Here is a 57,671-nt window from a genome sequence, read left to right as displayed (position 1 = left end):
CGATGGCGCGGTGCATGACATCCGTGCTGGCGACGTAGTGCGAGCCGGGGAAGACCGACACGGCGTCGAGCTTGCGCACGATGTCGCCGGTGAGCGGGTGCAGGCTGTAGAGCGCCTCGATCTCGTCGCCGAACATTTCGATCCGGATCGCCAGTTCCTCGTACATCGGGATGATCTCGATCGTGTCCCCGCGCACCCGGAAGTGGCCGCGGGAGAAGTCGACGTCGTTGCGCTGGTACTGCATCGCCACGAACTTGCGGATCAGCCAGTCCCGCTCGACCCGCTGCCCGACCTGCAGCGCGACCATCGCCTGGAGGTAGCCCTCGGGCGTGCCCAGGCCGTAGATGCAGGACACGGTGGACACGACGATGACGTCCCGCCGGCTGAGCAGCGCGTTCGTCGTCGAGTGGCGCAGCCGTTCCACCTCGGCGTTGATCGACGAGTCCTTCTCAATGAAGGTGTCGGTCTGCGGGACGTAGGCCTCCGGCTGGTAGTAGTCGTAATAGGAGACGAAGTATTCGACCGCGTTGTTGGGCATGAGCGCGCGGAACTCGTTGACCAGCTGGGCGGCGAGGGTCTTGTTGTGGGCGAGCACGAGCGTCGGACGCTGCACCTGCTCGATCAGCCAGGCGGTCGTGGCCGACTTGCCGGTGCCGGTCGCGCCGAGCAGGACGACATCCGTTTCGCCCGCGTTGATGCGGCCGGCCAGCTCGGCAATGGCGGTCGGCTGGTCGCCACTCGGCGTGTACTCGCTGACCACCTCGAAGGGATGCACCGAGCGCGTGGGTTCCATACCCCCAGTCTAGGGAACGCCCCTGACAGTTACCGATCGAGCGCGGCGCGCACGCGCTCGTAGAGCGCGTCGACCTGCTGCAGCGTGTGCGCCAGGGTGCCGTCCGTGTCGATGACGACGTTTGCGACGGCAAGGCGGTCGGCGTCGCTGGCCTGGGAGCCGATCCGGCGGGCGGCATCCGTTTCGTCCATGCCGCGCAGGTCGACCATCCGGCGCGTCCGGGTCTCATCGTCGGCGTGCGCGACGACGATGAGGTCGAAGGGATGGTCGACGGCGGCCTCGACGAGCAGGGGCACGTCGTAGACGACGACGGCGTCCGGGTCGGCCTGCTCGGCGTCTCGGATCAGCTCGTTCGCCAGCGCACGGACGGCGGGGTGCACGATGGCATTGAGCTGGGCGAGGGAGGCCGGGTCGCAGAAGACCCGGCTGCCCAGGGCTGCTCGGTTGAGGCTGCCGTCGGCGTTCAGCACCTCGTCGCCGAAGGTCGCCCGGATCCGGGCGAGGGCGTCCGTGCCGGGCTCGACAACGACCCGGGCCAGGTGGTCGGCGTCGATGTGCACCGCTCCGTGCTGCACCAGGCGCCTGGCCACGGTGCTTTTACCGGATGCGATCCCGCCGGTCAACCCAATCACGTACACGCCTGCCATGCTATCCGCCCCTCCTCGCCGAACTGTGAGTTTGGCACCTTCCCGGGGCACCGGAAGGTGCCAAACTCACAGTTCGGCGGAGGGGGTGGCGGGGAGGGTGGGCGAAAAGACGAAGCAGGCCGCACCCCGAGGGGTGCGGCCTGCTTTCTGTGCGGCCCGGCTACTTGTTGCTGGAGAGCTTTTCGCGAAGTGCTGCGAGTGCCTCGTCGTCCGCGAGGGTGCCGGCGCCGGCAGCCTCGGTGGAGAAGGAGGAGCCTGCGGCGGGCGCGACATCGCCGACGGCGATGATCTCGTCGTTCGCGGATGCAACCTGCTTCTTGTGGGCTTCCCAGCGAGCCTGGGCCGCAGCGTAGTCCTGCTCCCACTTCTCGCGCTGGGTTTCGAAGCCCTCGCGCCACTCGTTGGTCTCCGGGTCGAAGCCCTCGGGGTACTTGTAGTTGCCCTTGTCGTCGTACTCGGTGAGCATGCCGTACAGCGCCGGGTCGAACTCGGTGCCTTCGGGGTCGACGTTCTCGTTGGCCTGCTTGAGGCTCAGCGAGATGCGGCGACGCTCGAGGTCGATGTCGATGACCTTGACGAAGACCTCGTCGCCGACGGAGACAACCTGCTCGGCCAGCTCGACGTGCTTGCCGGAGAGCTCGGAGATGTGAACCAGGCCCTCGATGCCCTCGGCAACGCGAACGAACGCGCCGAACGGAACGAGCTTGGTGACCTTACCCGGTGCAACCTGGCCGATGGCGTGGGTGCGGGCGAAGACCTGCCACGGGTCTTCCTGCGTGGCCTTGAGCGACAGGGACACGCGTTCGCGCTCCAGGTCGACCTCGAGGATCTCGACGGTGACTTCCTGGCCAACCTCGACGACCTCGCTGGCGTGCTCGATGTGCTTCCAGCTGAGCTCGGAAACGTGAACCAGGCCATCGACCCCGCCCAGGTCGACGAACGCACCGAAGTTGACGATCGAGGAGACGACGCCCTTGCGGACCTGTCCCTTCTGGAGGTTGTTGAGGAACGTGGTGCGGCTCTCCGACTGAGTCTGCTCGAGCAGGGCACGACGCGACAGCACAACGTTGTTGCGGTTCTTGTCGAGCTCGAGGATCTTCGCTTCGATCTCCTGGCCCAGGTACGGGGTCAGGTCGCGAACGCGACGCAGCTCGATGAGCGAGGCCGGCAGGAAGCCGCGGAGGCCGATGTCGACGATGAGGCCACCCTTGACGACCTCGATGACCGAACCGGTGACGACGCCGTCCGACTCCTTGATCTTTTCCACATCGCCCCACGCACGCTCGTACTGTGCGCGCTTCTTGGACAGGATGAGGCGGCCTTCTTTGTCTTCTTTCTGAAGGACAAGTGCCTCGACCAGGTCGCCGACCTTGACAACCTCGGAGGGGTCAACGTCGTGCTTGATGGAAAGTTCGCGGGAGGGAATGACACCCTCGGTCTTGTAGCCCACGTCGAGGAGAACCTCGTCGCGGTCGATCTTCACTACGGTTCCTTCGATGAGGTCGCCGTCGTTGAAGAATTTCAGAGTCTTTTCGACCGCGGCAAGGAAGTCTTCAGCAGATCCGATGTCGTTGATGGCGACCTGCTTGGGTGCCCGTTCGGTCGTTGCGATTGTCATGTAGTAGTTGCTCCAGGATGGACATAATTAGGCCACGCGCAGAAAGAGTGATCTTTTTTTGCTCCGCGCATGGCAACGGATAGGACGTCACAAACGTGACGTTCAAGCTTAGCTGTTTGCGGAGGCGTGCGGCAACCTCGCGGATGAGCGCTACTTCAGCAGCGCGGACCGGAGAGTGTCGAGGCCGACGCCGCCGAGGTCGAGGGCCTTGCGGTGGAATTCCTTGATCGAGAAGGCGTCGCCCTCGCGTTCCTTGTACGTGTCCCGCAGCTGCTCCCAGATGCGCTGCCCCACCTTGTAGGACGGGGCCTGCCCGGGCCAGCCGAGGTAGCGGTTCACCTCGAACTTGACGAAGCCCTCGTTCATGTTGACGTTCTTGCCCATGAAGTCGAGGGCGTAGTCGGCGTTCCAGGTGCCGGACCCGTCGGGCAGCGGCTTTCCGAGGTGCACGCCGATGTCGAGGACCACGCGGGCGGCGCGCATCCGCTGCCCGTCGAGCATGCCGAGCCGGTCGGCGGGGTCGTCGAGGTAGCCCAGCTGCTCCATCAGGCGTTCCGCGTAGAGCGCCCAGCCCTCGGCGTGTCCCGAGGTGCCGGCGAGCTGGCGGCGCCAGGTGTTGAGTTTCGCGCGGTTGTAGACGGCCTGGCCGATCTGCAGGTGGTGCCCAGGGACGCCCTCGTGGTAGACCGTGGTGAGTTCGCGCCAGGTGTCGAACTCGGTGACGCCGGCCGGAACGGACCACCACATCCGGCCGGGGCGGGAGAAGTCGTCCGTGGGGCCGGTGTAGTAGATGCCGCCCTCCTGGGTGGGGGCGATCATGCACTCGAGTTTCTTGATCTCGTCGGGGATGTCGAACTGGGTCTCCGAGAGCTCGGCGACGGCGCGGTCGCTGGTCTCCTGCATCCACTTCTGCAGGGCGTCGGTGCCGTGCAGTTTGCGGCTGGGGTCGGTGTCGAGGAACGCGATGGCCTCGAGCACGCTGGCGCCGGGCTTGATCTGGTCGGCGATGCTTTCCTGTTCGGCGACCATCCGGGCGAGTTCCTCCCGGCCCCACTCGTAGGTTTCGTCGAGGTCGATTTTCGCGCCGAGGAACCGGCGCGAGGCCAGGGCGTAGAGTTCGCGGCCGATCGCATCCTTCTCGGTGGCGGCGGGCTGGAGCTCGTCGGCGAGGAAGGCGGCCAGCTTGCCGTACGCGGCTGCGGAGCTCTGGGCGGCTGTGCCCAGGTCCCTGGCCAGGCTGGCGGGCAGGCTGCCCTCGGCGAGCGTGGCGTCCGAGGTGAAGTGCGTGAAGAAGCCGTCGTTGGCCGCGTGGCGCTTGGCCTGCAGGAACACCTCCTGCACCTGGCGGCGGGCCGGCGTGATCCCGCGCTCGATGCCGAGGCGGAGCGTCTCGATGTAGCCGTCGATCGCGGCCGGCAGGCTGCCGAGGCGCGAGGAGATGTTCTCCCAGTCGCCGACCGTGTCGGTGGGCATGAGGTCGAAGATCTCCCGGATGCCCTGGGCCGGGGAGGCGATCACGTTCAGGTCGCGCAGCTGCAGCTGGGCCTCGGAGCTCTCGACCTCGAGGGCGAGGTCGCTGCGCAGGTCCGTCTGGGTCACCTCGTCGACGTCGTCGACGGCCGTGGCGGCATCCAGCCGGGCGATGACCCGCTTGGCCGCCTCGATCGTGCGTTCGTGGCCGGCCGGCGAATAGTCGCCGAAGCGGCCGTTGCCCTCGGTGCGCCCGATGTAGGTGCCGACGGTGGGGTCGATTTCGACGAGGGTGTCTACCCACTCTTCGGCAATCCGGTCGATTGCCGTCGGGGTGCGCTGGATGTCATGAGTCATGGGCACGAGCCTAGGACACGCAGTGCGCCGAGAGCGGGAGCCTCACGCGGAGGCGCGCCGGGGCGCCGGGGCGCCGAGCTCGACCGTTCCGGTCGAGTTTGCCCTGCAGACCAGTCAAGGTCGACCGGAAGTGCCAAACTCGGCGAACCGCGACCCGATCAGTGCGCCGCCTCGTCCCAGTTCCGGCCGCGGCCGATCTGCACGTCCAGGGGCACCAGCAGGTCCGCCGCGGTCGACATCCGGAGGGTGACCACCGAGCGAAGCGCCTCGAATTCGCCGGGGGCCACGTCGAAGACGAGTTCGTCATGAACCTGGAGCAGCATCCGAGACTCCATCGCCGCCTCGCTGAGGTCTTCGGCGATGCCGATCATCGCGAGCTTCATGATGTCGGCGGCGGAGCCCTGGATCGGCGCGTTCAGGGCGGCGCGCTCGGCGTTTTCCCGCAGCACCCGGTTGGGGCTGTGCAGTTCGGGGAAGGGGCGCCGGCGGCCGAAGATCGTCTCGGTGTAGCCGTCGATTTTCGCCTGTTCGACGACGTGGCGGAGGTAGTCGCGCACGGCGCCGAAGCGGGAGAAATAGTCGGTCATCAGCTGCTTGGCCTCGCTGCTCTGGATGCGCAACTGCTTCGACAGCCCGAACGCGCTCAGGCCGTAGGCGAGACCGTAGGACATGGCCTTCACCCGGGAGCGCATTTGCGGGGTGACCTCGTCGGGGGCGACGCCGAAGATCCGCGATCCCACGAACCGGTGCAGGTCCTCGCCGGCGTTGAACGCCTCGATCAGCCCGGCGTCGCCGGAGAGGTGCGCCATGATCCGCATCTCGATCTGCGAATAGTCGGCGGTGAGCAGGCACTCCGCGCCCTCGCCGGCCTGGAACGCGGCCCGGATCCGGCGGCCCTCCTCGGTGCGGATGGGGATGTTCTGCAGGTTCGGGTCGTTCGAGGAGATCCGTCCGGTGGCCGTGCCGATCTGCACGTAGTTGGTGTGGATCCGCCCGGTCTCGTCGATCGCCTTGTCCAGCGTTTCCACGATCTGGCGCAGCTTGGTGGCGTCGCGGTGCTTCAGCAGGAGGTCCAGGAACGGATGCGGGTTGCTGGCCTGGAGATCGGCGAGGGCGCCGGCATCCGTCGTGAACCCGGTCTTGTTCGCCCGGGTGCGCGGCATTCCCAGCTGGTCGAAGAGCACCTCCTGCAGTTGCTTGGGCGAGCCGAGGTTCACCTCGCGGCCGATCTCGGCGTACGCGCCCGCGGCCAGGTGCGCCGCCGTGTCCCCCAGCTCGGCGGAGAGCACCGCGAGCTGGTCGTGCGAGACAGAGATCCCGGCGAGCTCCATCTCGGCCAGTGCCCGCAGGGTGGGCATCTCAATCGCGGTAAGCACGTGGCGCGAGCCGGGGTCGAGCCTGTCCAGCACGGCCGTGGACAGGCGCAGGGTGTACCAGGCCTGCTGGGGTACTCCCCCGTCGGCGGACTCGTCCGGCACGAGCTGGTTGGGGTCGTGGACCGGGAGGACCTCGTCGAGGTACCGGGAGACCAGGTCGGCCAGGGTCTTGTCGGGGCCGCCGGGTCGCAGCAGCCAGCCGGCGACGAGGGTGTCGACGGCGAGCCCGCCGAGGACCAGGTTGCTGCGGCTGATCGCCTTGGCCTGGTGCTTGGCGTCGTGCATGATCTTGGGAGCATCGCTGGCCAGCCAGGCCTCGAAGGGCGCGTAGTCGGCGCGGTCGGGCTGCCACGGAAGGTTGAGAGCGTCGGTCCGGCTGGCCAGTCCGAATCCGATCGCCACGCCGCCCTGCACCTCGACGGTCAGCCCGAGCCCGTCCGGGCAGGCTGCGGTCGCGCGGGTGATCCACGCTTCCAGTTCCTCGTCGAGCAGGTCGTGGGCGCGCGGCGCGACCGGCAGGTCGGCGCGCGGCTCGGCCGGAGCGGCCACGGTCGCGGCAGCCGCGGTGTCCCCGCCCTCCAGCTTGATCACGCGTTCGAGCAGGCTCTTGAACTCGAGGCGGCCGAAGACCTCGCGCACGGCCTCCTGGTTGATCGGCGCGCGCCCGAGGTCGGTGATCTCGACCGGCAGGTCGAGGTCGGTGACCAGGTGGTTGAGGCGGCGGTTGCGGATCGCGTTGTCCTTCTGTTCGCGCAGATTGTTTCCGACGACGCCCTTGATCTCGTCGGCGTGCTCGAGGATGCCGTCCAGGCTGCCGTAGAGGCCCAGCCACTTCACCGCGGTCTTCTCGCCGACCTTGGAGATGCCGATCAGGTTGTCGCTGGTTTCGCCGACCAGGGCTGCGACATCCGGGTACTGGCCCGGGTCGACGCCGTAGCGTTCGCGCACGCGGTCGGGGTCGTACCGGGTCAGGGCGGAGACGCCCTGGCTGGCCGGGTAGAGCAGCGTCACGTTCTCGTTGACGAGCTGGATGGTGTCCCGGTCCCCGGACACGACGAGCACGTGGTATCCCTCTGTGGTGCCGCGCACCGACAGCGTCGCGAGGATGTCGTCGGCCTCGTAGTCGGCTTTGGTGAGGGTGGTGATGTTCATCGCCGCGAGGGCCTGCTCGAGCAGCGGCACCTGGCCGATGAACTCCGACGGCGTCGCGCCGCGGGTGCCCTTGTATTCCGGGTACTCCCTCGTGCGGAAGGAGGCTCGGGAGATGTCGAAAGCGACCGCGATGTGGGTCGGCTTCTCCGTGCGCAGGAGGCTGAGCAGCATCGACAGGAACCCATGGATGGCGTTGGTGTGCTGCCCGTCATGGGTTTGGAAACTGTCCAGCGGCAGGGCGTGAAACGCTCGGAACGCCAGGGAATGGCCGTCAATGATCATGAGGGTAGGCTTTTCGGAGTCCAACACACTCCCAGCCTACAAGCGTCCTCCGCCCGGGCCGGGCCAGCGATCAAAGGTGAACATGACCAATCAGACCCAGGATTCGCTCGCGTGGGTGCAGGAGCGCGGCGCGGGAGCCCTCGCCGAGAAGATGGGCATTGAGTTCCTGGAGTTCACCGCCCGGCGGGCCGTTGCCCGGATGCCGGTCGAGGGCAACACCCAGCCGGCGATGCTCATGCACGGCGGGGCATACGTCGTTCTGGGCGAGTCGCTCGGATCCATGGCCGCGAACCTGCACGCCGGTCAGGGGAAGCTGGCCGTCGGTATCGAAATCAATGCCACGCACACCGGGTCGGCCACCTCCGGCCATGTGACCGGGGTCTGCACCGCGATCCACCTGGGCCGGACGCTGACCACGCACGAGATCGTCGTCACCGACGACCGCGGACGCCGGTGCTCGACCATCCGGATCACGAACCTGATCAAGGACCTGCCGGGCGCGTCCTGACCGGGCGCTGGTGCCCCAGCCGGTGCCGGCTGGGCTGGGGCGGTCACCGTGACGGTTGTTGCCTGACGTCTATTTCTTGGCGGAGAGCTGCTCGATGATCGCCTGGGCGACGTCGTGCATGGTGAGGCGCCGGTCCATGGAGGCCTTCTGGATCCAGCGGAACGCCTCGGGCTCGGTGAGGCCCATCTTCTCGTTGAGCAGGCCCTTGGCCCGGTCGACGAGCTTGCGGGTCTCGAAGCGCTCGACCAGGTCGGCAACCTCGGCCTCGAGCGTGATGATCTGGCTGTAGCGCGAGAGGGCGATCTCGATCGCGGGCAGCAGGTCGTTGGGGGTGAACGGCTTCACGACGTAGGCGAGCGCACCGGCCTCGGTCGCACGCTCGACGAGCTCCTTCTGGCTGAACGCGGTCAGCAGCACGACCGGGGCGATGTGCGCCTTGGTGATGCGTTCGGCGGCGGAAATTCCGTCGAGGTGGGGCATCTTCACGTCCATGATGACCAGGTCCGGCCGGAGTTCCATGGCCAGGGCCACTGCCGTCTCGCCGTCGCCGGCCTCGCCGACGACCTCGAAGCCGTTGTCACGGAGAATCTCGACGATGTCAAGACGGATGAGGGATTCATCCTCCGCAACGACAACGCGGCGGGGAGGAGTGGGGGGAGTCTCTTGGTCGGTCACAGGCAAAAGCCTACGGTATTCTGGGGCAGGCGATGTGAGCCGGTGTGGCGGAATGGCAGACGCGGAGCACTCAAAATGCTTTGTTCGAAAGGACGTGTGGGTTCGAGTCCCACCACCGGTACCACTCACACCCTGATTGTCGCCGCCCACGCGCACCCAGCGCGGAACGCGCGCTGAGTCGCGGACAAAGTACCTTCCCGTGCGAATTGAAGGTGCTTTCTCCGCAACTCAGGCGCGCGCGGGCTGAGCGTCGCGAGCGGCCCACCAGGCGAACGCGTCGTCGACCACGTCGTCGATCCAGTCGAAACGGTCCAGGGCGGAGATCTCCGCCCTGGTGAACCAGCCCAGCTGCGACACTTCCTCCTGCTCGAGCCACTGCACGCCGGAGTTCAGCCGGCACGCGTACACGGTCGTGACATAGGACACCTGGTCGCCGTTCGGGTACGTGGTGGCCAGCCGTTGGCCACCGTAGCTCCCGACGACCCCGAGCACGTTTCCGTCGGCGCCCGTTTCCTCCATCAGTTCCCGGCGCACGGCATCCAGCGGTTCCTCGAATGGTTCGATGCCGCCGCCGATGAATCCCCATCTGTCGCCGGCGACGTGGCGGGCGAGCAGGAGACGGTCGTCGTCGTCGAACACCGCGGCGGTGACGCCGGGGAGGAGCACGAGGTCGTGCCCGATGTGGCGACGCAGGTGTGAGACGTAATCCGAGGCAGGCATGCGCCCCACCCTACGTCGGCGGCCGCCGAGTTGCGGACAAAGTACCTTCGCGCGCGAAAGGAAGGTGCTTTGTCCGCGACTCAGCCCCGCGGAGGGTCCCATGCAGCGCCCACTCATGGGGCGAACGTCAGGTCGGGGCGAACGTCAGGTGCGGGCGTACGCCGGAGCGACCTCGTTGTGGGCGTCGCCGACGCGGTGCACGCGGATGTCGTTGGTGGAACCGACGATTCCGGGAGGGGAACCGGAGATGACCACGACGGTGTCGCCGATTTCGGCCAGGCCCTCGCCGAGCAGCATGTCGTCGACCTGCCCGAACATGGCGTCCGTGTGGGTCACCCGGTCGACCAGGTAGGTCTGGATGCCCCAGGTCAGCGCCAGGCGGCGACGGATGCCGGGCTCCGGCGTGAAGGCCAGCATCGGGATCTTGGACCGCAGGCGGGACATCCGCCTCGCCGAGTCGCCGGATTCGGTGAAGATGCAGAGGTATTTCGCCTCGACGAATTCGGCCACTTCGATGGCGGCGAGGGTGATCGCGCCGCCCTGGGTGCGCGGCTTGTTCGTCAGCGGCTGGATGCGCTCCAGGCCGTGTTCCTCGGTGGACATGATGATCCGGGCCATGGTCTGCACGGTCACGACCGGGTACTCGCCGACGCTGGTCTCGCCGCTGAGCATCACGGCGTCCGCGCCGTCGAGCACGGCGTTGGCGACGTCGGAGGTTTCCGCGCGGGTCGGAACCGGGGAGTGGATCATCGACTCGAGCATCTGGGTGGCGACGATGACCGGCTTCGCCATACGGCGGGCGATCTCGACGGCGCGCTTCTGCACGATCGGCACGGCCTCGAGCGGGAGCTCGACGCCGAGGTCGCCGCGGGCGACCATGATGGCGTCGAAGGCATCGATGATCTCCTCGAGGTTTTCGACGGCCTGGGGCTTCTCGATCTTCGCGATCACGGGAACGCGACGGCCCTCCTCGGCCATGATGTTGTGCACCCGGGTGACGTCGGCGGCGTCGCGCACGAACGACAGGGCGATCAGGTCGGCGCCGAGGCGCAGGCCCCAGCGCAGGTCGGCCTCGTCCTTCTCGGACAGCGCGGGGACGTTGACGGCGACGCCGGGCAGGTTGATGCCCTTGTTGTTCGAGACGGGACCGGCGACGATCACGCGGGTGGTGACGACGATGCCATCCGTCGCCTCAACCTGAACCTTGACCTTGCCGTCGTCGATGAGCAGGAAGTCACCCGGCTGCACGTCGAGGGGCAGGCCCTTGTAGGTCGTTCCGGAGAGTTCCTTCGTGCCCACGACGTCCTGGGTCGTGATCTTGAAGGTGTCCCCGACCGCGAGCTCGTAGGGGCCGTCTTCGAACTTGCCGAGGCGGATCTTCGGTCCCTGGAGGTCGACCATCACGGCTACGGCGCGGCCGGAGTCGTTGGCGGCCTTGCGCACATTGGCGTAGATGCCCTCGTGGATGTCGTACGTTCCGTGACTCAGGTTCATCCGGCAGACGTCGACGCCCGCATCGATGATCGCCCGGATCTGCTCATACGTGGATGCTGCCGGCCCGAGGGTGGCGACGATTTTAGCGCGTCTCATACTGGTGGAGCTCCGATTTCCGCGCTGTCAGGGCGCATTGGGACTTGCGTAAGTTAGATCCCCCGGGGGGAAGTCTAGTTAGAGGGAGAACGGGCGGTCGGTCGGTGTGACCGGCGACGGCAGCTGGGTGTCGCCTTCGAGGAAGCGATCGACGGCCGCGGCGGCCGCCCGCCCCTCGGCGATCGCCCAGACGATGAGGGACTGGCCTCGTCCGGCGTCGCCGGCGACGAAGATGCCCTCGTGGCTGGTCTGGTAGTCGCCGTCGCGCCCCACGGCGCCGCGCTCGTCGAACGGCAGGCCGAGCTGGTGGCTGAGCTCCTGCGATTCGGGACCGGTGAAGCCGAGCGCGAGGAGCACGAGGTCGGCGGGGATTTCCCGCTCCGACCCCGCCCGGGGCACGCGTCGGCCGTCCATGTACTCGGTCTCGGCGACCCGGATGGCCCGGACCTCGCCCACCTCGTTGGCCAGGAATTCGACCGTCGAGGCGAGGAACTGCCTCGTGCCGCCCTCTTCATGCGCGCTCGACACCTCGAACAGGGTCGGCGACATCGGCCAGGGCTGGTGGTCGGGGCGGTCCTCGCCCGGCTGCCGGCCGATGGCCAGGTTCGTGACGGATGCGGCGAGCTGGCGGTGCGCCGTGCCGATGCAATCCGCACCGGTGTCTCCGCCTCCGAGCACGACCACATGCTTGCCCGCGGCGTCGATCTGCGCCTCGACGGTGTCGCCGGCGCCCGCCCGGTTCTGCTGCACGAGGTATTCCATCGCGAAGTGCACGCCGGGCAGGTCGCGGCCCGGGATCGGCAGATCGCGCGGGACGAGGGCGCCGGTGGCGATCACCACGGCGTCATAGCGGGTGCGCAGGGCATCCCAGGTGATGTCGACCCCGATGTTCACGCCCGCGCGGAACCGCGTGCCCTCCGCCGTCATCTGGGCCAGGCGCAGCTCGAGGTGCTTTTTCTCCATCTTGAAGTCCGGGATGCCGTAGCGCAGCAGTCCGCCGATGCGGTCGTCGCGTTCAAACACGGCGACGGTGTGCCCGGCGCGGGTGAGCTGCTGCGCGGCGGCCAGGCCGGCCGGTCCGGAGCCGACGACGGCGACGGTCTTGCCGGTGAGGCGGCCCGGCGGCTGCGGCTGAACCCAGCCGCTGGCGAATGCCTGGTCGATGATCGACACCTCGACCTGCTTGATCGTCACGGCCGGCTGGTTGATGCTGAGCACGCAGGAGGATTCGCACGGTGCCGGGCAGAGTCGTCCGGTGAACTCGGGGAAGTTATTGGTCGAGTGCAGGCGTTCGATCGCCTGGCGCCCCTCGTCTCGCCAGACGAGGTCGTTCCACTCGGGGATCAGGTTGCCGAGCGGGCAGCCCTGGTGGCAGAACGGCACTCCACAGTCCATGCAGCGCCCGGCCTGGCGCTTCAGCACGGCCGCGTCCCCCTGCTCGTAGACCTCTTTCCAGTCCATCAGCCGCACCGACACGGGGCGCCGCGGGGGGAGCTCCCGCTCCGTGGTCTTGAGGAAACCCTTCGGGTCAGCCATTGGTTGCCTCCAAAATGCGGTTCCAGACCACGACGCCGTCAGGGTCGAGACCCTCGTCGACGGCGCCTTGCCTGGTTTCCAGTACGGCCGCGTAGTCGCGCGGCAACACCTTGACGAAGGTCGACAGGGTGGTTTCGAGATCGGCCAGGAGCCGGCTTGCTAGCTCGGAGTCGGTCTGGTCGCGGTGCTGCTCGAGCAGGTCCCGGACGATTTCCCGGTCGGCGCCGCCGAGCGGGGTCAGCACGAGTTCGCCCGACTCAAGGGCCTCGCGGTTGACCAGTTCGGTGCGCAGACCGTGCACATACGCGGTCCCACCGGACATTCCCGCCCCGAGGTTGCGCCCGGTGCCGCCGAGGATGACGGCCAGGCCGCCGGTCATGTACTCGAGTGCGTGGTCGCCCACACCCTCGACGACCGCGATGGCCCCGGAGTTGCGCACCAGGAACCGCTCCCCCACGATCCCGCGGATGAACATGCTGCCCTGGGTGGCGCCGTAACCGATGACGTTTCCGGCGATCACATTCTCCTCGGCCGGGAACGAGCTGGCTCGGTCGGGGCGCACGACGATCTGGCCTCCGGAGAGCCCCTTGCCGACGTAGTCGTTCGAGTCGCCCTCGAGCCGGAGTGTGATGCCGCTGGGCAGGAAGGCGCCGAAGGACTGGCCGGCCGATCCGGTCAGGGTGACTTCGATGGATCCGGCCGGGAGCCCGTTCTCGCCATGGCGGAGGGTGACCTCGTGGCCGAGCATGGTTCCCACGGCGCGTTCGGTGTTGCGGATGGGGAGTGCGATCTGCACGTTCCCGCCGTGCTCGAGCACGCTCGCGCTGCGGCGGATCAGCTCGTTGTCGAAGTGCAGGTCCAGCTCGTGTTCCTGCGGCCGGCCGTACTGGCGCGGCTCGGAGTCGGGGAAGTCCGGACCGACCAGGATCGGCGCCAGGTCGAGCCCCGACGCCTTCCAGTGCCGCACCGCGCCGTTCATGTCGAGCAGCTCGCGGCGGCCGACGGCCTCCTCGAGGCTGCGGAAGCCGAGCTCGGCCAGGTACTCCCGCACCTCCTGCGCGATGAACTCGAAGAAGTTCACGACGTGGTCGGCCTTGCCGGTGAAACGCGCCCGCAGTTCGGGGTTCTGGGTTGCGACGCCCACCGGGCAGGTGTCGAGGTGGCAGACCCGCATCATGATGCACCCCTCGACCACGAGGGGCGCGGTGGCGAACCCGAACTCCTCGGCGCCGAGCAGCGCGCCGATGATGACATCCCGGCCGGTCTTCAGCTGGCCGTCAACCTGCAGCACGACCCGGTCGCGCATGCCGTTGAGCATGAGCGTCTGCTGGGTTTCGGCCAGGCCCAGTTCCCAGGGCGTCCCGGCGTGTTTGAGCGAGTTGAGCGGGCTGGCCCCTGTCCCCCCGTCGTGGCCCGACACGAGGATGACGTCGGAGAGCGCCTTGGCGACCCCGGCCGCGACCGCGCCGATACCGGACTGGCTGACCAGCTTGGTGTGGATCCGGGCCTTCGGGTTGGCTCGTTTGAGGTCGAAGATGAGCTGTTTGAGGTCTTCGATGGAGTAGATGTCGTGGTGCGGCGGAGGCGAGATCAGGCCGACCCCGGCCGTGGCGTGCCGGGTGCGGGCGATCCACGGGTACACCTTGGTCGGCGGCAGCTGGCCGCCCTCGCCGGGCTTGGCTCCCTGCGCGAGCTTGATCTGGATGTCGTCGGCGTGGGTCAGGTACATGCTCGTGACGCCGAACCGGCCGGAGGCCACCTGCTTCACGGCGCTGCGGCGCTCGGGGTCGAGCAGGCGGTCGAGGTCTTCGCCGCCCTCACCGGTGTTGGACTTGCCGCCCAGCCGGTTCATCGCGATCGCGAGGGTCTCGTGGGCTTCCTGGGAAATGGAGCCGTAGCTCATGGCGCCGGTGGAGAACCGTTTCACGATCGACTCGACCGACTCGACCTCGTCGAGCGGCACGGCCTGGCGCTGCCCGGTGTTCAGCGCGAACATCCCGCGCAGCGTCATCAGGTTCTCCGCCTGGTCGTCGACGAGTTTCGTGTACTCGCGGAAGACGTCGTAGCGGCGCGTGCGGGTGGAGTGCTGCAGGCGGAAGATTGTCTCCGGGTTGAAGAGGTGCGGCGACCCGTCCCTGCGCCACTGGTATTCGCCGCCGGTCGACAAGCGCTCGTGCGCCGTCACGGCGGCGTCCGCCGGGTACGCCATGCCGTGCCGGCGGTCGTTCTCGGCCGCGATCACGTCGATGCCGACGCCGCCGAGCTTGCTCGTCGTGCCGGTGAAGTACTGGTCGACGAACGCCTGGCTCAGCCCGACCGCTTCGAAGGCCTGCGCGCCGGCGTAGGAGGAGACGGTGGAGATGCCCATCTTGGACATGATTTTGAGCACGCCCTTGCCCAGCGCGGTGATCACGTTGCGCACGGCCTTCTCGGGCGTGACGGTGGTGATGAATCCGCTGCGAACGAGGTCTTCGCAGGTTTCCATGGCCAGGTAGGGATTGACCGCCGAGGCGCCGTAGCCGATCAACAGCGCGACGTGGTGCACCTCGCGCACGTCGCCCGCTTCAACGACGATGCCGACCTTCATCCGGTTCTGCGCGCGGATCAGGTGGTGGTGCACACCGGCGATCATCAGCAGCGAGGGAATCGGGGCGAGATCCTTGGTCGAATCGCGGTCGGAGAGAACGATGAAGTGGGCGCCGTCCTCGATGGCCTCGTCGACCTCGTCGCACATCTCGGCAATTCGCGCGGACAGCGCGTCGGGGCCGTCGTCGAAGCGGTACAGCCCGCGGATGGTCGTCGTGGTCCGGCTCCCGGGCGAGGTGGCGATGTGCTGGATCTTGGCCAGCTCGTCGTTGTCGATCACCGGGAAATCGAGTACAACCTGCCGGGCGTGCTCCGGTCCGGCGGACAGGAGGTTGCGCTCCGGACCCAGTCCCAGCTTCAGGGAGGTGACGACGGCCTCGCGGATGGAGTCGAGCGGGGGGTTGGTCACCTGCGCGAACTGCTGGGTGAAGTAGTCGAAGAGCAGGCGCGGGCGTTCGCTCAGCACCGCGATGGGGGTGTCGGAGCCCATCGCGCCGAGTGGTTCGGCGCCGGTGCGGGCCATCGGTGCGAGCAGGATCCGCACCTCTTCCTCGGTGTAGCCGAACGTGCGCTGCCGCCGTACGACGGATGCCGGCGGGTGCACGATGTGCTCCCGGTCGGGCAGGTCCTTGAGGTTGATCCGGCCGGCGTCCAGCCACTGGCCCCAGGGTTCGCTGGCAGCGAGTTCCGACTTGATCTCGTCGTCCTCGATCAGCCGGCCGGCCTCGGTGTCGACGAGGAACATCTTGCCCGGGCGCAGGCGCCCCTTGCGCACGATCCGGGCCGGATCGATGTCGAGCACGCCGATTTCGCTGGCGAGCACCACGAGGCCGTCATCCGTGATCAGGTACCGGCCGGGGCGCAGCCCGTTGCGGTCGAGGGTGGCGCCGACGAGGGAGCCGTCGGTGAACACGATCGCGGCGGGGCCGTCCCACGGCTCCATCGACATCGAGTGGTACTCGTAGAACGCGCGGCGTTCCTCATCCAGGTCGGTCTGGTTCTCCCACGCCTCGGGCACCATCATCATCACGGCGTGCGGCAGCGAGCGGCCGGACAGGCTGAGCAGCTCGACGACCTCGTCGAAGGAGGCGGAGTCGCTGCCGCCCGGCGTGACGATCGGCAGCAGCGGTGCGAGGTCACCCAGCAGCTCGGATTGGAGCTGCGACTGGCGCGCACTCATCCAGTTGCGGTTGCCCTGCACGGTGTTGATCTCGCCGTTGTGGGCGATCATCCGGAACGGCTGGGCCAGCGGCCACGACGGGAAAGTGTTGGTGGAGTAGCGGGAGTGCACGAGCGCGAGCTTCGAGACGAAGCGCGGGTCGGAGAGGTCCGGGTAGAAGGGCTCGAGCTGCAGCGTCGTGACCATCCCCTTGTAGACGAGCGTGCGGCAGGACAGGGAGGCGAAGTAGATCTCGAGTTCGCGTTCGGCGCGCTTCCGCAGTCGCACGGCCTGGCGGTCCAGGTCGATGCCGCCGAGCGTTTCGCCGGACTCGGTCGTGCGGGCGCTCTGCACGTACAGCTGCTGGATTGCGGGCATCGCGGCGCGGGCCAGGGAGCCCACCTCGTTCGGGCGCACGGGGACCTCACGCCAGCCGAGGATGGTGAGGTTCTCCTCCTGGGCGATGCGGGCGATCTGGCGCTTGATGCTGCTGCGGAGCGTCGGGTCGGTGGGCAGGAAGACGTTGCCCACCGCGTAGCGGCCGGCCGGGGGCAGGGCGAAATCGGCGACCTCGCGCAGGAAGGCATCCGGGATCTGGGTGATGATGCCGGCTCCGTCACCGGTGCCGGCATCCGAGCCCACCGCTCCGCGGTGCTCGAGATTGCGGAGCGCGTCCAGCGCGAGGGTGATGATGTCGTGCCCGGCCGTGCCGCGCAACGTTGCGACCATGGCGAGGCCGCAGGCGTCACGCTCCTCGGCGGGGTTGTACAGGCCCTGCGGCTCGGGCGGGCTGCCGAAGCGGGAAAAGGGTGATGTCTGGGCCATGGGACCGTCCTCACGAAGTAACTGGCAAGTAGGGACGACTTTGGCCCGTGGGAGGGTGAGACTTGCACGCCGGCCCGTCATACCGGGACCGGCCGTGGACCGCGTGGGTGGTTACCGGTCCTGGGGAGGCGAGTCGCGGGTGCTTGTGGCGGCGACGTCACCCGATTCGATGGGTTCGCCGGCTTCGTCGCCGTGATCCTCTGATTCAAAATCGTTGTCCTCAGATTCTACCTCAGCGTCCGGACGCTTCCATTCGCGCCCCGGAACATAGACCGAGATCGGAACGCCGGTGTGACGGTGCCGCTGCACGAGGATGATGACAATGCCGAGCACGACGGCGGCGATCGAGGCCCACACGTTCGTGCGGAGGCCGAGGATGATCTCGCTGGGGTCGACGCGGATGCTCTCGAACACGCTGCGGCCGGCGCCGTACCAGATGAGGTACACGCCGAAGGCCTTGCCCCAGCGCAGGTTGATCCGGCGCTCGAGCACGATGATGACGGCCACGCCGACCAGGTTCCAGATGATCTCGTAGAGGAAGGTGGGGTGGAACAGCGTCCCGGGCGGCAGGCCGAGCGGGTAGGCGGCGTTGGTCGACTCGATCTCCAGCCCCCACGGCAACGTGGTCGGCAGCCCGAACAACTCGTGGTTGAACCAGTTGCCGAGGCGCCCCATCGCCTGCGCGAGCAGCATGCCGGGCGCCACGGCGTCGAGGAACGACCAGAAGCGGATTCCGGACAGCCGGCAACCGATGTACGCACCGACGGCGCCGCCGATCAACGACCCGAAGATCGCGTTGCCGCCCTTCCAGATCGCGAACACGTCCCACAGGTTGGCGCCCTCGTAGAAGTAGTCGCCGGGGTGGGTGAGGACGTGGTAAATCCTGGCCCCGATAATGCCCAGCGGGACGGCCCAGAGGATGATGTCGAGCACGACGCCCGGCTCGCCGCCGCGCCTGGTCAGGCGCCGCGAGGTCAGTATGGTTGCGGCGATGATGCCGGCGAGGATGCACAGCGCGTAAGCGTGAATGCGGAACGGGCCGAGGTCGAAGAAGCTCCACTCGGGGCTCGGGATGCTCAGGGGCATAAACACTGGTGTACAGCCTTTCATCGTGGTGCATGCGTCACTCGGCGGCGGATTCGCGTCCGCCTCGATCAATTCAGCCTAGTTGGCGGGCCGGATGTCCTGTGTTGCGGATGTCCTGTGTTCCGGCGGCGAGTCGCTTCGCGAGTGCGGCGACGGCGTCGACTCCCCCATCGGACAGCGCCTTCACCAGGGCGGAACCCACGATTGCGCCGTCGGCGTAGCCGAGGATCTCGCGCACCTGTTCCGGCGTGGAGATGCCGACTCCGACGCAGATGCTGGTCGAACCGGCCGCGTGCAGCCGGTCGACGAGGATGCGTGCGGCAGCGTCGACATCGGCCCTGGCGCCGGTGATCCCCATGGTGGAGACGGCGTAGACGAACCCGCGGCTCGCGGCGACGGCCTGGGCGAGCCGGGCGTCGGAGGACGACGGTGCGGCCAGGAAGACCCGGTCGAGGCCGGTTCGTTCGCTGGCGGCCATCCACTCGGCTGCTTCGTCGGGGATGAGGTCCGGGGTGATCAGGCCGGCGCCGCCGGCGGCGAGCAGGTCGTCCGCGAACCGGTCGACGCCGTACTGCAGCACGGGGTTCCAGTAGGTCATCACGAGCACGGGCGCGTCGACCTGCGCGGTGATGGCCTTGACGGCCTCGAAGCCGTGGCGCAACCGGAATCCGCCCGCCAGCGCCTGCTGGGTTGCGGCCTGGATGACCGGGCCGTCCATGACCGGGTCGGAGTAGGGCAGTCCGAGTTCGAGGATGTCGACGCCGTTATTGACGATCGCGACGGCGGCGTCGATGCTCTCGCGCAGGGTCGGGAATCCGACCGGCAGGTACCCGATCAGGGCGCCGCTGCCGGCCTCGCGGCGGAGGGCAATGGTCTTCTCGACCGCGCTGGTGATGGCGCCTGTGCCAGAGCCTGTGCCGGTGCCGGTGCCGCTCATGACTGTGCCGCCTCTGCGTCGAGCAGGTCGAAGTAGCGGCCGGCGGTCTCCATGTCCTTGTCGCCGCGGCCGCTGAGGTTGACGAGAATGGTCGCGTCCGGGCCGAGTTCACGGCCGAGCTCGAGCGTGCCGGCGAGGGCGTGGGCCGATTCGATCGCGGGGATGATTCCCTCCGTGCGGCTGAGCAGGCGGAGCGCGTCCATGGCCTGGGCGTCGGTGACGGGCAGGTACGAGGCACGGCCGATGGACGCCAGCCAGGCGTGCTCCGGCCCGACCCCCGGGTAGTCGAGGCCGGCGGAGATGGAGTGCGACTCGATGGTCTGGCCGTCCGCGTCCTGCAGCATGAGGCTGCGTGCCCCGTGCAGCACACCCGGGCTGCCCTTGGTGATGGTGGCGGCGTGACGGGGCGTGTCGACGCCCTCCCCGGCCGCCTCATAGCCGTAGAGGGCCACCTCGGTGTCGTCGAGGAAGGCGTGGAAGATGCCCATCGCGTTCGACCCGCCGCCGACGCACGCGGTGACGGCGTCGGGCAGGCGGCCGGTGAGGTCGAGGACCTGCTGGCGCGCCTCCTCGCCGATGATCTTCTGGAAATCCCGCACCATGGCCGGGAACGGGTGCGGCCCCGCGACGGTGCCGAAGATGTAGTTGGTGTTGCCGACGTTGGTCACCCAGTCGCGCATGGCGTCGTTGATGGCGTCCTTGAGGGTGCGGGAGCCGGACTTCACGGCGACGACCTCGGCGCCGAGGAGACGCATCCGGGCCACGTTCAGGGCCTGGCGCTGGGTGTCGACCTCGCCCATGTACACGACGCAGTCCAGGCCAAACAGGGCGGCGGCGGTCGCCGTGGCCACGCCGTGCTGGCCGGCGCCGGTTTCGGCGATCACCCGGGTCTTGCCGATCCGCTTGGTGAGCAGCGCCTGGCCGAGCACGTTGTTGATCTTGTGCGAGCCGGTGTGGTTGAGGTCTTCCCGCTTGAGGATGACGCGGGCGCCGCCGGCGTGGGCGGCGAAACGCGGCACCTCCGTGATGATCGAGGGCCGGCCCGTGTAGGTGCGGTGCAGTTCCATCAGCTCCGCGGCGAAGGCGGGATCCTCGCGGGCGAGGGCGTATTCGGCGCTGAGTTCGTCGAGGGCGGCCATGAGCGATTCGGGCACCCAACGGCCGCCGAAGTCGCCGAAGTAGGGGCCGGATTCTGTGCGTAGAGACATGTATTAAACCGCCAGGAACTCGGTGAGGGTACGGATGGGATCGTTCGTGACGAGGGCCTCGCCGACGAGCACGACGTCGGCGCCGGCCGCGCGGTAATGGGCGACGTCGGCCGCTGTCTTGACCGCGGACTCAGCGACGCGCACGACGCCGGACGGGATGCGGTCGGCGAGCGTTCCGAACAGGTTCTGGTCGAGCTCGAACGTCGACAGGTCTCGGGCGTTCACCCCGACGAGGCTGGCGCCGATGTCGAGAGCCCGGTGCACCTCGTCGGCGCTGTGCGTTTCGACCAGCGCGGTCATGCCCAGTTCGCGCACGAGGTCGTGCAGGGACTGGAGGGTTCCCTGGTCCAGCGCGGCGACGATGAGGAGCACGAGGTCGGCTCCGGCGGCCCTGGCCTCGAAGACCTGGTACGGGTCACCGATGAAGTCCTTGCGCAGCACGGGGATGCTCACGGCGGCCCGCACCTGCTCCAGGTCGTTCAGCGACCCCTTGAACCGTCGGCCTTCGGTGAGCACGCTGATGGCGCTGGCCCCGCCGAACTCGTAGGACACGGCGAGGGCGGCCGGGTCGGGGATCTCGGCGAGCCGGCCCCTGGAGGGGCTGGCGCGCTTCACCTCGGCGATGATCTTGACGCGTTCGGCCGGCGCGAGGGCGGACAGGGCGTCTAGCGCCGGGGCGCGGACGAGGGCCGCCGCCTCGACCTCGGCGTACGGCCGGACGGCCCGGCGCGCTTCGGCGTCGGCCACGGCACCGGCAAGGAGCTCGCTCAGCACTCGGTCAATGACTCTCTGGCGCGAACCGGGAACCGCCGACGCCGTAGCCGACCTTCGCCATGACCCACCCGACGATGGCGCCGACGAGCAGGAGGCCGGCGGAGGCCCAGACGAGCCACGCCAGGTCGAAGAAGAACGCGACGGTTCCGATGGTGAAAGCGAGAAGCATAATCGTGACGGCGGTCCACGCCGCCGTCGAATGGCCGTGACCGGGGTCCGACTCGAAGCTCATGGTTCTCCTCTTATGCGTTGATATTGGGGTAATGATTTTGGTGCCCTGACGGGCGAAACAAGTCTAGCGGCCCATCGCTTGCCGGGCGGTCAGCGGGACCGACCGGTGGTCGGGTCGTCGCCGCGGCTCAATTCGTCCCAGTCGTCGACGGCGTCGCGGGGCGGCGCCTCCGCCGTGTCGTCGGCGCCGGTCGGACGCGCGGGCTCGAGCCGGACGCTCTGGTAGCGGGTCGTCGGGCCCGGCCAGCGGCGGGCCGTGACGACGATGCCGACACCGACCAGGGCCATGAAGACCCCCGAGGCCAGGGCAACGAACGGCCAGGCGGACACGGTCGGATCGACCAGTGCGACGACGATCGATTCCTTGCCGGAGATGCCCGTGGCATCCGTGACCGCCGCGGCGCTCGCCCCCGCGGGGTCGCGCAGCGCCAGGAAGGCGCCGAGGAAGACGGAGGCCCCGAGGAGCACCTCGAGCAGGCCGAGAACCACGCGGATGATCGGCCCGGCGATGGTGAGGGCGGCGCCCAGGGCGAGGCCGGCCAGGGCCAGCGCGGTCAGCGCCGGTGAGGCCGTCGTCCCGGTCACCTCGAGGTGTTCCTGGGCCGAGCCGCTCGTCGCGACGCCCGCCACAATCCAGACCTGGGTCCAGGAGAGGAGGGCGAGCCCGCTGGCGGCGAGCACGCCGAGGATGAACCCGAGTTTCAGGCGCCGGCCGCCGGGCATCAGGACACCCGTTTCATCGCGTTGGCCACGGCGACCGCCCGGAGGGGCGCAGCGGCCTTGTTCTGCGATTCCTGGTACTCCGACGCCGGGTCGGAGTCGGCGACGAGGCCTCCGCCGGCCTGCACCCGGGCCACCCCGTCCATGATCAGGGCGGTGCGGATGGCGATGGCCAGGTCCGCGTCGCCGGCGAACCCGAAGTAGCCGACCACTCCCCCGTAGACGCCGCGCTGGGCGGGCTCGAGCGAGTCGATGATCTCCAGCGCGCGCGGCTTCGGAGCGCCGGACAGCGTGCCGGCCGGGAACGTCGCCCGGAAGACATCCAGGGCCGTCTTCGTCGGCAGCAGGTTGCCCTCCACCGACGACACGAGGTGCATGATGTGGCTGAAGCGCTCGACCCGCATGAACTCGGTCACCTCGACCGATCCGGGGGCGCAGACCTTGAGCAGGTCGTTCCGGGCGAGGTCGACGAGCATGAGGTGCTCGGCACCCTCCTTCTCGTCGGCCGCGAGTTCGGCCTCGAGGTCGGCATCCTCCTCCGGCGTCGCCCCGCGAGGCTTGGAGCCCGCGATGGGGTGCGTGAAGACGCGGTCGTTCTGCACCTTCACCAGCGCCTCCGGGGAGGAGCCGACGATCCAGTAGGGCTCGCCGGCGGGCGAGAGCATGCTGAGCAGGTACATGTACGGGCTCGGGTTGAGGCTGCGGAGCACCCGGTACACGTCGATCGGATGCGCGGTGCAGTCCTGGTCGAACCGCTGCGAAATGACGACCTGGAACACGTCTCCGTCACGGATGTGCTGCTTCGCCGTGTCGACGGAGGCGAGGAAATCGGCTCGTTCGGTGCGGTTCGTCGGGTTCGGCAGGGTGGTCAGGTCCACCTCGGCGAGCCAGGCCTCGTTCGGCCGGGCCAGCCGGGCCTGCAGCGCGTCGAGGCGGGCCTGGGCGCCGGCCCACAGTGAGGCTTCGGTCTCGTGGCCGTCGTTGAGCACGTTGGCGATCAGCTGGACCGTGCCGAACTTGTGGTCGATCACGACGAGGTCGGCCACGAAGCTGAAGGCCTGGCCGGGAACGTCATAGTCGGCCGGGGGCTGGTCCGGCAGCCGTTCGATCTGGCGGATGGCCTCCCAGCCGATGAAGCCCACCAGGCCGCCGGTGAGCGGCGGGTGGCCCAGCAGCCGCGGGGTCTGCCACCGTTCGTACAGGTGGGCGAGGGCGGCCAGCGGGCCGAGACCGGCTGCGTCGCCGAGGGCGCGCTCCTCCGACAGTCCGTAGTCGAGCCAGTGCGACTCGTCGCCCTGCTGGGTGAGGACGCCGAACGAGGACACTCCGACGAAGGAGAACCGCGACCAGATGCCGCCCTGCTCGGCCGATTCGAGCAGGAAGCTGCCCGGTTTTCCGTCGGCCAGCTTGCGGAAGATGCCCACGGGCGTCTCGCCGTCGGCGAACAGCTCGCGCATGACCGGGATCACCCGGTGATCGGCCGTGAGCTCGGCGAATTCGGCGGGGGTGGTGGTGCCGGTGGGGCTCACTCCGCGGCCCCCGACGGTGCTCCCGGCGACGGTGCTCCCGGCGACTGCGGGTCACCGACGAGCACCTCGAGGCCGCGACCGTCGAAGCAGGTGCGGGTGCCGGTGTGGCAGGCCACGCCGATCTGGTCGACCGTGACGAGGAGGGTGTCCGCATCGCAGTCGAGTGCGGCCGAGCGCACATACTGCGCGTGCCCGGACGTGTCACCCTTGCGCCAGTACTCCTGGCGGCTGCGGGACCAGAACGTGACCCGGCCCTCGGTGAGCGTGCGCCGCAGCGCCTCCCGGTCCATCCACCCGAGCATGAGCACCTCCAGCGTGTCCCACTGCTGGATCACGGCCGGCAGCAGGCCGTCGGAAGTGAAGGCGGCCTTCTCCAGTCCGTCCTCGATGCTCATCAGGGGGCTCATCAGCGCACCAGCATTCCGGCGTTCGCGAGCTCGCGCTTCACGTCGCCTATCGTGAGTTCACCGCTGTGGAACACGGATGCCGCGAGCACGGCGTCTGCGCCGGCGGTGATGGCGGGCGGGAAGTGTTCGAGCCGGCCGGCCCCGCCGGAGGCGATGAGCGGCACCGTGCTCAGCTCACGCATCAGCGTGATCAGTTCCAGGTCGAAGCCCTGCCGGGTGCCGTCGGCGTCCATCGAGTTCACCAGCAACTCGCCGGCACCCAGGCCGATGGCGGTGCGGGCCCAGGCGAGGGCATCCAGGTCGGTTTCGGTGCGGCCGCCGTGGGTGGTGACGACGAAGCCGGATTCGGTGCGCTCGCTCCGTTTCACGTCCAGCGAAAGCACGAGCACCTGGGAACCGAACCGGTCGGCGATCTCGGCGATCAGCGCCGGACGGGCGATCGCGGCGCTGTTGATCCCGACCTTGTCGGCCCCGTTCGCCTGCAAACGGGACACGTCCTCGACGCTGCGTATGCCGCCCCCGACAGTCAGCGGGATGAACACCTGCTCCGCCGTGGCGCGCACGACGTCGTAGGTGGTCGAGCGGTTGTCCACGGTCGCGGTCACGTCGAGGAAGGTGAGCTCGTCGGCGCCCTGCTCGTAGTACCGGCGGGCAAGCTCGACCGGGTCACCGGCATCCCGGAGGTTCTGGAAGTTGACGCCCTTGACGACGCGTCCGTTGGCCACGTCGAGGCACGGGATCACACGCACCGACAGGGTCATGTTTTGCGCTCCACAGTCATATTCTCCACCGGAACCCGCGTTACAGGCGTGCGTTGTGGATCGTGCTGACGAGGATGGCCCGGGCGCCGAGCTCGTACAGCGCGTCCATCACGTGGTTGGTGTCGACCCGCGGGATCATCACGCGCACAGCGACCCAGTCCGGGTCGCGCAGCGACGAGACCGTGGGCGACTCGATGCCGCTGGCCAGCCGGCAGGCCGCATCCAGCTTGTCGAGGGGAACGTCATAGTCCACGAGCACATACTGGCGGGCAACGAGCACGCCCTGCAGCCGGCGGAGCAGGGTCGCGACGCCCGGATTCTCGTTCTCTGAGCTGATCAGCACGGCGGTGGACTCGAGGATGACCGGGCCGAAGATTTCCAGGCCGGCCTTGCGCAGGGTCGAGCCGGTGGAGACGACGTCGGCGACGGCATCCGCGACACCGAGCTGCACGGCGGATTCGACGGCGCCGTCGAGGGTGACCAGGTCGACGCTGACGCCGTGGCCGGCCAGGAACTTCTCGACCAGGCCGGGGTAGCTCGTGGCGACGCGGAGCCCGGCCATGTCGGAGAGCGTGGTGAACCGGCCGGCGGGTCCGGCGAAGCGGAAGGTGGAGTCGCCGAAGTCGAGGCTGGCGATCTCCCGCGCCGGGGAGTGCGAGTCGAGCAGGAGGTCGCGGCCGGTGATTCCGACGTCCAGGGCACCGGAGCCGACATAGGTGGCGATGTCGCGCGGGCGGAGGTAGAAGAACTCGACCCCGTTGCGCGGGTCGGCGACCACGAGGTCGCGGGGGTCCCGGCGGCCGGTGTAGCCGGCCTCGAGGAGCATCTGGGCGGCGGTTTCGGACAACGAACCCTTGTTGGGCACGGCAATTCTCAGCATGTCAGTACTCTCTGTGCGCGCTTCCGCGCCGCGGCCTTCTGCGGCGGGGGTGGTGGTCGACGACGTCATCGTGGGTGGCGGGATCCGGTCACAGGTGTCGGTGTCACAGGTGTCGGTGTCACAGGTGTCGGTGTCACTGGTGTCCGTGTCACTGGTGTCCGTGTCACAGATGTCGGTAGACGTCGGCCGGGGACAGACCCTTGGCCAGCATGAGAACCTGCAGGTGGTACAGAAGCTGCGAAATTTCTTCCGCGGTTTCATCATCGCTCTGGTATTCGGCCGCCATCCAGACTTCGGCGGCTTCCTCGACGATCTTCTTGCCAATGGCGTGGACGCCGGCATCCAGCTCGCGCACCGTCCCGGAGCCCTCGGGCCTGGTCAGTGCCTTGTCGCTGAGCTCAGCGAAGAGGTCGTCGAAAGTCTTCACCCTTACAGGGTACTAGTGCGCGTGGGTGTGTTCGTCCGCCGCGGCGCGCAAGCGGGCGATCTGCTCGGCCGGATCCGCGGCGTTGAAGACGCTGGAGCCGGCCACGAACGTGTTGGCGCCGGCCTCGGCTGCGATCACGATGGTCTCCTCTGTGATGCCGCCGTCGACCTGCAGCCAGACGTCCAGGCCGCTGGAGCGCACGGCATCCGCGAGCCGGCTAAGCTTGGGCATCGTCGACGCCATGAACCTCTGGCCGCCGAAGCCCGGCTCGACGGTCATCACGAGCACCTGGTCGAATTCGGCCAAAAGCTCGAGATAGGGCTCCACGTCCGTTCCCGGCTTCAGGGCGATCCCGGCGCGCGCGCCGATCGAGCGCAGCCGCCGGGCGAGGGCGACCGGATCGGGGCTCGCTTCGGCGTGGAAGGTCACCGAGAAGGCGCCGGCCTCCGCGTAGCCCGGAGCCCAGCGCTCGGGGTTCTCGATCATCAGGTGCACATCGAAGGGCAGCGGCGACACCTGCAGCAGACGTTCGACCACGGGCGGGCCGAAGGTCAGGTTCGGCACGAAATGGTTGTCCATGATGTCCACGTGCACGAGGTCGGCGGACGCGATGCGCCCGAGCTCCCGCTCGAGGTTGGCGAAGTCGGCGGCGAGGATGCTCGGATTGATCCGTGTCGGCATGCCTCAACCCTATCCACCTATCCACCCGATCCCCCGACCCCCGTCCCCCGCGCTCCCCCTTCGCCGAACTGTGAGTTTGGCACCTTCCCGGACTCCGGGAAGGTGCCAAACTCACAGTTCGGCGGGGGGATGGCGAGTCGGTTCAGGCGGTGCGCTCCAGCAGGGTGATGAACATGGCGTCGGTGCCGTGGCGGTGCGGCCAGAGCTGCACGCTCGTTTCGGGCCCGGCGAGGTCGAGCGGCGAGCGACTCAGGCCCTGCACCACGGCGGCGGTGTCGAGGGCGGTCACCCGGCCGGCCCACTTCTTGAGCGCGGTCGCCACGATCCCCCGGGTCTCGGCGGTGTGCGGGGAGCAGGTGACGTAGGCGAGGATGCCGCCGGGCTTCAGTGCCCCGAGCGCAGCCTCGATCAGGCCCGACTGCAGATCGGAGAGCTCGGCGACATCCCTGGGCTGTTTGCGCCAGCGTGCCTCCGGGCGGCGGCGGAGCGCGCCGAGTCCGGTGCACGGCGCGTCGAGGAGGATGCGGTCGAAGGAATCCGGGTGCGTGTCGGCGAACGCGGTGCCGTCCTGCTCCCACACGGGCACAGCGGCCGGGACGGCCTGCAGCGCCTTCCGCACGAGGGTGGCCCGGGCCGGGACGAGTTCGTTGGCGACGAGCTCGGCGCCGGCGGCGATGGCCTCGGCGGCCAGCAGGGCCGCCTTGCCGCCGGGGCCGGCGCAGAGGTCGAGCCAGCGTTCGCCCGCCTGCACGGGCCGCGCGCGGCTGAGGGCGAGGGCGGCCAGTTGGGAGCCCTCGTCCTGCACCCGGATGCGTCCCTCGTGGTCGTTCATGATGTGCACGGGGTCTCCCCCGGCCAGCACGAATCCGGTGGGCGAGAAGGCGTCCGGAACGCCCAGCCCCGCGGTGTCCTCCGCGGTGGTGAGGCCGGGCAGCGCGACCATGTTCACCCGCGGCGGAGCGTTGTCGGCGGCCAGCAGTTCCTCGAGCTCGCTCTCGCGGCCCTCGGCCTTGAGCGATTGCCGGAAGGCACGGACCACCCAGGCCGGGTGGGAGTACTCGGCGGCGAGGCGATCATCCGCGCTCGTCGACTGGGCGAGGATGCGTTCGCGCCATTCCTCGGCGCTGGTGCGCGAGATCGTGCGCAGCACGCCGTTGCAGAAGCCGGTCGCGGCGCGGGACCCCACCTGGCGGGCCTGCTCGACGGACTCGTTGACGGCAGCGTGGGTGGCGACTCGGGTGGCGAGGAGCTGGTGGGCGCCGAGGCGGAGCACGTCCAGGATGGCGGGGTCGATGGCGCTGACCGGCCGGCCGGCGGCCTCGGCGATCACCCGGTCGTAGAACCCCTGCATGCGCAGGGTGCCGTAGGTGAGCTCGGTGGCCAGCGCCGCATCCGCCGTGTTCAGCGCGGCCCTTTTGATCCGCGTGGGCAGCAGCAGGTTGGCGTAGGCGTCGGATTCGCGCACGGCGGCGATGACCTCGTAGGCCACGCGCCTGGCCGGCTGAACGAAGCCGGACTGGGCCCGGGGCCGCTCGGGGCGATCTGCGCCGCTCATGAGGCGACCACCTCCGTCGCCGCTACGCCACGCCACCAGTCGATTGCCTTCATTGCCGTCTTTCCCGCCGGTTGCACGGTGACGAGCTCGAGCGGCTCGGTCCCCGTTCCCACCAGCACGTGCTTGTCGATGTCGCGGATCACGCCGGCCGCCTGCGGCTGGGCGCCGTAGCTGGGCGCGACCGCGAGGAGTTTCAGCCGGGCGCCGTTCACGATCGTGAACGCGCCGGGTTCCGGCGTCACCCCGCGCACGCGGTTGTACACCGAGGCGGCGGGAGCCGACCAGTCGATCTGCGCGTCCTCGAGGGTCAGTTTGGGGGCGAGGGTGACCTCGCCGTGCTGCTCGGCCGCCCGCGCCGTGCCGGCGGCGAGCTCGTTCACGACCGTGCGCAGGAGCCGGGCCCCGCTGAAGCTCAGGGACTCGAGCAGGCCCCCGGCGGTCGTGTGCCGGCCGATGGGCTCGGCGAGCGTGCGGAAGACGGGTCCGGCGTCGAGTTCGCGGACGAGCTGGAAAACGGCGGCGCCGGTCTCGTCGTCGCCGGCCATCACGGCGCGTTGCACGGGGGCGGCTCCGCGCCAGCGCGGCAGCAGGGAGAAGTGCAGGTTGATCCAGCCGAGACGGGGCACGGAGAGCAGCGGCTCCCGCACCAGGCCGCCGTAGGCCACGATCACGCCGAGGTCGGGCCGCAGGGCTGCGATCTCGGTCGTGGCCGCGTCGCCCAGCCGGTTGGCCTTGATCAGCGGGATGCCGAGCGCGGCAGCGGCGGCGGCCGTCGGCGAGGGGGTGAGCACGCGCTTCCGCCCGAGCGGGGCATCCTCCCGGGTGATCACCGCGGCGATCTCGTGCCCGGAGTCGGCCAGGGCGGTCAGGCTGGGGACGGCGACCTGCGGGGTGCCCGCGAAGACGAGTTTCATTTAGAGCAGCTCCGGGTCGTCGAATCGTACTTTGAGTGTAGGCGCCGCGCGGAAGGCGGCGCCTTTCGGACGGCGGCGCCTGGCGGCGTTGCGCACCACCTGGGCCTTGAGCGCACCGGCCACGTCGTCACCGCTGGAGTAGGCGAAGCGCACGATCGCGCGCACCAGGGGCGGCTCCGTGCCGACCGGTCCGAGCACGTCAACGCCCGGGATCTCGGCCAGTTCGGCCAGCGCCGCGTCCACATCGGCGGCGGCGCCGGTGACGGATGCCGCGCGCACCGCCGGCGGGAACCTCAGCTGCCGCCGGTCGGCCAGCTCGGAGGCCGCGAAGCCCTCCGGCTGCCAGGTGCTCATCGCCCGGGCGAGCGCCCCGCCCACCTCGGCGAGCATCACGGCGGCGCCGGGCGCGGCGAGGGCCGCGGCGTTGGACCACCAGCGCAGAGCGTCTTCACCCACCCGCAGGGACTCCCGGGCCAGCATCCGTTGCCCGTCGAGGAGCAGCACGGCCCGGTAGCCGCCTGCGGGGATCGGTTCGGCGCCCCTGGTCGCGATCACCAGGGCTGGTTCGGCGCCGAGGTGCTGGATGGGGTGGTCGCCGTCGGCGATGATGATGCGCACGCCGGGGAAGGCCCGGCCGAGCTCCTCCGCGGTCCTCCCCGCGCCGATCGTGGCGATGCGGAAGGTGCGGCCCGCGCAGTGCACGCAGGTCCAGTCGGCGGCGAGTGCGCCGCACAGGCGGCAGGACGGGGTCGCGCCCGCCGAGGCCAGGCCGAGCGGGCCCTGGCACCGGGTGCACCGGGCCGCTTTCTGGCAGCCCTGGCAGGCGAGCATGGGCGCGTAGCCGGGGCTGGCCACCTGCACGAGCACGGGGCCCTGCTTGAGCGCCTGACGGGCCGTGTGCCAGGCGGCGGACGGGATGCGGGCGGCCCGGGCGTACTGGTCGTCGGCGGCCTGGAATTCGGTCGGGATGACGTGGGGGTGCCGGCCCTTCGCCGGATGGACCTCGGCCAGCCAGCCCAGCTCGACGAGGCGCTGGGCCTCGACGCTGCGCGAGTGGCCGAGCAGCACGAGGGCGCAGCCGGACTGCTCCTGGCGCACGAGGGCCGCGTCGCGGGAGTGCGCGTACGGGCTGAGCGGCTCGGAGTGCAGCGGGTCGCCGTCGTCCCAGAGCGCGATCAGCCCCAGGTCGGCGGCGGGCGCGTAGACGGCGGAGCGGTTGCCGAGGATGATCCGCGGCGCGGCGCCGAGGCAGGCCAGGAAGGCGCGGTACCGGTCGGGATTCGGCTGGCGGGCATCCACCCGGCTGACCGAGCCGGCCGGGGCGAGCAGGTCGAGCGCCGCCTGCACCTGGTCCTGGTCGCGGTAGTCCGGCAGGACCAGGATGGCGGTTCGGCCGGTCTCGAGGGTGGCGACGGCCAGTTCCGCCAGGGTCTGCGCCCAGTGCCCGATCGACGGGCCCGCCGGCAGGGCGACCAGACTCGGCACCGCGGCGACAGCGAGGCGGCGGCTCTCTGCGATGGCCTCCTCCAGCACGCCGGCCCCGTACTCGGAGAAGCGCGCGTCGGCCGGGCGCGACGGGACGTCCGACGGCCCGGCCGGCTCGGGGTTCGCCGGCCCGGGGTTCGCCTCGGCGGCCGGCGCCTGCGCGGCCAGCCACGCCTTCTCCACCCGCACCTGCCGGGGCGGGCAGGCCAGTCGGATGACGTCGCTCGCGTTCCCGGCGGAGCGGTCGGCGATCCGCCGGGCGAGCTTCCAGACCTCGGGCGTGAGCACCGGCACCGACGAGACGACGGCCTCGATGGGGCTGAGCTTGCCGTGGAAGTCCGCGTCGGAGCCGCCCGTGTCGGGCGCCGCCGCGTCGATGACCTCGATCAGGTACCCGTCGGCCACCCGGCCGGATGAGCGAAACGGCACCTTGACCCGCACGCCGGCCACCGCATCCGCGGCGAGCTCGGCCGGGATGCTGTAGTCGAAGAGGTGGTCGAGTTGCGGGAGTGGAGAGTCGATCAGCACCCGCGCCACGAGGCCGGTGCGTGTCACCGAATGCCCTGCGCTGCCCTGTCCGCCCTGCCCCTGACCAGTCAGAGCCGCGCTGCGCTTCTCAGGTCGTCGACGCGGTCGAGCCGCTCCCAGGTGAAGTCGGGCAGCTCCCGGCCGAAGTGGCCGTAGGTCGCCGTCTGGGCGTAGATCGGCCGGAGCAGGTCGAGCGAGGCGATGATGGCACCGGGGCGCAGGTCGAAAACCTCACGGATGGCGGCGGTGATGTCTTTGTCGGGCAAGGCGCCGGTACCGAACGTTTCCACGTACAGCCCCACGGGCGAGGCCTTGCCGATCGCGTAGGCGACCTGGATTTCCAGGCGCTCGGCCAGGCCGGCCGCGACGGCGTTCTTCGCTACCCAGCGCATGGCGTAGGCCGCCGAACGATCCACCTTGGACGGGTCCTTGCCGCTGAAGGCTCCCCCGCCGTGCCGGCTCGAGCCACCGTAGGTGTCGATGATGATCTTGCGCCCGGTCAGCCCGGCGTCGCCCTGGGGGCCGCCGATTTCGAACCGTCCGGTCGGGTTGATCAGGGTGGTGAGATCGGAGGAGTCGAGCTCGACGCGGGCCAGCACGGGCCGGATGACGAGTTCCTCGACCTCGGCGCGGAGCACCTCCGTCGACACGGACGGGGAGTGCTGGGTGGACAGCACCACGGTCTCCACCGTGCGCGGGATGATGCCGTCGTAGCCGATGGTGACCTGGGTCTTGCCGTCGGGACGCAGGTATTCGAGCTCACCGGACTTGCGCACGGCCGCCAGCTGCTCGGCGAGGCGGTGGGCGATCCAGATCGGGATGGGCATCAGCTCGGGGGTTTCCCGGGTGGCATAGCCGAACATGATGCCCTGGTCACCGGCGCCCTGGCGGTCGTAGTCGTCGAGGCTGGACTGCTCACGGCGCTCGAAGGCCTCGTCGACGCCCTGGGCGATGTCCGGGGACTGTCCGCCGATGGAAATCTCCACACCGCAGGATCGACCGTCGAACCAGACGTCCGACGAGTCGTAGCCGATATCGGTGATGCATTTGCGCACAATCGACGGGATCTCGACGTAGGCCTCGGTCGTCACCTCGCCGGCAACGTGCACGAGTCCCGTCGTGACCAGGGTTTCGACGGCGACGCGGCTGTGCGGGTCTTCGGTCAGGAGCGCATCGAGGATGCTGTCGGAGATCTGGTCGCAGATCTTGTCCGGGTGGCCCTCGGTGACCGACTCGGAGGTGAAGAGGCGAAGATCGCTCATCGGGCCCGTCTCTGTTTCAGGAGAGCCGTGCTCTCGTCAATCGGAAGAATGGTGATCCGGCGTGCCTGCCCGGACGATCACGTCAAGAATGGAATTGGCCACCGACAATTTCGTGCCGGAAGCCTCATTCACTATATCTCCGCGCCGATCGAGCACGACGATGTCGTTACTCTCCGTGGCGATCCCCTGCGACCAGCCGACCCTGTTGAGGACAAGGTAGTCGCAGCCCTTCCGGGCGATCTTCTGCCGTCCCAGCGCGAGCAGCGCTGCCGGGTCGGCCTCGGTTTCGGCGGCGAATCCGACGATGACGGCCGGCCTGGGCGTTGCCGCGGAGAGGCCGGCGAGGATGTCGGGGTTCTTGACCAGGTCGAGCCGCAGCGTGTCGCCGGTCTCGTCCTTCTTGATCTTGTCGGTTCGGCGGGAGGCCGGCCGGTAATCGGCGACGGCGGCCGCCATGATCACGACGTCGGCCGTCCGTGCGGCGTCCTGAACTGCAGCCTGGAGCTCGAGCGCAGTGCTGACCGAGCGCAGGTCGACACCGGCGGGCGGCGGAACCTCGAGGTGGGCCGCGACGAGAGTCACGGATGCCCCGCGGGCCCAGGCCGCCTCAGCGAGGGCGACGCCCTGGCGGCCGCTGGATCGGTTGCCGAGGAAACGCACCGGGTCGAGGGGTTCCCGGGTGCCGCCGGCGCTGATCACGATGCGTCGGCCGGCGAGGTCCCGGGGGCCGAGCAGGGCCAGGCCCGCCCGCACGATGGCGTCCGGCTCGTCCATCCGCCCGGCACCGGTATCGGTGCCGGTGAGCCGGCCCACGCCGGGCCCGACGATCACGACACCGCGCTCGCGCAGGGTCTTCACATTGGCGACCGTGGCGGGGTTGTTCCACATCTCGGTGTGCATGGCCGGCGCGATCACGAGCGGCGCCGTGCTGGCCAGGATGGTGTTGCCCAGGAGGTCGTCGGCCAGGCCGGCGGCGAGCTTCGCGATGGTGTTCGCGGTGGCCGGCGCGACGACGATGAGGTCTGCCGACTGACCGATGGCAACGTGCCGCACCTCGGCGACGCCCTCGTAGAGGTCGGTGTGCACGGGGTTGCGGGAGATGGCCTCGAGCGTCGGTTTCCCGACGAATCGGAGGGCGGCCTCGGTCGCGACCACGTGCACGGAGTGCCCGGCCAACACGAAAGCGCGCACGACGTTGACGGCTTTATACGCAGCGATGCCGCCGGTTATACCGACGACGATCGTGCGAGCTGACGACATCCTGCGCGCTCGAGCGTGGCGGAGCGGTTATTCGACGATCGGACGGGAGGTGAGCTTGTCCTCGTTGATTTCGCGCAGGGCGACGGAGAGCGGCTTGTCGTCGACGGTCGAGTCGACGAGCGGTCCGACGTTGTCGAACAGGCTGCCTTCGTGCAGGTCCGCGTAGTAGTCGTTGATCTGGCGGGCACGCTTGGACGCGAAGATCACGAGGGCGTACTTGGAGTCGACCTTGGTGAGGAGGTCGTCGATGGGCGGGTCAATGATGCCTGTTAGCTTGGTGGCCATTGGGTCACACTCCTTTAGAGCTTTTCGTGCAGCGAAATGACTGCGTGCGCATCAGTTCTGACGCGAGGAAACGACGTGAGACGGGCGCTAAGAAACCGACTGCGCCCTGCGAGTCTGCATCAAGTCTACGACCTCGCGGGCCGCTTCGGCCACGTCGGTGTTCACAACGCTGTAATCGAACTCCCCCTGGGCGGCCAGTTCGAGCTTCGCGGTCTCCAGCCTGCGGGCCTGTTCGGCGGAATCCTCGGTGTCGCGCCCGATCAGCCGACGCACCAGTTCCTCCCAGGTTGGCGGGAGCAGGAAGACCAGGCGGGCCTCCGGCATGGCGCGGCGCACGGACCGGGCACCCTGGAGGTCGATCTCCAGGAGCACGCTGCGGCCGACCGCGATGGCCTCGTCGACGGGCCCGCGCGGCGTGCCGTACCGGTAAGCGTTGTGCACCTTCGCCCATTCGAGAAGGTCGCCCTCCTCCACCATCCGGTCGAATTCGGCGTCGTCGACGAAGTAGTAGCTGACGCCCTCGACTTCGCCCGGGCGCGGCTTGCGGGTCGTCGCCGAAACGGACAGCAGCACCTCGGGGTAGTGCTCCCGGATGTAACCGGCCACCGTGCCCTTACCGACCGCGGTGGGACCGGCGAGCACGACGAGCCGCGAATCGGCGGCGCCGCGACGTCCGGTCGGTTTCGTGGACAGGAAGTCCCGCAGGCGCTCGCGCTGGTGCGTGCCGAGGCCGCCGAGACGCTTCGACGGCGAAATCTCGAGCCTGTCCATCAGGCGGCGCATCTTGGTGACTCCGATCGACGGGATGCTGACCAGCAGCTCCGTGACGCGCAGTCGGCCTTCGACTCCGGTCGGGTCCTTCACCGCGGCGGCGAGCACCTCGAGGGCGGTGCGTTCACCGGCCGCGACCTGGGACTTGACGGCCGCTCGGGCACGACGGGCCGCGACGGCGGCGCGGGATGCCGCCACTCGGTCGACTTCGGGTGGGATGGGGCGATTCTCAGCCACGGGCCGCTCCTGTTTCAGCTACTCGGCGCACGATCGCCTCGACGAGCCGGTCGGGACCGGCTCCGAGCACGCTGCGCGATTCACTCACGATAACGCCTTGAGCGTACCCGCCATACAGCGCGTTGATATTGGTGACGTCGGCGCCCTGGTGACCGAAGCCCGGGGCGAGCACCGGGGTGAGCGCCACCAGCGGGGCGGCCGCCACGTCGATGCCGAATCCGGCGAGGTCGAGCGTCGCGCCGAGGACGACGCCGATCGAGCCGAGCGGACCCGTCGTGGCGGTGATGTTGCGCTCCGCCACCTCGTCCAGGATCGCCCGGGCGACGCTCCGGCCTGCCCGCGGCCCGTCGGCGACGATGGCACGCTGAATCAGCGCGGCCTCGGGATTTGACGTGGCCGAGAGCACGAACATGCCCTTGCCGCCCTCGGCCGCGACGTCGATGGCTGCGTCCAGGGAGCCGACGCCCATGTAGGCGCTGACCGTGATGGCGTCGACTTCGAGTGGGGACCCGACGGCCAGCCAGGCCTGGGCGTACGCTTCGACGCTGGTGCCGAGGTCCCCCCGCTTGACGTCTGCGATGACGAGCAGGCCGGCCGCACGGGCATCCGCGAGGATGCGCTCGAGTGCCGCGAACCCCGCGGAACCGAAGCGCTCGAAGAACGCGACCTGCGGTTTGATGATCCCGACGCGGCCGGCGGCGGCTTCGACCACCGTGCGACCGAACGCCTCCACCCCGGCGGCGGAATCGGGCAGGTCCCAGTCGGAGAGCAGCCAGGAGTGCGGGTCGATGCCCACGCAGAGCTGCCCGTGCGCGTCGAAGGCACGCTGGAGACGGTCACCGAACGGGACCACCGCGTCGGTCACCGGCGTCGGGCTCGGCGGGGCTGGGATCACAGCGCCGCCGCCTGCAGTGCCGCCGCGCGGGTGCCGGCGTAGTCCTGCAGCGAGGTCACCTCGAAGCCGTCCCGGATCGCGTCGATCGAGCCGACCGCCGCGCTGAGTTCGGCGATCGTGGTGAACAGGGGCAGGTCGCCGGCCACGGCGGCCGCGCGGATCTCGTAGCCGTCGGCGCGGGCGGAGCGTCCGCTCGGCGTGTTGATGACGATGTCCACCTCTTCGCGCTGGATCAGCTCCACGATCGAGACGTCGTCTTCGCCCTTCTCGCTGACCTTCGACACGACGCGGGCCCGGATGCCGTTGCGCTGGAGCACCTCGGCGGTTCCCTCGGTAGCCATGATCTCGAAGCCGAGCTGCTGGAACCGCAGCATGGGCAGGATGATGGCGCGCTTGTCGCGGTCGGAGACCGACACGAACACGGTCCCGCTGAGCGGGATCCCGCCGTACGCCGCCAGCTGGCTCTTGGCGAAGGCGCGGGGGAAGTCGCGGTCGATGCCCATGACCTCGCCGGTCGAGCGCATCTCCGGGCCGAGCACGGAGTCGACGACGGTCCCGTCGTGGGTGCGGAACCGGTTGAACGGCAGCACGGCTTCCTTCACCGCGACCGGTGAGTCCATCGGCACCCGGGAACCATCGATCAGCGGCAGCTTGCCCTCGGCCTTGAGCTCGGCAATGGTCCTGCCGACCATGATCAGGGCGGCGGCCTTGGCCAGGGTGATGCCGAGCGCCTTGGCCACGAACGGCACGGTGCGGGAGGCGCGGGGGTTCGCCTCGAGCACGTAGAGCACGCCGGCTCCGATCGCGAACTGCACGTTGAGCAGGCCGCGAACGCCGATGCCCTCGGCGATGGCGAGGGTGGCCACGCGCACGCGGTCGATTTCGGCCCGGCCGAGCGTCACCGGCGGAAGGGTGCAGCTCGAGTCGCCGGAGTGGATCCCGGCCTCCTCGATGTGCTCCATCACGCCGCCGATGTACAGCTCGTGGCCGTCGTAGATGGCGTCGACGTCGATTTCGATCGCGTCGTCGAGGAACCGGTCGACGAGCAGCGGATGCGACGGGCCGATGATGCCCTGCCCCTCCATCCGGGTGAAGTAGTCGGCCAGCGAGAGGCTGTCGTAGACGATCTCCATGCCGCGTCCGCCGAGCACGTAACTCGGGCGCACGAGCACCGGGTAACCGATCTCCTCGGCGACCACGACGGCCCCGGCGTAGTCGATCGCCGTCCCGTTGCGGGGGGCGAGCAGGTTCGCGGCGGCGAGGATCCCGGAGAACAGGCCCCGCTCTTCCGCGAGGTCGATGGCATCCGGAGTGGTGCCGAGGATCGGGATGCCCTCCGCCTGGAGGCCCTTGGCCAGGCCCAGCGCGGTCTGGCCGCCGAGCTGTACGACGACCCCGACCAGTTCGCCGCTCTGGCTTTCGGCGTGGATGATCTCGAGCACGTCTTCGAGCGTCAGCGGCTCGAAGTACAGGCGGTCGGAGGTGTCGTAGTCGGTGGACACGGTCTCCGGGTTGCAGTTGATCATGATGGTCTCGTAGCCGGCCTCGGACAGCGCGAAGGAGGCGTGCACGCAGGAGTAGTCGAACTCGACTCCCTGGCCGATCCGGTTCGGCCCGGAGCCGAGGATGACGACCTTCCTGCGGTCGCTGGGCACGACCTCGGTCTCCTGGTCGTAGCTGGAGTAGTGGTACGGGGTGAGCGCGGGGAACTCGCCGGCGCAGGTGTCGACGGTCTTGAACACCGGGCGCACCCCGAGGATGTGACGCACCTTGCGCACGTCGGCCTCGCCGAAGCCGCGGAGTTCGCCGATCTGGGCGTCGGAGAAGCCGTGGTCCTTGGCGGTGCGCAGGATGTCCGTGTCGAGCCGGTCTGCGGCGGCGACCTCGTCGGCGACCTCGTTGATCAGCACGATCTGGTCGATGAACCAGGGGTCGATCTTGGTGGCCTCGAAGACCTGCTCCATGCTGGCGCCCTTGCGGAGCGCCTGCTGCACCGTGACGATGCGCCCGTCGGTGGGGATCTCCGCGGCGACGAGCAGGTCCTCGAGCGTGCGGGGCTCGGGGCCCCAGTGGAACGAGGAGCCGCGCTTCTCCAGCGAGCGGAGCGCCTTCTGCAGGGCGCTGGCGTAGTTGCGGCCTATGGCCATGGCCTCGCCGACCGATTTCATGGTGGTGGTCAGGCGCTGGTCGGCGGCGGGGAACTTCTCGAACGCGAAGCGCGGAACCTTGACCACGACGTAGTCGAGCGTCGGTTCGAAACTGGCCGGGGTGACCTTCGTGATGTCGTTCGGAATCTCGTCGAGACGGTAGCCGAGGGCGAGCTTGGCCGCGATCTTCGCGATCGGGAAACCGGTCGCCTTGCTGGCCAGGGCCGAGGACCGTGACACCCGCGGGTTCATCTCGATCACGATCACGCGGCCGGTGGCCGGGTCGACCGCGAACTGGATGTTGCAGCCGCCGGTGTCGACGCCGACGGCGCGGATGATGTCGATGCTGATGTCGCGCAGGTGCTGGTACTCGCGGTCGGTCAGGGTGAGCGCCGGCGCGACGGTGATCGAGTCGCCGGTGTGCACTCCGACCGGGTCGACGTTCTCGATCGAGCAGACGACGACGGTGTTGTCGGCCGTGTCGCGCATCATTTCGAGTTCGTATTCCTTCCAGCCGAGGATGGACTCCTCCAGGAGCACCTCGCTGGTGGGGCTGTGGTGCAGGCCGTCGCCGACGTACCGGCGCAGTTCCACCTCGTCGTAGGCGAAGCCGGAGCCGAGGCCGCCCATGGTGAACGAGGGGCGAACGACGAGCGGGTAACCGAGGTCGGCGGCGAAGCCGACGGCCTCCTCGATCGTGTGGGCGATGTGTGAGCGGGCGACGTCCGCGCCGGCGTCGAGCACGAGCTGCTTGAAGACCTGGCGGTCTTCGCCCTTCTGGATCGCCTCGAAGCTCGCGCCGATCAGTTCGACGTTGTACTTCTCCAGGATGCCGCGTTCGTGCAGCTGGATGGCGGCGTTGAGGGCCGTTTGCCCGCCGAGGGTCGGGAGGATGGCATCCGGACGCTCCTTGGCGATGATCGTCTCGAGGATCTCCGGGGTGATCGGCTCGATGTAGGTGGCGTCGGCGAAGTCGGGGTCGGTCATGATTGTGGCCGGGTTGGAGTTGACCAGGATCACCCGCACGCCCTCCTCGCGGAGCACGCGGCAGGCCTGGGTGCCGGAGTAGTCGAACTCGCAGGCCTGGCCGATCACGATCGGGCCGGAGCCGATGACAAGGACGCTGTTGATGTCGTCGCGCTTGGGCATTATTTGGTTTCTCCTGCTCCGGCGGCCTTGTGGTGGGCAAGCACCACATCCCTGAACCGATCGAAAAGGTAGTTGGCATCGTGCGGGCCGGAGGCGGCCTCCGGGTGGTACTGCACCGAGAACGCGGGGATGTCCAGGCAACGGATGCCTTCGACCACGTTGTCGTTGAGGCTGTAGTGGCTCACTTCCACCCGGCCGAAGCCGGTGCGGGACTCGTGCACACCCTCGGTGGGCATGTCGACGGCGAAGCCGTGGTTCTGCGAGGTGATCTCGACCCGCCGGGTGGTTTTGTCGAGCACGGGCTGGTTGATCCCGCGGTGGCCGAAGGGCAGCTTGTAGGTTCCGAAGCCGAGGGCGCGGCCGAGCAGCTGGTTGCCGAAGCAGATACCGAAGTACGGGACGCCGGCCCGGAGCACCTCCTGCAGCAGCCGCACGTGCGCGTCCGAGGCGGCGGGGTCGCCGGGTCCGTTCGAGAAGAACAGGGCGGAGGGCTTGAGCGAGAGCACGTGCTCCGAGGTGACCGACTGCGGCAGCACGAGCACCTCGAAGCCGCGTTCGGCCAGGAAGGTGAGGGTGGAGGTCTTCACGCCGAGGTCGAGCACCGCGACCGACCCGATCCGCTCCCCCACGGCCGGGATCGAGTAGGGCTCGACCGTGGACACCTCGTCGGAGAGGTTACGGCCGCGCATCGAGGGTGCCTGGCGCACCAGGTCGAGCTGTTCGCCGTCGGAGAGCGAGAAGTCCTCGCCGGAGAAGATGCCTGAGCGCATCGCGCCCTCCGAGCGGATGTGCCGGGTGATCGCACGCGTGTCGATGCCGCTGATGCCGACCACGCCGCCGGACTCGAGATCGTCGTCGAGGCTCCGCTGGGAGCGGAAGTTCGAGCTGACCCGGGAGGGCTCCCGCACGATGAAGCCGGCCACCCAGATCTTCCGGGACTCCATGTCTTCGTCGTTGGCGCCGGTGTTGCCGATGTGCGGCGCCGTCATCAATACGATCTGGCCGGCGTAGGACGGGTCGGTCAGGGTCTCCTGGTACCCCGTCATCCCGGTGGCGAACACGACCTCACCGAGGGTCCGGCCCCGGCTGCCGTAGGCGCGGCCGACGTAGCGCCGGCCGTCTTCGAGCACGAGCACTGCGGGCGCCTTCGCGGCGCGCGCCCGGTCGGCTGTTTCTGCTGGGTTGGCCACGTCAGGCCTCACTTTCGTCGCGTGCAGCCGGGCCGGCGGCGCCGGCTGCGATGGATCGGATCGCATCAGTGATGCGGTCTCGATCGATGGGGTCGGGGATGCGGAAGTAGCTGTCGACGGAGACGACCTCGTCGGCCTCCGGCGCGGGCGCGGTCTCGGGCCGGTGCAGGCGCCAGCCCAGCAGGAGCAGGCCGTCGGTCTCGACCACGCGGTCGATGGTCAGGGTGGCAGGGGTGAGCAGGTCGATGGCAGCGGCCGGGATGAACACCGGCTCCTCGCCGGCCAGGCTGAGGTCCACGCCGGCGGCGGTGACCGTGAGGCGGGCCCGGGCCCGGAAGCCGAGTCCCCGGATCGCGAGCCGTTCGAGCGGGCGGGAGCGCGGCGTGGTCGCCACGTACAGCACCGGCGCCGCGGCGAGCTCGGCCTCGTCGGCGCCGGTGCCCGGGTGGCCGGCCGCCAGTGCGGCATCCCGCCGGGTGCGCGTGCGCCAGCTTCGCCACATCAGCGTGACCAGGCCGAGCAGCACGGCCACGATGATGACGGTGGGGACGAGCCTATCCATGGCGGCGCTCCCACTGAGTCTGTGCGAGTCGAGCGGCCGCAATCTCCGCCGCCGGGCGCAGGGCGCCGTCCAGTACCGTCGGGTGGCCGTGGTGGAACGTGGCCTGCACGCGGCCGGGCAGGGTCATCGACAGGTAGGGCGAGTTCACGCCCTTGCCGGACAGGTCTGCGGTACCGAAGACGCGGCTGGCCGCCGGGTCGTAGAGCGTGAGTTCGGCCGGGGCGCCCACCTCGGTGCGCCTGCCCTGGCCGGCGAGACGGCCGATCCGGGCGGGGGTGTGCGAGAGCACCCTGGCCACGTCGGCCCAGTCGAGGTGGCCGCCCGCCACCACGGAGGCGTGCACCACGGAGAGGGCGGACTCGAGGCCGACCATGCCGTTGGCCGCCGCGTCCCATTCGCAGTCCTTCGCCTCGACCGGGTGCGGCGCGTGGTCGGTGGCGACGATGTCGATGGTGCCGTCGGCGAGGCCTGCGCGCAGCGCCTCCACGTCTTCCCGGCGCCGCAGCGGCGGGTTGACCTTGAAGCGGGCGTCGTAGCCGACGACGAGCTCCTCGGTGAGCAGGAGGTGGTGCGGGGTGACTTCGGCGGTCACGTCGATGCCGCGGGCCTTCGCCCAGCGGATGACGTCGACGGATCCGGCGGTCGAGACGTGGCAGACGTGCAGGCGCGACCCGACGTGTTCGGCGAGGAGCACGTCGCGGGCGATGATCGACTCCTCCGCGACGGCGGGCCAGCCGGTGAGTCCGAGTTCGGCCGACAGGGCCCCCTCGTTCATTTGCGCCTTCTCGGTGAGGCGAGGTTCCTGGGCGTGCTGGGCGATCACGCCGTCGAACGCCTTCACGTATTCGAGGGCGCGGCGCATGATCAGCGGATCGGCCACGCAGAATCCGTCATCGGAGAAGACCCGCACCCGGGCGCGGCTGGCTGCCATGGCGCCGAGCTCGGCCAGTCGTTCGCCGGCCAGTCCCACGGTGACCGCCCCGATCGGTTGGACGGTGACGTAGCCGGCCTGCTCGCCGAGGGCGAGCACCTGCTCGACGACCCCGGCCGTGTCCTGCACCGGGGAGGTGTTTGCCATCGCGAACACGCTGGTGAAACCGCCGCGGGCGGCGGCCTGGCTGCCCGTGAGCACGGTTTCACTCTGCTCGGAGCCGGGCTCGCGCAGGTGGGTGTGCAGGTCGACGAGGCCCGGCAGGGCGATCAGCCCGTCGGCGTCGACCGTCGCCGCCCCCGCCCGGGACAGGCCGGACCCGAGTTCGGCGATGCGGCCGCCGGCCAGCACGATGTCGGTGCGGGAACCGTCCGGCAGGGTCGCCCCTCGGATCAGGTATTCCTGCCCGGCCGCGTTTTCCTTCGGCATCTACGAATCCTCCCGGTCGCCGGACAAAAGCAGGTACAGCGCGGCCATCCGCACTGACACGCCGTTGGCGACCTGTTCGAGCACGGTCGACCGGGCCGAATCGGCCGCGGCAGACGATATTTCCAGGCCGCGATTCATCGGGCCGGGGTGCATGACAATGCTATCCGCCCGGAGCCGGGCGAACCTCTCGTCGTTGAGCCCCCATCCGCGGGCGTACTCCCGAGGGCTGGGGAAGAAGGACGCGCTCATCCGTTCGGCCTGGATGCGCAGCATCATGACCACATCCGGACCGGCATCGATCGCGGCGTCGAGGTCGAAGCCGAAGGTCGCCGGCCAGGCGGACGTGTCCGCCGGCAGGAGCGTCGGCGGAGCGACGAAACTGACCCGGGCCCCGAGGGTGGTCAGCAGCCACAGGTTCGAGCGGGCGACGCGGGAATGCAGGATGTCCCCGACGATGGTCACGGTGACGCCGTCGAGGTCCTTGCCGCGCGAAGCGGTCCCGTGCAGGCGACGGCGGATGGTGAACGCGTCCAGCAGCGCCTGGGTGGGATGTTCGTGGGTGCCGTCGCCGGCGTTGATGATGCCGGCGTCGATCCAGCCGCTCTGGGCCAGCACCAGCGGCGCCCCGGAGGCGTGGTGGCGGATGACGACGGCGTCGGCGCCCATCGCGGAGAGGGTCTGCGCGGTGTCTTTCAGGCTCTCGCCCTTCGACACGCTCGATCCTTTGGCACTGAAGTTGATCACATCGGCGCTGAGCCTCTTCGCGGCCGCCTCGAACGAGATCCGGGTGCGGGTCGAGTCCTCGAAGAAGAGGTTGACGACCGTCTTGCCGCGCAGGGTCGGGAGCTTCTTGACTTCGCGGCCTGCGACATCCGCCATGTCTTCGGCGATGTCGAGGAGCGCGATGGCCTCGTCCCGGGTGATCGTCTTCGTCGACAGGAGGTGCCTCATGCTTCGTCGCCCCCTTCGATGCTCACGAACTCGTCGCCGTCGGTTTCGGCCAGGTGCAGGTTGATCCGCTCCTCGGTCGAGCTGGGCAGGTTCTTGCCCACGAAGTCGGCCCTGATCGGCAGCTCCCGGTGGCCCCGGTCGACGAGCACGGCCAGGCGAACGATGCTGGGCCGCCCGTGGTCGCCGAGCGCGTCGAGCGCGGCGCGGATGGTGCGGCCCGAGTAGAGCACGTCGTCGACGAGCACCACGGTCCTGCCGTCGATGCTGCCGGGAACCTGGGTCGGCGCCGGGGTGCGCGTGCGAGTGCGGGTGAGGTCGTCGCGGTACAGGGTGACGTCGAGCGAGCCGACGCGGACATCCTTAGCACTGGGTTCGATCCGCTGGATTGTCTCGAAGATGCGGCGGGCGAGCACGACCCCGCGGGTGGGGATGCCGAGGATGACGAGATTGTCAGGCCCACGATTGGACTCCAGGATCTCGTGTGAGATCCGAGTCAACGCTCGGGTGATGTCAGCCTGGGTGAGCACGGTGCGTGCCATCAAACCGACCTCCTTCCCCGTCTCACAGGACGGCTGTTAAAGGATGTCTCTTTCCGCCCATGAGCCTAGCACCTCGCCGCCTCGCCCTAGCCGGTGCGGCGGCCCGAGGTTAAGCTGCCGGCATCGACGTGCACACCCTTTGCGGTTGAGGTGCAGGAAGCAGGCGCATTATGTCGACATCGGATCACGAAGACCGGGGGCCGTCACCGGTCGCCTCTGAGGTGGGCGCCCCGGCCGGCCCGATCAGCTTCGTTAGGCGCCGCGAGATCGATGAGGTCCACCGCGAGCTCGAGCTCCCGGGCCCCGATTCCCTGCCGACGCCGGAGGCCATCGCGAAATACAGGGACGCGATCTTCCATCAGTTCTTCCGGGAGCGGCCGGAGTTCACCCTGGCCTGGCCGGACAGTCTCTACATCCCGTCGGAGGCCAACTACAAGAACTACTGGATCGCCGCCCCGCCGGCCAGCCACCGCTATCGGTACCACTGGGTGAACTCGACTGATGACCGGCCCGCCGTCAGTGCGGCGTCGGAGGCGACCGGCCACCTGTTCAGCTGGGTCAACGTCTCCGGCCTGAACCCGAGCTACATCGGCTTCGCGGGGACGGGCGTCAGCCTCGTGCCCCAGGCGACCCTGTCCTACGTGAAAGTGAGCGCGGACATCGACGCACAGTTACGCGATCGGGGTGGCGTTCGAGGTCGAGATCACCTTCGACTGCCGCGACCGGATCGGCCGACCGTACAAGAAACAGCCCGGCGACGACATCCGGCTGTGGGCGTCGATCGCCGGCAACGTCGCCAGCATCACCGTGTCGACCTGAGCCGCGCAGGGTGTTGGCCCGCGGCTCGTCCTGCGGGGCTGGTCCTACGCGGAGGGTGCGGTCTGCGCGATCCGGCCGAGGAGTCCGTTGACGAACCCGGCGGAGTCATCCGTCGACAGCACCTTCGCGGCTTCGACGGCCTCGTCGATGGCCACCGCGTGCGGCACGGCGTCGTTGTAGAGGATTTCCCAGATGCCGATCCGCAGGATGGCCCGGTCGATGATCGGCATGCGCGACAGGGTCCAGCCCTGCGAGTAGGTCTCGATCAGTTCGTCGATCTCTTCGCGGTGGTCGACGATGCCGTCGACGATCTCCCGGGCGTAGAGCCAGGAAGCCTGCCGTGCCGTCTCACTGACCGCGCGCTCCGCCTCGGCCGCGAGGGATTCCGCGATGGAGATCTGACGCACATCGGCGACGTAGAGGATGTCGATGGCGCGCTTGCGCGCTTTGGTGCGAGCGCTCACTAGTTGACGCGACCGAGGTAGTCACCCGTGCGGGTGTCGACCTTGACCTTGGTGCCCTGCTCGAGGAACAGCGGAACCTGGATCTGGTAGCCGGTCTCGACGGTGGCGTTCTTGGTGCCGCCGGTCGACCGGTCGCCCTGGAGGCCGGGCTCGGTGTAGGTGATTTCCAGCACGACGGATGCCGGCAGCTCGACGTAGAGCGGGTTGCCGTTGTGCAGGGCGATCGTGACGTTCTGGTTCTCGAGCATGAAGTTGACGGCGTCGCCGACGACCGCGGCCGGAACGTGGATCTGGTCGTAGTCGGAGACGTCCATGAAGACGTAGGAGTCGCCGTCGGCGTACAGGTACTGGAAGTCCTGGCGGTCGACGTTCTCGGTCTCGATCTTGGCGCCGGCGTTGAAGGTACGGTCCACGGTCTTGCCGCTGACGACGTTCTTCATCTTGGTGCGAACGAATGCACCACCCTTGCCCGGCTTGACGTGCTGGAACTCGATGACGGCCCAGAGCTGGCCATCGATGTTGAGGACGACGCCATTCTTGATGTCGGCGGTAGATGCCATGGGGAGGGTAATCCGTTCAATTGGGAAGGTGCGCGGCCGATTCGACCTCAAACGAGCATAGTTGCCCATCCTGAAAGCGCCAAAGGCGCCCCCGCGTTCCCCGCCCCACTCCCCGCGAAACCGCAGTTGTGCGCGCTAAAACGCCCTCATAACGCGCACGAGTGCGGTTTCGCGGGGGGTCGGCGAGGGGTTAGCGAGGGGTGGTGAGGTAGTTGAGGGCGAGGCGGTAGGAGTCGAAGCCGAGGCCGGCGATCACTCCGGTGGCGACGGCGCTGACGACGCTCGTGTGCCGGAATGTCTCCCGGGCGTGCGGGTTGGAAATGTGCACCTCGATCAGCGGAACGCCGGCCTTTGTCACCAGGCCGGCGGCATCCCTCAGCGCGTAGCTGTAATGGGTGAAGGCCGCCGGGTTCAGGATGACGGGCGTGCCGGCGTCGACGGCCTCGTACAGCCAGTGAATGAGCTCGGCCTCGTCGTCGGTCTGGCGCAGGTCGACCGTGACGCCGGCGGGGGCGGATGCGCGGAGCAGCGCTCGCAGTTCGTCAAGGTCAGCCGACCCGTAGACATCGGGTTCACGGCTGCCGAGGCGCCCGAGGTTCGGGCCGTTCAGAACGAGGACTGTGCTCATTCCCACAGCCTAGAGCAGCACGCGGCGGGGCAGCACGGCGGGGCGCTGCGGCAGGACGGCGCCGGGGGTACTGTGTGCTCCACCAAACGAAGGAGACCACCATGGCCGGACTTGCACGCCGAGAAAAATTTGACCTGCCGGAGCCCTTCCGGCGTTTCCTTGAGGGCGACTGGGACACCACGTCGATGAAGGTGGAGGAGTTCCGGGACGGCAACACGCTCGTGGTCAGGGCGGAGGTTCCCGGCATCGACCCGGAGAAGAACGTCGACATCTCGGTGAGTGACGGGGTGCTTCACATCCAGGCCGAGCGCGAGGAGAAGAGCGAGCAGAAGCTCAAGGACGGCTACCGTACGGAGTTCCGTTACGGGTCCTTCACCCGGGACATCCCCCTGCCCGTTGGCTGCAAGGAGGAGGACGTGAAGGCGACCTACCGTGACGGGGTGCTCGAGGTCCGGATTCCCGTTCCGGAGAAGAGCACGACGTCGTCGAAGATCCCGATCTCCAGGGCCTGAGCGACCCCGGCCGGCTCAGTCGAACGAACTCATCAGCCGGGACCGGATCAGGAAACGCACCCCGCGCGGGGCCTCGGCTGAGAATCCGCTCCCCCGGCCGGCGACGACGTCGACGGTGAGGAAGGTGTGGCTCCAGTACTCGAACTGCTCGGCCGACATCCAGAAGTCGATCGACTGTGACTCGCTTCCCGGCGGGGCGATGTCGAGCCGGCCGAGCAGCACGTCCCGGTCGGAGGTGATGAACTCACCGGCCGGGAAGCACATCGGCGAACTGCCGTCGCAGCATCCGCCCGACTGGTGGAACATCAGCGGCCCGTGCTCATCCCACAGGCTGCGGAGCAGCAGGGCGGTGGCGGGCGTGAACTCGACCCGTGGGCGGGTCTCGCCGGTGATGGTGACGGATGCCGTGACGACGGGCTGGGACATGTGCGTGACCCTCCTCGGATCGACCGGCCGGCTGCCGGCGACGAGCGTCGCCGGCAGCCCGCCGGGGTGCGGCCAGGGGCCTAGAAGAAGCCCAGGGCGTTCTCGGAATACGACACCAGCAGGTTCTTCGTCTGCTGGTAGTGGCCCAGGGCGAGTTTGTTGTTCTCGCGCCCGATCCCCGAACTCTTGTAGCCGCCGAAGGCCGCCCCGGCCGGGTAGGCGTGGTAGTTGTTGACCCACACCCGGCCCGCCTGGATGTCCCGCCCGGCCCGATAGGCGATGTTGCCGTTGCGCGACCACACGCCGGCGCCGAGGCCGTACAGGGTGTCGTTGGCGATCGAGATGGCGTCGTCGTAGTCCGTGAAGCTGGTCACCGCGAGCACCGGGCCGAAGATCTCCTCCTGGAACAGGCGCATCTTGTTGTGCCCCTCGAAGATGGTCGGCTGCACGTAGTAGCCGCCGCTGAGGTCGCCGCCGAGGTCGACCCGCTCGCCGCCGAGCGCCAGCTTCGCGCCCTCCTGCTTGCCGATGTCGATGTAGGAGAGGATCTTCTCGAGCTGGTCGTTGCTCGACTGCGCGCCGACCTGGGTGTCGGTGTCGAGCGGGTTGCCCTGGACCGCCTTGCGGGTGCGCTCGACCGCATCGGCGAGGAAGCTGTCGTAGATGGGCTTCTGCAGCAGCGCACGGCTGGGCGCCGTGCAGACCTCACCCTGATTGAACGCGAAGAGCACGAATCCTTCCTGCGCCTTGTCGTAGAACGCGTCCTGCTCCTGGGCGACGTCGCTGAAGAAGATGTTGGGGCTCTTGCCGCCGAGCTCGAGGGTCGAGGGGATGATGTTGGCGCTGGCGTACTGCATGATCAGGCGACCGGTCGAGGTCTCCCCCGTGAAGGCGATCTTGCGGATCCGGTTCGACGAGGCGAGCGGCTTGCCCGCCTCGATGCCGAACCCGTTGACCACGTTGACGACCCCGGCGGGCAGCACGTCACCGATCAGTTCGAGCAGCACGAGAATCGACACCGGCGTCTGCTCGGCGGGCTTGAGTACAACAGTGTTGCCGGCGGCCAGCGCGGGGGCCAGTTTCCAGACGGCCATCAGGATCGGGAAGTTCCACGGGATGATCTGCCCGACGACGCCGAGTGGCTCGTGGAACTGGTACGAGACCATGTCGCCGTCCAGTTCGGCGTGGTCGCCGTCCTGGGCCCGGATCGCGGAGGCAAAGTAGCGGAAGTGGTCGGAGGCGAGCGGGATGTCCGCGTTCAGCGTCTCGCGCACGGGCTTGCCGTTGTCCCAGGTCTCGGCGACGGCGAGCAGCTCGAGGTTGGCGTCGATGATGTCGGCGATCTTGTTGAGCACCGCGGCGCGGGTCGTGGCCGAGGTCTTTCCCCAGGCCGGCGCGGCCTTGTGGGCGGCATCCAGGGCCAGTTCGATGTCCTCGGCGGTGCCACGGGCGACCTCGGCGAAGGCCTTGCCGGTGACCGGCGAGATGTCTTCGAAGTACTGTCCCTTGACCGGCTTGACCCATTCACCGCCGATCCAATTCTCGTAGCGGGGCTTGAGGGTGACCTTCGAGTCGGGTGTTCCGGGGGCTGAATAGACGGTCATGGCGCTCCTTTGTCGACGACGGTGTCGATGCACGCAGCGTCAGCTGCGGCTCTCCTCGGAGCCTAGGGAGGGCAAGGTTGCCACAGGGTTGCGAAAAGTTGCGGGGTTGCGAATGGTCGCGCGCCTACCCGAGCTCAGCGTCGATCCGCTTGAGCCGGGCGACGACGGTGGCCCGCTTGGGCGACCGGGCCGGCAACAGTTCGAGGCAGGCACGCCAGACCTCGGTGTCGTAGGTGGCCTCCTCGGTGCGCGCGTACTCGAGCAGCAGCTCCGCGGAGGCGTCGCTGAGCATGGCCTCGCGGAGCCGCGCGCTGACCTCGGCCCGGATCGCGGCCACGCCCGGCGCCGTGGAACCGGGCAGCACCGGCCCGCGGTAGGCCCCGAGTGCCACCCGGTGGGCGCCGCGCTCGAGGAAGGCGAGCACGCGCTGGGCATCCAGTTCGATCGATGCATCGAGCCGGTAGGGCCGGGAGCTGATGGTGAATGCCCGGCCGAGCGGATCGAGCGCCTTCCGCAGCCGCACCATTTCGGCGCGGAGGGTGTCGACGCCGCCGGCCTGGTCGCTGAGCAGGAGCGCCAGGCGCTCAGCGGAGAGGCCCTCCCGGTGCCAGGCGAGCAGGGTCAGCATCTCGGCGTGCCGGGGGCTGACCTCGAGGTTGGCGCCGCCGACCTCCAGCTGGCCGTGGTCCCGGCCGAGCACCTGCAGTCCCGCTGGAGCGGCCTTTCGGGGCGGGGGCGGCGTCAGGGCCACCTGGAAGCGCGCGGTGGCGCCGCGCTCCGGCGGAAGTCCGAGGCGCTGGATCCGCAGCTCGGCCTCGACCGCGGCCACGGCGGCCTCGACGAGGGGCAGGGTCTGCGGGGCGACCGCGTCGTCGCCGCCGGTGATGTCGATGACCCCGAGAAGGGCACCCGAATCCGGGTCGTGGATCGGCACGGCCGTGCAGCTCCACGGATGCGCCAGCTGGTTGAAGTGCTCGGCCCGCTGGATCTGGATCCCATGGTTGAGTGCCAGCGCGGTCCCCGGGGCGCTGGTCCCGACCCGGCGTTCGGACCAGTCGGCGCCCTCGACGAAGAGCATCGACTCGGCCTTCTGCCTCAGCACGTGGTCGCCGTCAATCCACAGCAGGCGCCCCGATTCGTCGCCGACGGCCACGATCAGGCCGGCCTCGAAGGCATGCCGGATGAGCAGGTTGTGCACGACGGGAAGAACCGACGCCAGCGGATGCCGGCGGCGAAGATCCCGAAGCTGCTCAGCGGTCAGTTCCGGCTCGGCGCCGGCCAGCGACGGGTCGACCCGGTGGGAGAGCGAACGCTGCCAGGACTCCTGCACGAGTTTCCGCACCCCGGTGAGGGTGGCACGGTCCGAGACGGCGGCCTCGTGCGCCCGCGCCAGCAGCGCGAAGGACTCCCGTTCGGACTCGCCGGGGGCGCGGACCGTCCATGGACTGGTCATCACCCTCCGATCCACGCTGGTCGTCGGCGAGGAGGGCTGCGGCCATCGCTCGGGATCCCCATCGTATGTCACGAATCCGGCCGCGCAGATTCGCCGAACTGTGAGTTTGGCACCTTCCCGAGCACAACGAAGGTGCCAAACTCACAGTTCGGCGAAGGGAAGGAGGGAGGGAAGAGGGCGGGGGTTAGGAGCCGATTTCCTGGTAGGCCGCGAAGAGCAGCGACGCGTCGGGGGCCTCGAGCACCGTCGGCTTGCCGATGTCGTCGAGCACGATGAAGCGCAACATGCCGCTGCGGGTCTTCTTGTCCCGCTGCATGGTCGCCAGGAGCGTGCTCCACCGGCCGACCGGGTAGCTGACCGGGAGGGTGAGGGATTCGAGGATGCGCCGGTGCCGGTCGGCGGCCTCGTCCGAGAGACGCCCGCTCAGCCGGGCGAGTTCCGCGGCGAACATCATGCCGACGGCGACGGCCGCCCCGTGCCGCCAGCCGTACCGTTCGGCGTGTTCGACGGCGTGGCCGAGGGTGTGGCCGTAGTTGAGGATCTCGCGCCGGCCCGACTCCCGGAAGTCCTCCCCCGTGATCCGCGCCTTCATCTCGATGGCGAGTTCGACCACCCGGCGGAACTGCGGGGTGTGCGGGTCGGTCACGGCTGCGACATCGTCTTCGATGATGTCGAGGATCTCGGGAACCTGGATGAACCCGGCCTTCACGATCTCGGCGAACCCGGCGAGGATCTCGTTCCGCGGCAGGTCGTCGAGCACGTCGAGGTCGCAGAGAACGGCCGCGGGCGCGTAGAAGGTTCCGACCAGGTTCTTTCCCTCGGCCGTGTTGATGCCGTTCTTGCCGCCGATGGCGGCGTCGACCATGCCGAGCACGCTGGTGGGCACCTGCACCAGGCGCACTCCCCGCAGCCAGGTCGCGGCAACGAAGCCGGCCAGGTCGGTCACGGCGCCGCCGCCGAAGCCGATCACGGCATCCGTGCGGCTGAAGTCGGCCTGCCCCATCACCTGCCAGCAGAAGGCGGCCACCTCGACCCGCTTGGCGGCCTCGGCATCGGGCACCTCGGCGATCAGCACCTCGTAGCGATCGAGGAGGCTTTCGCGCAGCGCGACGGCACGCGCTCCGAGTGTGGAGGTGTAGACGATGAGCACCTTGCGCACCTCGGCGCCGAGCTGGTCGGCGACGCCGGCGACGAGCCCGCGCCCGATCAGCACGGGGTACGGGTCCGCGCCGCTGACGGTGATCACGGTGGTGTCGGAGTCTGCCGCCGGGAAGGTTGGTTCTGGAGTTGTTGTGTCGGTCACGGTTTCTCTCTGGTCCAGGTCACGATGTCATCGGCGATGTCGCCGACCGAACGGGTCGATGTGTCGAAGTGGATGTCGGCCAGTGACTCGTACACCGGGCGGCGCTCGTCGAAGATGCGCTGCCAGTCCTCGATGCCGTTGGCGATGAGCGGGCGCTTGCGTCCGCGGATCCGCTTCGCCGCCGCGGCCGCGTCAACGCTGAGGTACACGACACTGCACCGGGCCAGGTCGGCTCGGGACTCGGCGTCGAGCACTGCTCCCCCGCCGAGCGAGACGACGGCCTCTTCGGCCAGGGCCTCGGCGACGACCTCACGTTCGATCACCCGGAAGTACTCTTCACCCTCGCGCGCGAAGATCTCGGCGATCGGACCGTACCGGTCGACGATGCGCTGGTCGGTGTCGATGAACGGCACATTCAGGGCGCGGGCGACGCGGCGCGCGATCTTCGTCTTGCCCGCGGCCATCGGGCCGATGAAGGCAAGCGGGAACAGCTGCCCGAAGGATGCGCCCATGGCTAGAGCGACGCGTCGCTGGACGCGCCGGTCTTCAAGTTGGCCGGGATGTTCGCGAGGTAGCCGTCGAGGTTGCGCCTGGTCTCGCCGATGGAGTCTCCGCCGAATTTCTCGAGCACGGAGTTGGCCAGCACCAGGGCGACCATAGCCTCGGCGACCACGCCCGCCGCGGGAACCGCGCACACGTCGGAACGCTGGTGGTGCGCGGGGGCGGCCTCGCTGGTGGCGACGTCGACGGTGCGGAGGGCCCGGGGAATGGTGGAGATCGGCTTCATGCCGGCGCGAACCCGCAGCACGGTGCCCGTGCTCATGCCTCCCTCGGTGCCGCCGGCCTTGTCGCCGGCCCGCTGGATGACGCCGTCGGCCTGGACGAGCTCGTCGTGGGCGGTGGACCCGCGGCGCGTGGTGGTGAGGAAGCCGTCGCCGACCTCGACGGCCTTGATCGCCTGGATGCCCATCAGCGCCGCGGCGAGCTGGGAATCGAGCCGGCGGTCCCAGTGCACGAAGGAACCGAGGCCGGGAGGGAGGTTGTAGGCGAGCACCTCAACAATGCCGCCCAGAGTGTCACCGTCCTTGTGCGCCGCATCCACCTCGGCCACCATCAGCGCGGATGTCTCCGGGTGGAAGCAGCGCAGCGGGTCCGCGTCGAGGGCGTCGACGTCGCCGGGGTGCGGCAGCGGGGCATCCTCGGGGACCCGGACCGGCCCGATCGAGAGGGTGTGGCTGACCAGGGTGATCCCCAGCTCGGCGAGGAAGGCCCGGGCGACCGCGCCCAGGGCGACCCGGGCGGCGGTTTCGCGGGCGCTGGCCCGCTCGAGCACGGGACGGGCCTCGTCGAAGTCGTACTTCTGCATGCCGACGAGGTCGGCATGGCCGGGCCTCGGCCGGGTGAGGGGCGATCCGCGGCCGCGGGTCAGGGTGGCGGGGTCGACCGGTTCCGGGCTCATCACCTCTGACCATTTGGGCCACTCGGTGTTGCCGATGCGCAGCGCGACCGGGCCCCCCATGGTGAGCCCGTGGCGCACCCCGCCGGACAGGGTGAGCTCGTCCTGCTCGAATTTCATCCGGGCGCCCCGGCCGTAGCCGAGTTTGCGGCGTGCGAGGTCGAGGCGGATATCGGTGAGGGAGACCGGGATCCCAGCGGGCAAACCCTCGACAATGGCGATGAGTTCGGGGCCGTGGGACTCTCCGGCTGTGAGCCAACGAAGCATGACTCCTATCCTCCCACAGGCTCCTCCGCCAAAGCGCCGCGCATCGCCTGCAAAACCTCGTCTTCCCGGGGCAGCGGTTCGAACGGATCGCCGCTGACGAAGATGCGCACCTGGATGAGTGCCTGGTGCAACAGCATCCCGAGGCCCGAGCACACGGTGCCCCCCGCGGCCTGCCAGGACCGGGCCAGCGAGCTCGGCCACGGGGAGTAGCTCACGTCGAACAAGACGGCCCGGTTCCGAAGTTCCGCCGGGAACTCGGCCGCCAGCACAGGCCCGCCCGGCAGGGTGCTGATCACGAGGTCGCTCTGCCGCTCCGGGCTGGCGAGGCTGGTCAGGTTCGCCACCGTGACGGCCACGCCGACGCCGTGGCCCAGCTCGATGAGGGGACCGGCCTTGGACGGGGTGCGGACGACGACGTCGACGGATTCCGCGCCGAGCTCTGCGGCGGCCACGAGCGCCGAGGCCGCGGTCGCCCCCGCCCCCAGCAGGGTGACGTGGGTCGCGCGGGTGAGACCGGCGTCGGCCAGGGCTCGGACCAGCCCCGTGACATCCGTGTTGAACCCGGTCAGGGTGGGGCCGGCGTCCGAGCGGCCGAGGAGCACCGTGTTCGCCGCGCCGGTGAGGGTCGCCATCCGATCGAGGCCGGTCAGGAGCGGCATGACCTCCTGCTTGAGCGGCATGGTCAGGGACAGGCCGTGCCACTCCGCGCCGAGGCCGGCGAGGAAGTCATCGAGCTCCCCGGCGCGCACTTCGATGGCGTCATACTGCCAGTCGAGGCCCAGGGTGGCGTAGGCGGCCCGGTGGAGCGCCGGGGACTGGGAGTGCGCGATCGGAGATCCCAGCACGGCGAGGCGCTGCACGGGCCGGTTCGGCAGTTCGTTAGCCATACTCGGGGTGGTCCTTCATCCAGGCCAGCCATTTGGCGACGGCGACTTCGTGATCCTTGAGCGTGGACGAGAAGATCGTCTCGCCCGTGTCGAGGTTCCAGGACACGAAGTATAGCCAGGGCCCGTCGGCGGGGTGCAGGGCCGCGTCGATGGCCAGGTCCCCGGGGTTCGAGATCGGCCCGGCCGGGAGGCCCGGGTGCACATAGGTGTTGTACGGGTTGCTCGCGTCGGCGCGCTCGGCGTCCGTCGTGGTCGCAACGTCGGTGTTTCCCGTTCGGTACGTCACGGTCGCGTCTGACTGGAGCAGCCCGCTCGGCCACAGCTGGGGGTTGAGCCGGTTGTAGAAGACCCGCGAAACCTTGAAGTAGTCCTCGCGGAGCCCCGCCTCGCGCTGGATCAAAGCGGCCATGGTGATGGTCGTCCATCGCTTGTCCTCGCTCACCCCGGCATCGTCGAGAGCCTTGAACTGGCGGTCGACGAGGGTCTTGATGGCATCATGGGCGGTCACGCCGGGCGTGAAGTTGTAGGTCGCCGGGAAGAGGAATCCTTCCAGGCTGGTCGCCTCGGCGGGAAGTCCGAAGGAGGCGACACTCTTCGCCGCAGCCTCGATGTCGGCCAACGGAACATCCGTCCCCTCCGCGAGCGACTCCAGGGCGACGGCAGCGGTGGTGCCCTCCGGGATGACGACGGTCTGCTCGAGCTTGTTCTTCTTGTCGAGCAGGGCGTCGAGCGCCGAGCGGGCGCTCATCTTCGCGGCCAGCTGGTACGCGCCCGGCTGGAATACGGGTGCGGGTGATTTGGCGAGCAGCAACTTGTAGAAGGCCTCATAGCTCTTGACGACTCCGGCTTCCGCGAGGGTGCCGGCGACATCTCCCCCGGTGTCTCCGTCGTGGATCATCACGACGAGCTTCTTCCCACCGGAGCCCTCGTAGTCGGGCGGCCCCTGGGTCGAGGCGTACAGCTGGGACAGCGGTCCCTGCAGGGCGAACGCCCCGGCCGCCAGAAGCAGGACGAACACGAGCAGCACGCTCACGCAGCCCCAGGCTCCCCGGCGGCTCCTGATGCCCGGTCGCGGCCCGTTCGAGGGATCGGCCCGCCCCCCGGATCGCGGGACGCGACCGCGCGACGCCCGGGCGGCCCGGCGCGAACCGCCCGTTTCCCCGGCTGCCGCCCCGGATGCCGTACCGGGCGTCGAGCCCGCTGCCGAGCCGGCCTCGCCGCCCTGGTGAGTCTCCGTCGCACCGGTCAGGAGCTCTTCCCAGCCACCGGCCGGATCATCGCGCGGCGAACCGTCGCCCGGCGTACCCTCGTTCGGCGAATCAACGGACTCCGGTGGGGTGTGCGACACGGTTTTACGGCCTTTCGGGCGGGTCGGCGGTCGGCTCTCTCGGTGGATCCACGAGCGTGCCGGGGGGCCTGCCCGAGGCTCGCTCGGTGTCCAGAGCGTGTTGCAGAATTATAGTAGCGGCCACCTGATCGATCACCGGGCGGTGGGTTTTCGCCTTGCGACCGGATGCCCGCAGCACCGACTGGGCGGCGACGGTGGACAGCCGCTCGTCAACGAGCCGCACGGGCACCGGGAGCGCCCGCTCGAGGGCCTCCGCGAAGCCCACCGCGTCGCCCGTCGAAGCCGTCGTCCTCCCCGAAAGCGCCAGCGGGAGCCCGACAATGACCTCCACCGCCTCGAGTTCCGCGACGATCCCGCGAATCCGGGCGATATCGACGACGCCGGCGCTGTCGCGGTTCACCGTTTCGACGGGCGTCGCGAGCATGCCGTGGGCGTCGCTGCGGGCGACTCCGATCCGGGCCGTTCCGACGTCGACACCGACCCGCACGCCGTGGCGCACGTCTTAGCGGGCCACAGCCGTGCGAACGGCGTCGAGTGCGCTGGGAACGGCGGAGACGTCCGTGCCGCCGCCCTGCGCGAGGTCGTCCTTGCCGCCGCCGCCGCCGCCGAGGATTCCGGCGACCTGCTTGGCCAGGGCACCGGCCTTGTGGCCGGCGTCGCGGGCGGCCAGGTTGGTCGCGACGATCACGACCGGCTTCTCACCGACCGTTGCGGCCAGCGCCACGACGGCCGGCTCGCTGCCGAGCCGCTCACGGGTGGCGGTGACGAGCATCCGCACGTCGTCGGCGGATGCCAGGGTGCCCAGGTTCTCGGCAACGAGCATGACCGACCCGGCCCGGGACGCCGTCGCCAGGAGGGCCGGAACGCGATCGGAGAGGGCGCGCGCCTCGTAGGCGGCGATCTTCTTCTCCGCCGCCTTGAGGTTCTGGAGCAGGTCGTTGATGCGCTCCGGGAGCGCCTCCTTGGGCGTTTTGAGGTTCGCGGTGAGCTGCGACACGATCGCGCGCTCTGCCGCCAGGTCGCGGAACGCTTCCAGGCCGACAAGCGACTCGACGCGCCGGTTCGTCGAACCGACGGAGGCCTCGCTGACCAGGTTGATCATGCCGATTTCCGCACTCGTCGACACGTGGGTTCCGGCGCAGAGTTCGCGCGACCAGGGCCCGCCGATATCGACGACACGCACGCGGTCGCCGTACTTCTCGCTGAACAGGGCCATGGCGCCCAGGGCCTTGGCCTCGGTGAGATTCATTTCCCGGGTGACGACCTCGAGGTTCTCCCGGATGGCGTTGTTGGCGATCTCCTCGATCTCGCTGCGCGTCGCCGGCGAGAGCGCCTGGTTCCAGGAGAAGTCGAAGCGGAGGAACCCGGCCTTGTTGTACGAGCCGGACTGGTGCGCGTTCGGGCCGAGCACCTGGCGGAGGGCCGCATGGAGGATGTGCGTCCCGGAATGGGCCTGGCGTGCCCCGCGGCGCCAGTCGGCGTCGACCACGCTGGTCGCGCTGTCGCCCACCCCGACCTCACCGCTTCGCACCTGCACCTTGTGGCTGATCAGTCCCGCCACCGGCTTCTGCACGTCGAGCACTTCGAGTTCGTAACCGGGGCCGACGATGAGGCCGGCGTCGGCCTCCTGGCCGCCGGATTCCGCGTAGAGCGAGGTCTCCGAGAGGATGACCTCGGCGATCTCCCCGGCGACGGCGTTCGTCACCGAGGCGCCCTCGACGATGAGGCCGAGGATGGACGACTCGGTCTGCAGGGTGTCGTAGCCGGTGAAGACCGTCGCGCCCTGGGCGCGGAACGCGCTGTAGACGGACAGGTCGGCCAGGGTGGTCTTCTTCGCTTTCGCGTCGGCCTTGGCCATGGCGCGCTGCTTGGACATCAGGGCGTCGAAGGCCTCGCGGTTGACGCTGAGCCCGGCTTCC

Annotated in this window: 52 protein-coding genes and 1 tRNA gene (2 of these 53 cut by a window edge); 4 read left to right on the top strand and 49 right to left on the bottom strand. The window is 69.2% G+C overall.

What is annotated here, in order from left to right; genetic code table 11:
* The 5 genes from uvrB to polA all read right to left on the bottom strand — a co-directional run.
* On the bottom strand, nt 1-793 hold the 5' end (the start) of the coding sequence (uvrB, locus tag E3T33_RS02945; protein WP_134574704.1) for an excinuclease ABC subunit UvrB. Its footprint begins 1,274 nt before the window's first position; 793 of the gene's 2,067 nt are visible here — the first part of the coding sequence; its start codon is at nt 791-793; the stop codon falls past the left edge of the window.
* 29 nt (nt 794-822) lie between these two features.
* Complete coding sequence (coaE, locus tag E3T33_RS02940; RefSeq protein ID WP_134574703.1) at nt 823-1,431, bottom strand: dephospho-CoA kinase; 609 nt, start codon at nt 1,429-1,431, stop codon at nt 823-825.
* A 169-nt stretch (nt 1,432-1,600) separates the two neighbouring features.
* A complete protein-coding gene (rpsA, locus tag E3T33_RS02935; RefSeq protein ID WP_092322001.1) occupies nt 1,601-3,058 on the bottom strand; it encodes a 30S ribosomal protein S1 in 1,458 nt (485 codons plus the stop codon).
* 150 nt (nt 3,059-3,208) lie between these two features.
* Complete coding sequence (locus E3T33_RS02930; protein ID WP_092322002.1) at nt 3,209-4,885, bottom strand: DUF885 domain-containing protein; 1,677 nt, start codon at nt 4,883-4,885, stop codon at nt 3,209-3,211.
* Between the two features lie 158 nt (nt 4,886-5,043).
* Nucleotides 5,044-7,722 (bottom strand): DNA polymerase I, encoded by a 2,679-nt coding sequence (polA, locus tag E3T33_RS02925; RefSeq protein WP_092322003.1) that lies wholly within the window; start codon nt 7,720-7,722, stop codon nt 5,044-5,046.
* A gap of 55 nt (nt 7,723-7,777) precedes the next feature.
* Between polA and E3T33_RS02920 the strand changes: the two genes are divergently transcribed.
* Entirely contained in the window at nt 7,778-8,203 is a 426-nt protein-coding gene (locus tag E3T33_RS02920; protein WP_092322005.1) for a hotdog fold thioesterase, read from the top strand.
* A gap of 69 nt (nt 8,204-8,272) precedes the next feature.
* Here E3T33_RS02920 and E3T33_RS02915 read toward each other — a convergent pair whose 3' ends face one another.
* The gene (locus tag E3T33_RS02915) at nt 8,273-8,878 is read right to left on the bottom strand and encodes a response regulator (RefSeq protein WP_092322006.1); all 606 of its coding nucleotides are present in this window, start codon (nt 8,876-8,878) and stop codon (nt 8,273-8,275) included.
* A 38-nt stretch (nt 8,879-8,916) separates the two neighbouring features.
* Here E3T33_RS02915 and E3T33_RS02910 point away from each other — a divergent pair.
* A tRNA-Leu gene (locus E3T33_RS02910) sits at nt 8,917-9,002 on the top strand.
* A 104-nt stretch (nt 9,003-9,106) separates the two neighbouring features.
* On the opposite strand, the gene E3T33_RS02905 is transcribed toward E3T33_RS02910, so the two are convergent.
* The 30 genes from E3T33_RS02905 to pyrR all read right to left on the bottom strand — a co-directional run bounded on the left by E3T33_RS02905 (nt 9,107) and on the right by pyrR (nt 44,028).
* Entirely contained in the window at nt 9,107-9,598 is a 492-nt protein-coding gene (locus E3T33_RS02905; protein WP_092322008.1) for an NUDIX domain-containing protein, read from the bottom strand.
* 144 nt (nt 9,599-9,742) lie between these two features.
* Entirely contained in the window at nt 9,743-11,188 is a 1,446-nt protein-coding gene (gene pyk, locus E3T33_RS02900) for a pyruvate kinase (protein WP_092322009.1), read from the bottom strand.
* A gap of 78 nt (nt 11,189-11,266) precedes the next feature.
* Nucleotides 11,267-12,724 carry a glutamate synthase subunit beta gene (locus E3T33_RS02895; RefSeq protein ID WP_134574702.1) on the bottom strand — a complete coding sequence of 486 codons (1,458 nt, stop codon included), beginning with the start codon at nt 12,722-12,724 and terminating at the stop codon, nt 11,267-11,269.
* Nucleotides 12,717-17,294, bottom strand: coding sequence for a glutamate synthase large subunit (gene gltB, locus E3T33_RS02890; protein WP_134574701.1), 4,578 nt, complete (start codon nt 17,292-17,294; stop codon nt 12,717-12,719). The genes E3T33_RS02895 and gltB overlap by 8 nt, the downstream gene beginning before the upstream one ends.
* A 111-nt stretch (nt 17,295-17,405) precedes the next feature.
* A complete protein-coding gene (gene lgt / locus E3T33_RS02885) occupies nt 17,406-18,380 on the bottom strand; it encodes a prolipoprotein diacylglyceryl transferase (protein ID WP_134574700.1) in 975 nt (324 codons plus the stop codon).
* A 73-nt stretch (nt 18,381-18,453) separates the two neighbouring features.
* A complete protein-coding gene (gene trpA / locus E3T33_RS02880) occupies nt 18,454-19,317 on the bottom strand; it encodes a tryptophan synthase subunit alpha (RefSeq protein ID WP_134574699.1) in 864 nt (287 codons plus the stop codon).
* Complete coding sequence (gene trpB, locus E3T33_RS02875; RefSeq protein ID WP_092322017.1) at nt 19,314-20,525, bottom strand: tryptophan synthase subunit beta; 1,212 nt, start codon at nt 20,523-20,525, stop codon at nt 19,314-19,316. The genes trpA and trpB overlap by 4 nt, the downstream gene beginning before the upstream one ends.
* A gap of 3 nt (nt 20,526-20,528) precedes the next feature.
* Nucleotides 20,529-21,299, bottom strand: coding sequence for an indole-3-glycerol phosphate synthase TrpC (trpC, locus tag E3T33_RS02870; protein WP_134475108.1), 771 nt, complete (start codon nt 21,297-21,299; stop codon nt 20,529-20,531).
* A gap of 4 nt (nt 21,300-21,303) precedes the next feature.
* Complete coding sequence (locus E3T33_RS02865; protein WP_092322020.1) at nt 21,304-21,531, bottom strand: DUF6704 family protein; 228 nt, start codon at nt 21,529-21,531, stop codon at nt 21,304-21,306.
* 89 nt (nt 21,532-21,620) lie between these two features.
* Nucleotides 21,621-22,253, bottom strand: a complete 633-nt coding sequence (locus E3T33_RS02860) for a Trp biosynthesis-associated membrane protein (RefSeq protein WP_134574698.1) — start codon at nt 22,251-22,253, stop codon at nt 21,621-21,623.
* The gene (locus E3T33_RS02855) at nt 22,253-23,779 is read right to left on the bottom strand and encodes an anthranilate synthase component I (protein WP_092322023.1); all 1,527 of its coding nucleotides are present in this window, start codon (nt 23,777-23,779) and stop codon (nt 22,253-22,255) included. The genes E3T33_RS02860 and E3T33_RS02855 overlap by 1 nt, the downstream gene beginning before the upstream one ends.
* Nucleotides 23,776-24,174, bottom strand: coding sequence for a phosphoribosyl-AMP cyclohydrolase (hisI, locus tag E3T33_RS02850; RefSeq protein WP_134475110.1), 399 nt, complete (start codon nt 24,172-24,174; stop codon nt 23,776-23,778). The genes E3T33_RS02855 and hisI overlap by 4 nt, the downstream gene beginning before the upstream one ends.
* Before the next feature lie 11 nt (nt 24,175-24,185).
* On the bottom strand, nt 24,186-24,947 hold the full coding sequence (gene hisF / locus E3T33_RS02845; RefSeq protein ID WP_092322024.1) for an imidazole glycerol phosphate synthase subunit HisF: 762 nt from the start codon (nt 24,945-24,947) through the stop codon (nt 24,186-24,188).
* A 40-nt stretch (nt 24,948-24,987) separates the two neighbouring features.
* A complete protein-coding gene (hisG, locus tag E3T33_RS02840; protein ID WP_092322025.1) occupies nt 24,988-25,827 on the bottom strand; it encodes an ATP phosphoribosyltransferase in 840 nt (279 codons plus the stop codon).
* Nucleotides 25,828-25,990: 163 nt separating this feature from the next.
* Nucleotides 25,991-26,254: a phosphoribosyl-ATP diphosphatase gene (locus E3T33_RS02835; RefSeq protein WP_092322027.1), complete on the bottom strand. Its 264-nt coding sequence runs from the start codon at nt 26,252-26,254 to the stop codon at nt 25,991-25,993.
* A 12-nt stretch (nt 26,255-26,266) separates the two neighbouring features.
* Complete coding sequence (gene rpe / locus E3T33_RS02830) at nt 26,267-26,935, bottom strand: ribulose-phosphate 3-epimerase (protein ID WP_134574697.1); 669 nt, start codon at nt 26,933-26,935, stop codon at nt 26,267-26,269.
* 142 nt (nt 26,936-27,077) lie between these two features.
* A complete protein-coding gene (locus E3T33_RS02825) occupies nt 27,078-28,490 on the bottom strand; it encodes a transcription antitermination factor NusB (RefSeq protein ID WP_134574696.1) in 1,413 nt (470 codons plus the stop codon).
* A complete protein-coding gene (gene fmt / locus E3T33_RS02820; protein ID WP_092322031.1) occupies nt 28,487-29,404 on the bottom strand; it encodes a methionyl-tRNA formyltransferase in 918 nt (305 codons plus the stop codon). Before fmt ends, E3T33_RS02825 begins: the two co-directional genes overlap by 4 nt.
* Nucleotides 29,405-31,444 carry a primosomal protein N' gene (locus E3T33_RS02815; protein ID WP_134574695.1) on the bottom strand — a complete coding sequence of 680 codons (2,040 nt, stop codon included), beginning with the start codon at nt 31,442-31,444 and terminating at the stop codon, nt 29,405-29,407.
* A gap of 41 nt (nt 31,445-31,485) precedes the next feature.
* A complete protein-coding gene (gene metK / locus E3T33_RS02810; protein WP_092322034.1) occupies nt 31,486-32,679 on the bottom strand; it encodes a methionine adenosyltransferase in 1,194 nt (397 codons plus the stop codon).
* Between the two features lie 36 nt (nt 32,680-32,715).
* The gene (coaBC, locus tag E3T33_RS02805; protein ID WP_134574694.1) at nt 32,716-33,939 is read right to left on the bottom strand and encodes a bifunctional phosphopantothenoylcysteine decarboxylase/phosphopantothenate--cysteine ligase CoaBC; all 1,224 of its coding nucleotides are present in this window, start codon (nt 33,937-33,939) and stop codon (nt 32,716-32,718) included.
* A gap of 27 nt (nt 33,940-33,966) precedes the next feature.
* Entirely contained in the window at nt 33,967-34,224 is a 258-nt protein-coding gene (rpoZ, locus tag E3T33_RS02800; protein WP_092322037.1) for a DNA-directed RNA polymerase subunit omega, read from the bottom strand.
* Nucleotides 34,225-34,311: 87 nt separating this feature from the next.
* Nucleotides 34,312-35,232 (bottom strand): guanylate kinase, encoded by a 921-nt coding sequence (gmk, locus tag E3T33_RS02795; RefSeq protein WP_092322038.1) that lies wholly within the window; start codon nt 35,230-35,232, stop codon nt 34,312-34,314.
* Nucleotides 35,225-36,127: an orotidine-5'-phosphate decarboxylase gene (gene pyrF, locus E3T33_RS02790; RefSeq protein WP_241982804.1), complete on the bottom strand. Its 903-nt coding sequence runs from the start codon at nt 36,125-36,127 to the stop codon at nt 35,225-35,227. Before pyrF ends, gmk begins: the two co-directional genes overlap by 8 nt.
* Complete coding sequence (gene carB, locus E3T33_RS02785; protein WP_134574693.1) at nt 36,124-39,423, bottom strand: carbamoyl-phosphate synthase large subunit; 3,300 nt, start codon at nt 39,421-39,423, stop codon at nt 36,124-36,126. Before carB ends, pyrF begins: the two co-directional genes overlap by 4 nt.
* A complete protein-coding gene (gene carA / locus E3T33_RS02780) occupies nt 39,423-40,613 on the bottom strand; it encodes a glutamine-hydrolyzing carbamoyl-phosphate synthase small subunit (RefSeq protein WP_241982803.1) in 1,191 nt (396 codons plus the stop codon). Before carA ends, carB begins: the two co-directional genes overlap by 1 nt.
* 1 nt (nt 40,614) lies before the next feature.
* Nucleotides 40,615-41,175, bottom strand: coding sequence for a hypothetical protein (locus tag E3T33_RS02775; RefSeq protein ID WP_092322040.1), 561 nt, complete (start codon nt 41,173-41,175; stop codon nt 40,615-40,617).
* The gene (locus E3T33_RS02770; protein WP_134574692.1) at nt 41,168-42,535 is read right to left on the bottom strand and encodes a dihydroorotase; all 1,368 of its coding nucleotides are present in this window, start codon (nt 42,533-42,535) and stop codon (nt 41,168-41,170) included. Before E3T33_RS02770 ends, E3T33_RS02775 begins: the two co-directional genes overlap by 8 nt.
* The gene (locus E3T33_RS02765; RefSeq protein ID WP_134475119.1) at nt 42,536-43,486 is read right to left on the bottom strand and encodes an aspartate carbamoyltransferase catalytic subunit; all 951 of its coding nucleotides are present in this window, start codon (nt 43,484-43,486) and stop codon (nt 42,536-42,538) included.
* Nucleotides 43,483-44,028 carry a bifunctional pyr operon transcriptional regulator/uracil phosphoribosyltransferase PyrR gene (gene pyrR, locus E3T33_RS02760; protein ID WP_092322044.1) on the bottom strand — a complete coding sequence of 182 codons (546 nt, stop codon included), beginning with the start codon at nt 44,026-44,028 and terminating at the stop codon, nt 43,483-43,485. Before pyrR ends, E3T33_RS02765 begins: the two co-directional genes overlap by 4 nt.
* A gap of 681 nt (nt 44,029-44,709) precedes the next feature.
* Here pyrR and E3T33_RS15640 point away from each other — a divergent pair.
* Nucleotides 44,710-44,844: a hypothetical protein gene (locus E3T33_RS15640; RefSeq protein WP_277870619.1), complete on the top strand. Its 135-nt coding sequence runs from the start codon at nt 44,710-44,712 to the stop codon at nt 44,842-44,844.
* 44 nt (nt 44,845-44,888) lie between these two features.
* Here E3T33_RS15640 and nusB read toward each other — a convergent pair whose 3' ends face one another.
* The 3 genes from nusB to E3T33_RS02745 all read right to left on the bottom strand — a co-directional run bounded on the left by nusB (nt 44,889) and on the right by E3T33_RS02745 (nt 46,496).
* Nucleotides 44,889-45,308, bottom strand: coding sequence for a transcription antitermination factor NusB (nusB, locus tag E3T33_RS02755; RefSeq protein WP_134574691.1), 420 nt, complete (start codon nt 45,306-45,308; stop codon nt 44,889-44,891).
* A complete protein-coding gene (gene efp / locus E3T33_RS02750; RefSeq protein ID WP_092322047.1) occupies nt 45,308-45,868 on the bottom strand; it encodes an elongation factor P in 561 nt (186 codons plus the stop codon). Before efp ends, nusB begins: the two co-directional genes overlap by 1 nt.
* Nucleotides 45,869-46,058: 190 nt before the next feature.
* Entirely contained in the window at nt 46,059-46,496 is a 438-nt protein-coding gene (locus E3T33_RS02745) for a type II 3-dehydroquinate dehydratase (RefSeq protein ID WP_134574690.1), read from the bottom strand.
* A 101-nt stretch (nt 46,497-46,597) separates the two neighbouring features.
* Here E3T33_RS02745 and E3T33_RS02740 point away from each other — a divergent pair, with 101 nt between their 5' ends.
* The gene (locus E3T33_RS02740) at nt 46,598-47,008 is read left to right on the top strand and encodes an Hsp20/alpha crystallin family protein (RefSeq protein WP_092322050.1); all 411 of its coding nucleotides are present in this window, start codon (nt 46,598-46,600) and stop codon (nt 47,006-47,008) included.
* 15 nt (nt 47,009-47,023) lie between these two features.
* On the opposite strand, the gene E3T33_RS02735 is transcribed toward E3T33_RS02740, so the two are convergent.
* From E3T33_RS02735 to alaS, 10 genes are all read right to left on the bottom strand, one after another.
* Nucleotides 47,024-47,434 carry a DUF779 domain-containing protein gene (locus E3T33_RS02735; protein ID WP_092322052.1) on the bottom strand — a complete coding sequence of 137 codons (411 nt, stop codon included), beginning with the start codon at nt 47,432-47,434 and terminating at the stop codon, nt 47,024-47,026.
* Nucleotides 47,435-47,514: 80 nt separating this feature from the next.
* Complete coding sequence (locus tag E3T33_RS02730; protein ID WP_134574689.1) at nt 47,515-49,038, bottom strand: aldehyde dehydrogenase family protein; 1,524 nt, start codon at nt 49,036-49,038, stop codon at nt 47,515-47,517.
* A gap of 124 nt (nt 49,039-49,162) precedes the next feature.
* Nucleotides 49,163-50,491 carry a GAF domain-containing protein gene (locus tag E3T33_RS02725; RefSeq protein WP_134574688.1) on the bottom strand — a complete coding sequence of 443 codons (1,329 nt, stop codon included), beginning with the start codon at nt 50,489-50,491 and terminating at the stop codon, nt 49,163-49,165.
* A 184-nt stretch (nt 50,492-50,675) separates the two neighbouring features.
* Nucleotides 50,676-51,794 (bottom strand): 3-dehydroquinate synthase, encoded by a 1,119-nt coding sequence (gene aroB, locus E3T33_RS02720; protein ID WP_134574687.1) that lies wholly within the window; start codon nt 51,792-51,794, stop codon nt 50,676-50,678.
* Nucleotides 51,791-52,306, bottom strand: coding sequence for a shikimate kinase (locus E3T33_RS02715; RefSeq protein WP_134574686.1), 516 nt, complete (start codon nt 52,304-52,306; stop codon nt 51,791-51,793). The genes aroB and E3T33_RS02715 overlap by 4 nt, the downstream gene beginning before the upstream one ends.
* Nucleotides 52,307-52,308: 2 nt before the next feature.
* Nucleotides 52,309-53,517 (bottom strand): chorismate synthase, encoded by a 1,209-nt coding sequence (gene aroC, locus E3T33_RS02710; protein WP_092322058.1) that lies wholly within the window; start codon nt 53,515-53,517, stop codon nt 52,309-52,311.
* Nucleotides 53,518-53,522: 5 nt separating this feature from the next.
* Entirely contained in the window at nt 53,523-54,404 is an 882-nt protein-coding gene (locus E3T33_RS02705; protein WP_134574685.1) for a shikimate dehydrogenase, read from the bottom strand.
* Nucleotides 54,397-55,752, bottom strand: a complete 1,356-nt coding sequence (gene mltG, locus E3T33_RS02700; RefSeq protein ID WP_241982802.1) for an endolytic transglycosylase MltG — start codon at nt 55,750-55,752, stop codon at nt 54,397-54,399. The genes E3T33_RS02705 and mltG overlap by 8 nt, the downstream gene beginning before the upstream one ends.
* 4 nt (nt 55,753-55,756) lie before the next feature.
* Nucleotides 55,757-56,251, bottom strand: coding sequence for a Holliday junction resolvase RuvX (gene ruvX / locus E3T33_RS02695; protein WP_174843267.1), 495 nt, complete (start codon nt 56,249-56,251; stop codon nt 55,757-55,759).
* Between the two features lie 3 nt (nt 56,252-56,254).
* On the bottom strand, nt 56,255-57,671 hold the 3' portion of the coding sequence (gene alaS, locus E3T33_RS02690) for an alanine--tRNA ligase (protein ID WP_134574683.1). 1,238 nt of this gene lie beyond the right edge of the window; 1,417 of the gene's 2,655 nt are visible here — the last part of the coding sequence; its start codon lies beyond the right edge, outside the window; the stop codon is at nt 56,255-56,257.

This window comes from Cryobacterium sp. TMT1-2-1 (assembly GCF_004403955.1).
GTDB classification, from domain to species: domain Bacteria; phylum Actinomycetota; class Actinomycetes; order Actinomycetales; family Microbacteriaceae; genus Cryobacterium; species Cryobacterium psychrotolerans.
This window is presented reverse-complemented; position numbering and strand designations above follow the sequence as displayed.

Coding starts and splice junctions, on each gene's coding strand:
- rpsA (WP_092322001.1), bottom strand. CDS start 3,058: ATGACAATCGCAACGACCGAACGGGCACCCAAGCAGGTCGCCATCAAC.
- E3T33_RS02930 (WP_092322002.1), bottom strand. CDS start 4,885: ATGACTCATGACATCCAGCGCACCCCGACGGCAATCGACCGGATTGCC.
- E3T33_RS02920 (WP_092322005.1), top strand. CDS start 7,778: ATGACCAATCAGACCCAGGATTCGCTCGCGTGGGTGCAGGAGCGCGGC.
- E3T33_RS02905 (WP_092322008.1), bottom strand. CDS start 9,598: ATGCCTGCCTCGGATTACGTCTCACACCTGCGTCGCCACATCGGGCAC.
- pyk (WP_092322009.1), bottom strand. CDS start 11,188: ATGAGACGCGCTAAAATCGTCGCCACCCTCGGGCCGGCAGCATCCACG.
- E3T33_RS02895 (WP_134574702.1), bottom strand. CDS start 12,724: ATGGCTGACCCGAAGGGTTTCCTCAAGACCACGGAGCGGGAGCTCCCC.
- gltB (WP_134574701.1), bottom strand. CDS start 17,294: ATGGCCCAGACATCACCCTTTTCCCGCTTCGGCAGCCCGCCCGAGCCG.
- lgt (WP_134574700.1), bottom strand. CDS start 18,380: ATGCCCCTGAGCATCCCGAGCCCCGAGTGGAGCTTCTTCGACCTCGGC.
- trpA (WP_134574699.1), bottom strand. CDS start 19,317: ATGAGCGGCACCGGCACCGGCACAGGCTCTGGCACAGGCGCCATCACC.
- trpB (WP_092322017.1), bottom strand. CDS start 20,525: ATGTCTCTACGCACAGAATCCGGCCCCTACTTCGGCGACTTCGGCGGC.
- E3T33_RS02865 (WP_092322020.1), bottom strand. CDS start 21,531: ATGAGCTTCGAGTCGGACCCCGGTCACGGCCATTCGACGGCGGCGTGG.
- E3T33_RS02860 (WP_134574698.1), bottom strand. CDS start 22,253: ATGCCCGGCGGCCGGCGCCTGAAACTCGGGTTCATCCTCGGCGTGCTC.
- hisI (WP_134475110.1), bottom strand. CDS start 24,174: ATGAGCATCGAGGACGGACTGGAGAAGGCCGCCTTCACTTCCGACGGC.
- hisF (WP_092322024.1), bottom strand. CDS start 24,947: ATGACCCTGTCGGTGCGTGTGATCCCGTGCCTCGACGTGGCCAACGGA.
- hisG (WP_092322025.1), bottom strand. CDS start 25,827: ATGCTGAGAATTGCCGTGCCCAACAAGGGTTCGTTGTCCGAAACCGCC.
- rpe (WP_134574697.1), bottom strand. CDS start 26,935: ATGCCGACACGGATCAATCCGAGCATCCTCGCCGCCGACTTCGCCAAC.
- E3T33_RS02825 (WP_134574696.1), bottom strand. CDS start 28,490: ATGAGCGGCGCAGATCGCCCCGAGCGGCCCCGGGCCCAGTCCGGCTTC.
- fmt (WP_092322031.1), bottom strand. CDS start 29,404: ATGAAACTCGTCTTCGCGGGCACCCCGCAGGTCGCCGTCCCCAGCCTG.
- metK (WP_092322034.1), bottom strand. CDS start 32,679: ATGAGCGATCTTCGCCTCTTCACCTCCGAGTCGGTCACCGAGGGCCAC.
- coaBC (WP_134574694.1), bottom strand. CDS start 33,939: ATGTCGTCAGCTCGCACGATCGTCGTCGGTATAACCGGCGGCATCGCT.
- rpoZ (WP_092322037.1), bottom strand. CDS start 34,224: ATGGCCACCAAGCTAACAGGCATCATTGACCCGCCCATCGACGACCTC.
- carB (WP_134574693.1), bottom strand. CDS start 39,423: ATGCCCAAGCGCGACGACATCAACAGCGTCCTTGTCATCGGCTCCGGC.
- E3T33_RS02775 (WP_092322040.1), bottom strand. CDS start 41,175: ATGGATAGGCTCGTCCCCACCGTCATCATCGTGGCCGTGCTGCTCGGC.
- E3T33_RS02770 (WP_134574692.1), bottom strand. CDS start 42,535: ATGCCGAAGGAAAACGCGGCCGGGCAGGAATACCTGATCCGAGGGGCG.
- E3T33_RS02765 (WP_134475119.1), bottom strand. CDS start 43,486: ATGAGGCACCTCCTGTCGACGAAGACGATCACCCGGGACGAGGCCATC.
- efp (WP_092322047.1), bottom strand. CDS start 45,868: ATGGCATCTACCGCCGACATCAAGAATGGCGTCGTCCTCAACATCGAT.
- E3T33_RS02745 (WP_134574690.1), bottom strand. CDS start 46,496: ATGAGCACAGTCCTCGTTCTGAACGGCCCGAACCTCGGGCGCCTCGGC.
- E3T33_RS02740 (WP_092322050.1), top strand. CDS start 46,598: ATGGCCGGACTTGCACGCCGAGAAAAATTTGACCTGCCGGAGCCCTTC.
- E3T33_RS02735 (WP_092322052.1), bottom strand. CDS start 47,434: ATGTCCCAGCCCGTCGTCACGGCATCCGTCACCATCACCGGCGAGACC.
- E3T33_RS02730 (WP_134574689.1), bottom strand. CDS start 49,038: ATGACCGTCTATTCAGCCCCCGGAACACCCGACTCGAAGGTCACCCTC.
- E3T33_RS02725 (WP_134574688.1), bottom strand. CDS start 50,491: ATGACCAGTCCATGGACGGTCCGCGCCCCCGGCGAGTCCGAACGGGAG.
- E3T33_RS02715 (WP_134574686.1), bottom strand. CDS start 52,306: ATGGGCGCATCCTTCGGGCAGCTGTTCCCGCTTGCCTTCATCGGCCCG.
- aroC (WP_092322058.1), bottom strand. CDS start 53,517: ATGCTTCGTTGGCTCACAGCCGGAGAGTCCCACGGCCCCGAACTCATC.
- E3T33_RS02705 (WP_134574685.1), bottom strand. CDS start 54,404: ATGGCTAACGAACTGCCGAACCGGCCCGTGCAGCGCCTCGCCGTGCTG.